We start from the raw sequence: 57,114 nt of genomic DNA, 5'->3' as shown, positions 1-57,114 counted from the left end.
GCCGGCAAGGGCGTCGTCCTCGCCCTGCCGCACCTCGCCAACTGGGACCTGGCCGGCGCCTGGGTCACCACGAAGCTCGGCATCCCCTTCACCACGGTCGCCGAGCGGCTGAAGCCCGAGACGCTCTACGACCGGTTCGTCGCCTACCGCGAGGGCCTCGGCATGGAGGTCCTGCCGCACAGCGGCGGCACCGCCTTCGGCACCCTGGCCCGGCGGCTGCGCGACGGCGGTCTGGTCTGCCTGGTCGCCGACCGCGACCTGTCCGCGTCGGGCGTCGAGGTGGACTTCTTCGGCGACACGGCCCGGATGCCGGCCGGACCGGCCCTGCTCGCCCAGCAGACCGGCGCCCTGCTGCTGCCGGTGACCCTCTGGTACGACGACTCGCCCGTGATGCGGGGCCGCGTCCACCCGCCCGTCGAGGTCCCCGAGTCGGGCACGCGCGCCGAGAAGACGTCCGTCATGACTCAGGCGCTGGCCGATGCCTTCGCCACCGGGATCGCCGACCATCCGGAGGACTGGCACATGCTGCAGCGCCTGTGGCTCGCCGACCTCGATCCAGCGAAGGGATCCACGTGAGGATCGGCATCGTCTGCCCGTACTCCTGGGACGTACCGGGTGGCGTCCAGTTCCACATCCGTGACCTCGCCGAGTACTTCATCCGCCTCGGCCACAAGGTGTCCGTCCTGGCCCCGGCCGACGACGACACCCCGCTGCCGCCGTACGTCGTCTCGGCGGGGCGCGCGGTGCCGGTGCCCTACAACGGGTCGGTTGCCCGGCTGAACTTCGGCTTCCTGAGCGCCGCCCGGGTGCGCCGCTGGCTGCACGACGGCGCGTTCGACGTGATCCACATCCACGAGCCGACCTCCCCATCACTGGGCCTGCTGACCTGCTGGGCCGCCCAGGGCCCGATCGTGGCGACGTTCCACACGTCCAACCCGCGCTCGCGCGCGATGATCGCCGCCTACTCGATCCTCCAGGCCGCCCTGGAGAAGATCAGCGCCCGGATCGCGGTGAGCGAGTACGCCCGCCGCACGCTGGTGGAGCATCTCGGCGGCGACGCGGTCGTGATCCCCAACGGCGTCGACGTCGACTTCTTCGCCGAGGCCGAACCCAAGGCCGAGTGGCAGGGCGACACGATCGGCTTCATAGGGCGTATCGACGAGCCCCGCAAGGGACTCCCGGTGCTGATGAAGGCCCTGCCGAAGATCCTCGCCGCGCGTCCGCAGGCCCGGCTGCTGGTCGCCGGGCGCGGTGACGAGGAGGAGGCCGTTCAGTCCCTGCCGGTCGAGCTGCGCTCCCGTGTCGAGTTCCTCGGCATGGTCAGCGACGAGGACAAGGCCCGCTTCCTGCGCAGCGTCGACCTGTACGTCGCGCCCAACACCGGCGGCGAGAGCTTCGGCATCATCCTCGTCGAGGCCATGTCCGCGGGAGCCCCCGTCCTCGCCTCCGACCTGGATGCCTTCGCCCAGGTCCTGGACCGGGGAGCGGCCGGCGAACTGTTCCCCAACGAGGACGCCGACGCCCTCGCCGACGTGGCCGTACGGCTCCTGGCGGACCCGGAGCGGCTGGCGGAGCTCCGCGAGCGGGGGAGCGCCCATGTGCGGCGCTTCGACTGGTCGACCGTCGGCGCGGACATCCTGTCCGTCTACGAGACGGTGACGGCCGGAGCGGCGGCGGTGGCCGAGGACGAGCGGACGACCGGGCTGTGGGGGCGGCTGGGGTTCGCCCGCGACTGAAGGGCGGGCGCCCGGTCCTTTTCAGGCCATGCCAAAGGGCAGGTCGGGCGGGCGTGTGCCCCGGTGCCGAATGATCGATTGCGCAGATCACCCGTGATCTTTCCGTGTCGCTCGAGTGTGCGAAGTGGCTGCCGGGACTTGAGTGAAAACCGATGGATCATGAATCAATATCGAATGTACGGTGCAATGGGTAGCTGACCGGCTGCCCCTTGTAACGGGAGGAGATGTTGTGGACGAGCAGATCGAGCTCACGACCGCCGAGCCGTACGCCCCGCCGACGCTGACCGAGGTCGGAGAGTTCAACGAGGACACCCTGGGCTTCATCGGCTGGGGCAACGACATCTTCGGTCACTACTCGGGCGGCTTCTGACAGTCGTCTCGCCGGCTCTCGCCGGCACGAGCACGCTCGGAGAGATGAGCAGATGAGCAGCACCGGGTTCGTGGTCCTGCCGGACACGGCAGCGGCGGCCGCCGTCCGCGCGGCCGTGCCGTGGGCGTCGCCGCAGGAGTACGCGCACGCCTCGGGGCGGCCGTGGCTGGTGGGCCGTTGGTCCACCGGCGAGATCACGGTGGTCACCGCGGGCCCGGTGCGGGTGGCGGTGGTCGGGGTCTGCCCCGTCCCCGCCGCCCGGCTCTCCGAACTGGCCGCCCGTATACGGACGGTGTCCGACGCGGACGCGCTCGCCACGTCCCTCCCCGGCTCCTGCCACCTGGTCGTCTCGGCCCACGGGGAGGTTCGCTTCCAGGGCAGCGCGACCGGACTGCGCCGGGTGTTCCGCACCCGGACGAACGAGGTCGAGGTGGCAGCCGACCGGGCCGATGTACTCGCCGCGATGACCGGTGCCGGGATCGACGAACAGGCGCTGGCCCTGCGCGTGGCCACCGGCGGGTTCCTGCCGCCTCCGCTGGGCGACCGGCCCCTCTGGGCCGGCATGTCCGCGCTTCCCCCGGACCACTGCCTGGTGTGGGAACACGAGCGGATCCGTGAGACACGCTGGTGGCGGCCGCCGGCCCCCGAACTGACCCTGACGGCAGGCGCCGAGGCGGTGCGGCAGGCTCTCACCTCGGCCTTCGACGACCGCGCGCCCGAGCGGGGCCGGCTGAGCACGGACCTGTCCGGCGGCATGGACTCCACCTCACTGTGCTTCCTCGCCGCCCGGCGCACGCCCGACCTGGTGACGTTCCGCTGGGGCGAGGCCGAGGCGGGCAACGACGACGCCGCCTTCGCCACCCACGCCATCGGCGCCCTCGACCGGGCCGAGCACCTCGTGGTCCCTCCCGGCGACCTCCCCTCCCTGTTCACCGACTGCGACGAGCCGGTGGACACCGAGGGGCCCTACCCGTTCGCCCGCACCCTCGCCCGCACCCGGCACACGGCCCGCCTGCTGGCCGGCACCGGATCGCGCAGACACCTCGCCGGACACGGCGGCGACGAACTGTTCACCCCGTTCCCCGGCTACCTCCACGGACTGCTCCGCCACCGTCCGCTGACCGCCCTGCGGCACGTGCGCGGATACGCCGCGCTGAGCCGCTGGCCCGTCCTGCCGACCCTGGCCGCGCTGACCCGCCCCGGTGACGAAGCCGCCTGGTGGCGCAGCCAGGCCGACCGGCTCACCGACCCGCCCCCGCCCAAACGCCGACCCGCACTCGGGTGGGGACTGTGGACGCTGCGCGCACCGTCCTGGGCCACCGGCACCGCGATCGAGGCCGCCCGAGAGGCCCTCCGGGACACCGCGACCCGGGTACAGCCGCTCTCCGGCGACCTGGCACAACACCAGTCGCTCCTGGCCGTGCGCACCGCCGCCCCCTGGTACCGGCAACTGGCCCGCGTGTTCGCCGACGACGGCGTACAGCTCGACTCGCCCTTCTTCGACGACCGCGTGGTGGAAGCGGTCCTGGCGGTCCGGGCCCACGACCACGCCGGCCCCTGGCGCTACAAGCCCCTGCTGGCCGACGCGATGCGCGGCATCGTCCCGCAGCCCGTGCTGGGCCGCTCCACCAAGGGCGAGTTCAGCGACGAGGCCAACAGCGGGCTGCGCCGCAACCTGCCCGCGATCCTGGAGATGCTCGACGACTCGGCCCTGGCCGCCCGGGGCCTGATCGACCCCGCGGAACTGCGCACCCGGCTGCTCGCACCCCAGCCGGACAACTCCACGAGGATCGCCCTGGAACCCCTGATCGGCTGCGAGACCTGGCTGCGCGCCGCCACCCGCCCCACCCCTGCCTGGAGGTTCGACGCCCGTGCGCCTGCACCCTGACGTGAGCACCACCGACACCGACGACGGCACGGTCCTGCTCAACGAACGCACCGGCCGCTACTGGCAGTTGAACAACACCGGCGCCCACGTGCTGCGCGAACTGCTCGACGGGCACCAGCCCGCCGCCATCGCCACCGCACTCGCGAGCCGGTACGGGATCGACTCCCAGCAGGCCGAACGCGACGTGAGCGCCGTGATCGAGCGACTGCGCGGCTCGGAACTGGTGATCTCGTGAGCATGCCCGTCGCGCTGGCCGAACGCCGCCGTCTCCCTGTGCATCGCCGGGTCCTGCCCCTGCTGGCCGTGGGCGTCGCCCGACTGCTGGCCAAGGTCAGACCCGCCCGGCTGCGCACCGTCCTGGAGTTCGCCCGCCGGGGCGCCGCACCCGCGACGGCCGCGCAGGCGCTCAGAGCCCGCGAGGAGGTCGTGTCCGTCAGTCTGCGCTGCGCCGGGCAGGGCTGCCTGCAGCGCTCCATCGCCACCGCCCTGCTCTGCCGCATGCGCGGTGCCTGGCCCACCTGGTGCACCGGGGTGCGCACCCACCCCTTCGCGGCCCACGCCTGGGTCGAGGCGGAGCGGCAACTCGTCGGCGAGGGCCACCCCAAGGGGCACTTCAAGACACTGATCTCCATCCCGCCCCTGGCGGAGGACCGCAACCGCTGATCACGGGCGGGGCGGGGCGAACGGCGGGGCCCCTCGTGCCGCTAGCCTTGCCGCCCGTGACCACCACTCTCATCTGGATCGCCGTCGCCCTGGTCGCGATCGGGCTCTACCTGAGCTGGACCGCCGGCCGGCTCGACCGCCTCCACGCCCGGATCGACGCCGCCCGCGCGGCCCTGGACGCCCAGCTGCTGCGGCGCGCCTCGGTGGCGCAGGAGCTCGCGACGTCGGGGGTCCTCGACCCGGCCGCCTCGATCGTGCTGTACGAGGCCGCGCACGCCGCCCGGCAGGCCGAGGAGGAGCAGCGGGAGGTGGCCGAGAGCGAACTGAGCCAGGCGCTGCGGGCCGTCTTCGGGGAGGCCCCGCAGGTGGAGGCGGTGCGGGAGGCGCCCGGGGGCGAGGAGGCGGCGCGGGAACTCACCGAGGCGGTCCGCAGGGTGCCGATGGCCCGGCGCTTCCACAACGACGCCGTACGCGCGGCCCGGGCCCTGCGCCGGCACCGAAAGGTGCGCTGGTTCCGCCTGGCCGGTCACGCGCCCTTCCCGATGGCCTTCGAAATGGACGACGAGCCTCCGGCGGCCCTGGTGGACCGGGCCGCCTGAGCCCCGTTCACCTGTCGTTTTCCGGCCGTCCGTCGCAAAAGGATCCACGGCGTTCTCATTGGCCCTTGCTGTGGCCTGGTTCTCTCACGTTTCCTCAGTGCTGCAGAAACCCCCTTTCCCATCAGCGAGGTCACCCGTGTCCATCTCCGAAAACCAGGCTCCCGAGACCGGCACCGCCCGAGTGAAGCGCGGCATGGCCGAGCAGCTCAAGGGCGGCGTGATCATGGACGTGGTCACGCCGGAGCAGGCCAAGATCGCCGAGGACGCGGGCGCCGTCGCCGTCATGGCCCTGGAGCGGGTCCCCGCCGACATCCGCAAGGACGGCGGCGTCGCCCGCATGTCCGACCCGGACATGATCGAGGGCATCATCGACGCCGTCTCGATCCCGGTCATGGCCAAGTCCCGCATCGGCCACTTCGTCGAGGCCCAGGTCCTGCAGTCCCTCGGCGTCGACTACATCGACGAGTCCGAGGTCCTCACCCCGGCCGACGAGGTCAACCACAGCGACAAGTTCGCCTTCACCACCCCCTTCGTCTGCGGCGCCACCAACCTGGGCGAGGCCCTGCGCCGCATCGCCGAGGGCGCGGCCATGATCCGCTCCAAGGGCGAGGCCGGCACCGGCAACGTCGTCGAGGCCGTCCGCCACCTGCGCCAGATCAAGAACGAGATCGCCCGCCTGCGCGGCTACGACAACAACGAGCTGTACGCCGCCGCCAAGGAGCTGCGCGCCCCGTACGAGCTGGTCAAGGAAGTCTCCGAGCTCGGCAAGCTTCCCGTCGTGCTGTTCTCCGCCGGCGGCGTGGCCACCCCGGCCGACGCGGCCCTGATGCGCCAGCTCGGCGCCGAGGGCGTCTTCGTCGGCTCCGGCATCTTCAAGTCCGGCGACCCGGCCAAGCGCGCCGCCGCCATCGTGAAGGCCACCACCTTCTACGACGACCCGAAGATCATCGCCGACGCGTCCCGCAACCTCGGCGAGGCCATGGTCGGCATCAACTGCGACACCCTCCCCGAGGCCGAGCGCTACGCCAACCGCGGCTGGTAAGGCACAGGAATCCATGAGCGACACCCCCGTCATAGGCGTCCTGGCCCTCCAGGGCGACGTACGGGAGCACCTCGTCGCCCTGGCCGCGGCCGATGCCGTGGCCAGGCCGGTGCGGCGCCCCGAAGAACTCGCCGAGGTCGACGGCCTCGTCATCCCCGGCGGCGAGTCCACCACCATCTCCAAGCTGGCCGTGCTGTTCGGCCTGATGGAGCCCCTCCGCGCGCGCGTGCGGGACGGCATGCCCGTCTACGGCACCTGCGCCGGCATGATCATGCTCGCCGACAAGATCCTCGACCCGCGCTCGGGCCAGGAGACCCTCGGCGGCATCGACATGATCGTGCGCCGCAACGCCTTCGGCCGGCAGAACGAGTCCTTCGAGGCGGCCGTCGGCGTCCAGGGCATCGAGGGCGACCCGGTGGAGGGCGTCTTCATCCGCGCCCCCTGGGTGGAGTCGGTCGGAGCCCGGGCCGAGGTTCTCGCCGAGCACGACGGCCACATCGTCGCGGTCCGCCAGGGCACCGCGCTGGCCACGTCGTTCCACCCGGAACTGACCGGCGACCACCGCGTCCACGCCCTGTTCGTCGACATGGTGCGGGCGAACCGGACAGCCGGATCCTTGTAGGATTCCTGCGTTCGTTGCTGAGATGGGTTACGCGAAGGAGACAGGCAGATGTCCGGCCACTCTAAATGGGCTACGACGAAGCACAAGAAGGCCGTGATCGACGCCAAGCGCGGCAAGCTCTTCGCGAAGCTGATCAAAAACATCGAGGTGGCTGCCCGGATGGGCGGCGTCGACATCGAGGGCAACCCCACTCTCTACGACGCCATCCAGAAGGCGAAGAAGCAGTCGGTCCCGAACAAGAACATCGACTCCGCGGTCAAGCGCGGCGGCGGCCTCGAGGCCGGCGGCGCCGACTACGAGACGATCATGTACGAGGGTTACGGCCCCAACGGTGTCGCGGTGCTGATCGAGTGCCTCACCGACAACCGCAACCGCGCCGCCTCCGAGGTCCGCGTCGCCATGACCCGCAACGGCGGCTCCATGGCCGACCCCGGCTCGGTGTCGTACCTGTTCAACCGCAAGGGCGTCGTGATCGTCCCCAAGGGCGAGCTGTCCGAGGACGACGTGCTGGGCGCCGTGCTCGACGCGGGCGCCGAAGAGGTCAACGACCTCGGCGAGAGCTTCGAGGTCCTCAGCGAGGCCACCGACCTGGTCGCGGTCCGCACGGCCCTCCAGGACGCCGGCATCGACTACGACTCCGCCGACGCCAACTTCGTCCCGACCATGCAGGTCGAGCTGGACGAGGAAGGCGCCAAGAAGATCTTCAAGCTGATCGACGCGCTGGAGGACAGCGACGACGTGCAGAACGTCTTCGCCAACTTCGATGTGAGCGACGAGGTCATGGAGAAGGTCGACGCGTAACGCGCCGCGAATGCCGCGATCTCGGCGGGCCGGGGACATACGTCTTCCGGCCCGCTGTCGTTGTCGGTGGCAGCGGATAGCCTGGCGTAGCCAAAGATCACCGTCCACGGACCGCGACCCTCAATCGAGGAAGCACGACGGTGCTCAGCCAGGTTCGCGAGAGCGGCGGCGGTTCAGCCGCACAAAGGGGAGGGCGCGTGCGCGTGCTGGGGGTGGACCCGGGACTGACCCGGTGTGGTGTCGGCGTAGTCGAGGGCGTCGCCGGACGGCCGCTCACGATGATCGGCGTCGGCGTCGTCCGCACGCCCGCGGACGCCGACCTCGGCCACCGTCTCGTCGCCGTCGAGCAGGGCATCGAGCAGTGGCTCGACGAGCACCGGCCCGAGTTCGTCGCGGTCGAGCGCGTCTTCAGCCAGCACAACGTCCGTACCGTGATGGGCACGGCCCAGGCCAGCGCCGTCGCCATGCTCTGCGCCGCCCGCCGCGGCATCCCCGTCGCGCTGCACACCCCGAGCGAGGTCAAGGCCGCCGTCACCGGCAGCGGCCGCGCCGACAAGGCACAGGTGGGCGCCATGGTCACCCGCCTGCTCCGGCTCAGCGCCCCGCCCAAACCCGCCGACGCGGCCGACGCCCTCGCCCTCGCCATCTGCCACATCTGGCGCGCCCCCGCGCAGAACCGACTCCAGCAGGCCGTCGCCCTGCACACCGCCAAAGCACCGAAAGGCCGGACGGCATGATCGCCTTCGTCAGCGGCACAGTGGCCGCACTCGCTCCGGACACCGCCGTCGTCGAGGTCGGCGGCGTCGGCATGGCCGTCCAGTGCACGCCGAACACGCTGTCCACGCTCCGCATGGGCCAGCCGGCCAAGCTGCACACCTCCCTGGTCGTCCGCGAGGACTCCCTCACCCTGTACGGCTTCACGGACGACGACGAACGGCAGGTCTTCGAGCTGCTCCAGACGGCCAGCGGCGTCGGCCCCCGCCTCGCCCAGGCCATGCTCGCCGTGCACAGTCCGGACGCCCTGCGCCGGGCCGTCGCGACCGCGGACGAGAAGGCCCTCACCGCCGTCCCCGGCATCGGCAAGAAGGGCGCGCAGAAACTGCTCCTGGAGCTGAAGGACCGGCTCGGCGCGCCGGTCGGTGCACCCGCCGTCGGCGCACCGGTCAGCAGCGGCTGGCGTGACCAGCTGCACGCGGCCCTGATCGGCCTCGGGTACACGACCCGGGAGGCCGACGAGGCCGTGACCGCCGTGGCCCCGCAGGCCGAGGCCGCCGAGGGCACGCCCCAGGTGGGCCAGCTGCTGAAGGCGGCCCTGCAGACGCTGAACCGCGCCCGCTAGTCCGAGCCGTCCGCACCCCCGTACCGAGATTCCGAGGCACACTCCATGAACTGGGACGACACCACCGACGCCGACGCCGCCGAGCGGCTGGTGGACTCCGTCGCCGACCGTGAGGACCAGGCCGTCGAGGCCGCCCTGCGCCCCAAGGACCTGGACGAGTTCATCGGCCAGGAGAAGGTCCGCGAGCAGCTCGACCTCGTGCTGCGCGCCGCACGCGCGCGTGGGGCCACCGCCGACCATGTGCTGCTCTCCGGGGCCCCCGGCCTCGGCAAGACCACCCTGTCGATGATCATCGCGGCCGAGATGGGCGCCCCCATCCGCATCACCTCGGGCCCCGCCATCCAGCACGCCGGCGACCTCGCCGCGATCCTCTCCTCGCTCCAGGAGGGCGAGGTCCTCTTCCTCGACGAGATCCACCGCATGTCCCGGCCCGCCGAGGAGATGCTGTACATGGCGATGGAGGACTTCCGCGTCGACGTCATCGTCGGCAAGGGCCCGGGCGCCACGGCCATCCCGCTGGAGCTGCCCCCCTTCACCCTGGTCGGCGCCACCACCCGGGCCGGCCTGCTGCCGCCCCCGCTGCGCGACCGCTTCGGTTTCACCGCGCACATGGAGTTCTACGAACCGGCCGAACTGGAGCGGGTCATCCACCGCTCGGCCAACCTCCTCGAAGTCGAGATCGAGCCGGAGGGCGCCGCCGAGATCGCCGGACGTTCCCGCGGCACGCCCCGCATCGCCAACCGCCTGCTGCGCCGCGTCCGCGACTACGCGCAGGTCAAGGCCGACGGCCTGATCACCAGGGACATCGCCGCGGCGGCCCTCGCCGTGTACGAGGTGGACGCGCGCGGCCTCGACCGCCTCGACCGGGGTGTGCTGGAAGCCCTGCTCAAGCTGTTCGGCGGCGGTCCGGTCGGCCTCTCCACGCTCGCTGTCGCGGTGGGGGAGGAACGTGAGACGGTGGAGGAGGTCGCCGAGCCCTTCCTCGTCAGGGAGGGCCTGCTGGCCCGGACCCCCCGCGGCCGGGTCGCCACCCCCGCCGCATGGGCGCATCTCGGCCTCACCCCGCCACGCTCCCAGAGCGCCGGAAACGGACAAGGGGACCTGTTCGGGGCGTGACGCCTCCGTCACGCCTTCGGGGCGGCGAGGTCAGTGGCCGCAAGGGGAACCCCGGTGCCATGCTGAGCGTTGTTCCATGCGCGCGGACTCGCTTAGACTCCGCCGATGCCGCCTTTGTCGGCGGCGTACATACCCCCAACCAGCTGGCCGCTCACAGCGCGGTCGTGTGAAGGAAGTACCGACCCGTGAGTCTCCTGACCCTCCTCCCGTTCATCGTGCTCATCGGGGCCATGTTCCTGATGACCCGGTCGGCCAAGAAGAAGCAGCAGCAGGCCGCCGACATGCGGAACCAGATGCAGCCCGGCAGCGGTATCCGCACCATCGGGGGCATGTACGCCACGGTCAAGGAAGTGAACGAGGACACCGTCCTCGTCGACGCCGGTCCCGGCGTCGATCTCCTCTTCGCCAAGAACGCCATCGGCGCCGTCCTCACCGACGACGAGTACAACCGCATCGTTCACGGCGTCGAGCACGACCTGAAGTCCGACGCCGACATCGTCCCGGACGACGCCTCCTCCCTCACCGCGACCGGCGAGTCCGCCGCCGACGCCCCCGGTGAGGACAAGGCCGTCGACCTCGGCAAGAAGGACGCGGCCGACGGGCCGGCCGACGAGGCCGCCGAGGCGAAGACGGACGCAGAGCCGAAGAAGACCGACGGCGACTCCGAGGCGAAGTAGTCGTGTCCCGGGGTGCGCGGGCAGGGCCCGCGCACCCCGGGACACGCCCAGCTCGCACGGAATCCCGACACCATGTCATGGCCGCCCGTCCGCCGATCCGGAGCGAGGTGGCCCGAGAGGGAGTACGAGAAGGTGGCCACACCTAAAAAGGGCCGGAGCGCGAGCGCCCAGAGCAAGCCGGGGCGCTCGCTGGCCCTGATCCTGATCGCCATCGTGGCGCTCACCGGGGGGATGTTCGCCTCGGGGCACACGAAGCCGCGACTCGGCATCGACCTTGCCGGCGGTACGAGCATCACGCTCCGTGCGGTCCCCGAGGCCGGCAACGAGTCGGCGATCAACAAGACCAACATGGACACGGCCGTCTCCATCATGGAGCGCCGCGTCAATGGTCTGGGCGTCTCGGAGGCCGAGGTCCAGACGCAGGGCCGCGACAACATCGTCGTGAACATCCCCAAGGGGACCAACTCCGAGCAGGCCCGCAAGCAGGTCGGCACCACCGCCAAGCTCTACTTCCGCCCGGTCATCGCCACCGAGGTCTCCGGCGGCAAGGGCGCGACCAGCCCCTCCCCGAGCCCCACCGGCAGCCCCTCGGGCAAGCCGTCCGCCGCGGCCAGCGACAAGCCCGCGGCCACCGACAAGAACTCGGCCTCGCCGTCCGCCACGCCCACCACCCAGGGCCGCGCGGTCACCGACGGGCTGAAGGCCGACGCTACGCCGTCCGCGAGCGCCCCGGACAAGGCCAGCCCCTCCCCGTCGGCGAGCGGCGGCTCCGCCGAGGCCGACGCGAACGCGCTGCAGGCGAAGTACGCCAAGCTCGACTGCACGGACACCAAGACCCGCTCCACCGTGGGCGACGGCGTCAAGGCCTCCCAGCCCACCCTGGCCTGCGGCAAGAACTCAGGGGGCCAGTGGCAGAAGTACCTCCTCGGCCCCGCCGAGGTCGACGGCACGGACGTCGACAAGGCCCAGGCCGTCCTGAACACCCAGACCGGTGCCGGCTGGACGGTCACGATGGACTTCACGGACGCCGGCGCCAAGAAGTTCGGCGACATCACCGGCAAGCTGGCCCAGAACCAGCCGCCGCAGAACCAGTTCGCCATCGTCCTGGACGGCGACGTGGTCTCCGACCCGTCCGTCAATCAGGCCCTGACCGGCGGCAACGCCGAGATCTCCGGCAACTTCAACCAGCAGTCCGCCCAGGAACTGTCCAACATGCTGAGTTACGGTGCGCTGCCGCTGACCTTCAAGGTCGACAGCATGACGACCGTGACCGCCGCGCTGGGCGGTGACCAGCTGCAGGCCGGCCTGATCGCCGGAGCGATCGGTCTGGCGCTGGTCGTCATCTACCTGCTGGCCTACTACCGCGGTCTGTCGTTCGTCGCGGTCCTCTCGCTGCTGGTCTCCGCCGCCCTCACCTACACACTCATGTCGCTGCTCGGCCCGGCCATCGGCTTCGCGCTGAACCTGCCGGCCGTCTGCGGTGCCATCGTCGCCATCGGCATCACGGCGGACTCGTTCATCGTCTACTTCGAACGCGTCCGCGACGAGATCCGCGAGGGCCGTACGCTGCGCCCCGCCGTCGAGCGGGCCTGGCCTCGAGCCCGGCGCACCATCCTGGTCTCCGACTTCGTGTCGTTCCTCGCCGCCGCGGTGCTCTTCATCGTCACCGTCGGCAAGGTGCGCGGCTTCGCCTTCACGCTCGGCCTGACCACGCTGCTCGACGTGGTGGTGGTCTTCCTCTTCACCAAGCCGCTGCTGACGCTGCTGGCCCGTCGCACCTTCTTCGCGAGCGGCCACAAGTGGTCCGGCCTGGACCCGAAGAGCCTGGGTGTCCAGCCGCCACTGCGCCGCACCCGCCGTCCCTCCGCCCCCGTCGAGACGAAGGAGGCGTGAGATGTCGAAACTCGGCAACCTCGGCGCCCGGCTGCACCGTGGCGAGATCGGCTACGACTTCGTCAAGAACCGCAAGATCTGGTACGGCCTGTCGATCCTGATCACCATCACGGCCATCGTCGGCCTGGCGGTGCGCGGCCTGAACATGGGCATCGAGTTCCAGGGCGGTGCCGTCTTCACCACCCCGAAGAACATGAGCGTCTCGGTGTCCCAGGCCGAGGAGTACGCGGAAACGGCCTCCGGTCACGACGCGATCGTCCAGGAGCTCGGCGACGGAAGCCTGCGCATCCAGGTCGCGGGCATCGAGACCGACAAGGCCAACCAGATCAAGAATCAGCTCTCGGACGACCTCAAGGTCGACGCGGAGCAGATCAACGCCGAACTGGTCGGTCCCAGCTGGGGCGAACAGATCGCCAACAAGGCCTGGCAGGGCCTCGGCATCTTCCTGATCCTCGTGGTGATCTACCTGGCGATCGCCTTCGAGTGGCGCATGGCGCTGGCCGCGTTCGTCGCGCTGATCCACGACATCACCATCACCGTCGGCATCTACGCCCTCGTCGGCTTCGAGGTCACACCGGGCACGGTGATCGGTCTGCTGACCATCCTCGGTTACTCGCTCTACGACACGGTCGTGGTGTTCGACAGCCTCAAGGAACAGACGAAGGACCTCACCAAGCAGACCCGCTGGACCTACAGCGACGTCGCCAACCGCTCGATCAACAGCACCCTGGTCCGCTCCATCAACACCACGGTGGTCGCGCTGCTGCCGGTCGCGGGCCTGCTGTTCATCGGTGGCGGTGTCCTCGGCGCCGGCATGCTGAACGACATCTCCCTGTCGCTGTTCGTCGGCCTCGCCGCCGGTGCCTACTCCTCGATCTTCATCGCCACGCCACTCGTCGCCGACCTCAAGGAGCGCGAGCCGGCGATGAAGGCCCTGAAGAAGCGCGTCCTCGCCAAGCGGGCCCAGGCCGCCGCCAAGGGCGAGACCCAGGTCCAGGGCGACGACGAGGCGTACGCGGACGAGCCCGAGGACGCCGCACCCGCGGTGGTCGGGCCGCGCAACCAGCCGGCCTCGCGCACGCGTGGCCGCGGCCGCCCCTCGGGGAAGCGCCGATGACCGACATCAAGGAGCTGCTGCTCAGCCGCATCCGCGACGTGGCCGACTACCCGGAGCCGGGCGTGATGTTCAAGGACATCACCCCGCTCCTGGCGGACCCGGCGGCGTTCACGGCCCTGACCGACACCCTCGCCGAGATCGCCGAGCGCACCGGCGCCACCAAGGTCATCGGCCTGGAGGCCCGCGGCTTCATCCTCGGCGCCCCGGTCGCCGTCCGGGCGGGGCTCGGCTTCATCCCCGTACGCAAGGCGGGCAAGCTCCCCGGAGCGACCCTCGCCCAGGCCTACGACCTGGAGTACGGCTCGGCGGAGATCGAGGTGCACGCCGAGGACCTCACCGCCGGGGACCGTGTGCTGATCGTCGACGACGTCCTCGCCACCGGCGGCACCGCCGAGGCATCGGTCCAGCTCATCCGCCGGGCCGGTGCCGAGGTCGCGGGTCTCGCCGTCCTCATGGAGCTCGGCTTCCTGAGCGGCCGCGCCCGCCTGGAGCCGGCGCTGAACGGCGCCCCGCTGGAGGCGCTGCTCACGGTCTAGCGACCACGGCGTCCCGGCGGACACCGGCACGACACCGCGGAGGCGGGCCCGGAGGAATCCGGAGCCCGCCTTCCGTGTTTTGCGGGGTAGACGGTCCTCACATTGGCCTGAAGGCGATCCTGGAGCTCAGGATCGCTACCATGGGGTCTCCGGAACCTGACCGGGGGACCCGGATCGCGCACGAGGAGCCCTCTTGCCAGACGAGGCCCAGCACCTGACCGCCGCCAAGCCCGAGTCCGCCTCGGCAGCCGCGGCGAAGCCCGCGCCGAACGCGCCCCACGCGAAGAACGACACCCGCGGGCCGGTCGAGCATGCCCAGGCGGCACCGGTCGACAAACCCGCCGATCAGTCGCGGCCCAAGCCCACCCCGCCGCCCGCGGTACGTCAGGCAGCCGGACAGCCGGCCCGCTCCGGCTCCTCCAACCGCGTCCGCGCCCGTCTGGCCCGTCTCGGTGTGCAGCGCGCGAACCCGTACAACCCGGTGCTGGAGCCGCTGCTGCGGATAGTGCGCAGCAACGACCCGAAGATCGAGACGGCCACGCTCCGCCAGATCGAGCGCGCCTACCAGGTCGCCGAGCGCTGGCACCGCGGCCAGAAGCGCAAGAGCGGCGACCCGTACATCACGCACCCCCTCGCCGTCACCACCATCCTCGCCGAGCTGGGCATGGATCCGGCCACGCTGATGGCCGGCCTGCTGCACGACACGGTCGAGGACACCGAGTACGGCCTGGACGACCTGCGCCGCGACTTCGGCGACGTCGTCACGCTGCTCGTCGACGGCGTCACCAAGCTGGACAAGGTCAAGTTCGGCGAGGCCGCGCAGGCCGAGACCGTGCGCAAGATGGTCGTCGCCATGGCCAAGGACCCGCGCGTCCTGGTCATCAAGCTCGCCGACCGCCTGCACAACATGCGCACCATGCGCTACCTCAAGCGCGAGAAGCAGGAGAAGAAGGCGCGCGAGACCCTGGAGATCTACGCGCCGCTCGCCCACCGCCTGGGCATGAACACCATCAAGTGGGAGCTGGAGGACCTCGCCTTCGCGATCCTCTACCCCAAGATGTACGACGAGATCGTCCGGCTGGTGGCCGAGCGGGCGCCGAAGCGTGACGAGTACCTGGCCATCGTCACCGACGAGGTCCAGCAGGACCTGCGCGCGGCCCGCATCAAGGCGACCGTCACCGGCCGCCCGAAGCACTACTACAGCGTCTACCAGAAGATGATCGTCCGTGGCCGGGACTTCGCGGAGATCTACGACCTGGTGGGCATCCGCGTCCTCGTGGACACCGTCCGCGACTGCTACGCGGCCCTCGGCACGGTGCACGCGCGATGGAATCCGGTCCCCGGCCGGTTCAAGGACTACATCGCGATGCCCAAGTTCAACATGTACCAGTCGCTGCACACGACGGTCATCGGCCCCGGCGGCAAACCGGTCGAGCTGCAGATCCGCACCTTCGACATGCACCGCCGCGCCGAGTACGGCATCGCCGCGCACTGGAAGTACAAGCAGGAGGCCGTCGCCGGCGCCTCGAAGGTGCGCAGCGACGCCCCCAAGTCGTCCGGCAAGAGCAAGGACGACCACCTCAACGACATGGCGTGGCTGCGGCAGCTCCTGGACTGGCAGAAGGAGACCGAGGACCCGGGCGAGTTCCTGGAGTCCCTGCGCTTCGACCTGTCCCGCAACGAGGTCTTCGTCTTCACCCCCAAGGGCGACGTCATAGCGCTCCCGGCCGGCGCGACCCCGGTCGACTTCGCGTACGCCGTGCACACCGAGGTCGGGCACCGCACGATAGGCGCCCGCGTCAACGGCCGGCTGGTCCCGCTGGAGTCCACCCTCGACAACGGCGACCTGGTGGAGGTCTTCACCTCCAAGGCAGCCGGCGCCGGCCCCTCCCGCGACTGGCTCGGCTTCGTCAAGTCACCGCGCGCCCGCAACAAGATCCGCGCCTGGTTCTCCAAGGAACGCCGCGACGAGGCGATCGAGCAGGGCAAGGACGCCATCGTCCGCGCGATGCGCAAGCAGAACCTGCCGATCCAGCGCATCCTGACCGGCGACTCCCTGGTGACCCTCGCGCACGAGATGCGCTACGCCGACATCTCCGCGTTGTACGCGGCGATCGGCGAGGGCCATGTCTCCGCGCAGAACATCGTGCAGAAGCTGGTCCAGGCCCTCGGCGGCGAGGAGGCCGCCACCGAGGAGATCGACGAGTCGGTCCCGCCGGCCCGCGGCCGCAGCCGCAAGCGCCGTTCCAGCGCCGACCCGGGCGTCGTCGTCAAGGGCGTCGAGGACGTGTGGGTCAAGCTGGCCCGCTGCTGCACCCCCGTCCCGGGCGACCCCATCATCGGCTTCGTCACCCGCGGCAGCGGCGTATCGGTTCACCGCAGCGACTGCGTGAACGTCGACTCGCTGTCCCGCGAGCCCGAGCGGATCCTCGACGTCGAGTGGGCGCCCACCCAGTCCTCGGTCTTCCTGGTCGCCATCCAGGTCGAGGCCCTGGACCGCTCCCGGCTCCTCTCGGACGTCACCCGCGTGCTGTCCGACCAGCACGTCAACATCCTCTCCGCGGCCGTCCAGACCTCCCGCGACCGCGTCGCCACCTCCCGCTTCACCTTCGAGATGGGCGACCCGAAGCACCTCGGCCATGTGCTGAAGGCGGTCCGGGGCGTGGAGGGTGTCTACGACGTGTACCGGGTGACGTCGGCGCGCAGCAGGTCGTAACCGCTCGTCAGCGGTCGGCACCTCCGACCACACGAAAGGGGCTCCCGTACACCTCGTACGGGAGCCCCTTTCGACGGACTGCTCAGCCTCCGAACTCCTGCAGGCCCTTCAGCGCCTGGTCCAGCAGCGCCTGGCGGCCGTCGAGCTCACGCTGGAGCTTGTCGGCCCTGGCGTTGTTGCCCTGCGCCCGCGCCTGCTCGATCTGGCCCCGCAGCTTGTCCACCGCTGCCTGGAGCTGGCCGGTGAGACCCTCGGCACGCGCGCGTGCCTCCGGGTTCGTCCGGCGCCACTCGGCCTCCTCGGCCTCCTGGATGGCCCGCTCGACCGCGTGCATCCGGCCCTCGACCTTCGGCCGGGAGTCGCGCGGCACATGGCCGATGGCCTCCCAGCGCTCGTTCACGTTCCGGAACGCGGCGCGGGCCGCCTTCAGGTCCGTGATCGGCAGGAGCTTCTCGGCCTCCTCGGCCAGCTCCTCCTTGAGCTTGAGGTTCTCCGACTGCTCGGCGTCCCGCTCGGCGAAGACCGAGCTGCGGGCCGCGAAGAAGACGTCCTGGGCGCCGCGGAAGCGGTTCCACAGGTCGTCCTCGTGCTCGCGCTGAGCGCGGCCCGCGGCCTTCCACTCGGACATCAGCTCGCGGTAGCGCGCCGCCGTCACGCCCCAGTCCGTCGAGTTCGACAGCGCCTCGGCCTCGGAGACCAGCCGCTCCTTGGTCTTGCGGGCCTCCTCGCGCTGCGCGTCCAGCTGCGCGAAGTGCTGCTTGCGCCGCTTGGAGAACGCCGAGCGCGCGTGCGAGAACCGGTGCCACAGCTCGTCGTCGGACTTGCGGTCCAGGCGCGGCAGACCCTTCCAGGTGTCCACCAGGGCCCGCAGCCGCTCACCGGCCGCCCGCCACTGGTCGGACTGCGACAGCTCCTCCGCCTCGGCGACCAGCGCCTCCTTGGCGTGACGGGCCTCGTCGGACTGCTTCGCCCGCTGCGCCTTGCGCTCCTCGCGGCGCGCTGCCACCAGCTCCACCAGCTTGTCCAGCCGGACCCGCAGGGCGTCCAGGTCGCCCACCACGTGGTGCGCGTCGACCTGCTCGCGGATGTGGTCGATGGCGGCCTGGGCGTCCTTGGCCGACAGGTCGGTGGTCTTCACTCGCTTCTCGAGGAGGCCGATCTCGACAACCAGGCCCTCGTACTTGCGCTCGAAATAGGCCAGCGCCTCCTCGGGGGAGCCTGCCTGCCAGGAACCGACGACCTGCTCGCCGTCGGCCGTACGCACGTACACGGTCCCCGTCTCGTCGACGCGGCCCCACGGGTCGCTGCTCACAGCGCCTCCTCCACATGATGCCTGCGAGGGGCCTCAGCTCCCCCGGGCATCGTCCACAGTTTCGTCACGGCCAACATAGGCGACCGGCGGGGGGCGTGTCCGCATCCCGCGCGACCGAAATTTCGCAGTTGGGGGTCAGGATTTCGTGATCGTGGCCTTGTTGATCACGACCGTCGCGTTGGGTGCCGTGTTGCCCGTCTGAGGGTCGGGAGCCTGCGCCCCGGCGTCCGCGATTTTCTTGAGGACCTTCATGCCCGCCTCGGACACCGTGCCGAACGGTGTGTAGTCGGGCGGCAGCTGACTGTCCTGGTAGACGAGGAAGAACTGGCTGCCGCCGCTGTCGCGGCCCTGCTTCGTCTGCGCGTTGTACTGGTTCGCCATCGCGACCGTGCCCGCCGGGTACATCCCGCCCTTGAGGCTCTTGTCCTTGAGGTTCTCGTCCGGGATGGTGTAGCCCGGTCCGCCCATGCCGGTGCCCTGCGGGTCGCCGCACTGCAGGACGTAGATGCCCTGATTCGTGAGCCGGTGGCACTTGCTGTGGTCCAGGTAGCCCTTGCCGAGAAGGAAGTTGAACGAGTTGACGGTGTGCGGCGCCGCCGACGCCTTCAGCGCGACGTCTATCTCGCCGCAGGTCGTGTCCAGCTTCATCGTGTACGTCGCCGACTCGTCGACGGTCATCGCCGGTTCCTTCTTCCAGGTCTCCGACTTGACCTTGCCCGGGGCCGGCTTCTCGCACGGGTCCGGGGCCTTGCTGGGCGTGGCGCTCGGCGTGACCTCCGCGTTCGCGTTCTCCTTCTTGCCGTCGTCCTCGAACGGCTTGGTCAGGAAGACCGTCACCGACAGGACCACGATCACGCCGAGAGCCGAGGCGATCACGGAGTTGCGGATACGGGCCTTGCGTCGCGCGTCAGTGCGTCGCTGCTGCTGCCGCAAGAACTTCTCCCGGGCGAGCTGACGCCGCCGCTGTTCCTGGCTGACCACCGGGTTCTCTCCTCAAGGGTCTGATACGTCGACCGGTACGCGTGCGTCCTGTGTGCCGAGCGCGTGCGTGTGCCCCGTACCGTATATGGGTTCGCTGAGGAATCGGCAGCGCCGGTAGGCTCTGTGAGCAGCCTTAGCCGCCCGTATGTCGACACAACGAAGGACGATCGTGCTCATTGCCGGGTTCCCCGCCGGGGCCTGGGGGACGAACTGCTACCTCGTCGCCCCCGCCGCCGGTGAGGAGTGCGTGATCATCGACCCCGGCCATCAGGCCGCCGACGGCGTCGAGGAAGCGATCAGGAAGCATCGCCTCAAGCCCGTCGCCGTCGTCCTCACCCACGGCCACATCGACCACGTGGCGTCGGTCGTCCCGGTGTGCGGCGCGCACGACGTGCCGGCCTGGATCCACCCGGACGACCGGTACATGATGAGCGACCCCGAGAAGGGGATCGGCCGTTCCATCGGGATGCCGCTGCTGGGCGAGCTGACCGTGGGGGAGCCGGACGACGTCAAGGAGCTGACCGACGGGGCGAAGCTGGAGCTGGCGGGCCTGGAGCTGTCCGTCGCGCACGCGCCGGGCCATACCAAGGGGTCGGTGACCTTCGGCATGCCCGAGGCGGCGGACATCCCGCCGATCCTCTTCTCGGGCGACCTGCTGTTCGCCGGCTCCATCGGACGTACCGACCTGCCCGGCGGTGACATGGCCGAGATGCTCGACTCGCTGGCCCGCGTGTGCCTGCCGCTCGACGACTCGACCGTGGTGCTGTCCGGCCACGGCCCCCAGACGACCATCGGCCAGGAGCGCTCCACCAACCCGTATCTGCGGCAGGTGGCCGCCGGCCAGGGACCCGCTCGGGCTCCCCGACGAGGAATGTGACGAGACCTTCCGTGAGCACCTTCAAGGCCCCCAAGGGCACGTACGACCTGATCCCCCCGGACAGCGCCACCTACCTCGCCGTCCGTGAGGCGATCGCCGCCCCGCTGCGCAACTCCGGCTACGGCTACATCGAGACGCCGGGCTTCGAGAACGTCGAACTCTTCGCGCGCGGGGTCGGTGAGTCCACCGACATCGTGACCAAGGAGATGTACGCCTTCGAGACCAAGGGCGGCGACCGGCTCGCCCTGCGCCCCGAGGGCACGGCCTCCGTTCTGCGCGCGGCGCTGGAGGCCAACCTGCACAAGGCCGGCAACCTCCCGGTCAAGCTCTGGTACTCCGGCTCGTACTACCGCTACGAGCGCCCCCAGAAGGGCCGTTACCGCCACTTCTCCCAGGTCGGTGCCGAGGCGATCGGCGCGGAGGACCCGGCGCTTGACGCCGAGCTGCTCATCCTGGCCGACCAGGCGTACCGCTCGCTGGGCCTGAGCAACTTCCGGATCCTGCTCAACAGCCTCGGCGACCAGGAGTGCCGCCCGGTGTACCGGACGGCGCTGCAGGAGTTCCTGCGCGGCCTGGACCTGGACGAGGACACCCTGCGCCGCGCGGAGATCAACCCGCTGCGCGTCCTGGACGACAAGCGCGAGTCGGTCCAGAAGCAGCTGGGGGACGCGCCGCTCCTGCGGGACTACCTGTGCGACGCGTGCAAGGCCTACCACGAGGAGGTCCGCGAGCTGATCACGGCGGCGGGCGTCTCCTTCGAGGACGACCCGAAGCTGGTCCGCGGCCTGGACTACTACACCCGCACCACCTTCGAGTTCGTCCACGACGGTCTCGGCTCGCAGTCCGCGGTGGGTGGCGGCGGCCGCTACGACGGCCTCTCCGAGATGATCGGTGGCCCCGCGCTGCCGTCGGTCGGCTGGGCCCTCGGCGTCGACCGCACGGTCCTCGCCCTGGAAGCGGAGGGCGTCGAGCTGGAACTGCCCGCGACCACCAGCGTGTTCGCCGTCCCGCTCGGCGAGGAGGCCCGCCGCGTCCTGTTCGCCAAGGTCACCGAGCTGCGCAAGAACGGCATCGCGGCCGACTTCTCCTACGGCGGCAAGGGCCTCAAGGGCGCGATGAAGAACGCCAACCGCAGCGGCGCCCGCTACACGGTCGTCGTCGGCGAACGCGATCTCGCCGAGGGCGTCGTCCAGCTCAAGGACATGGAGTCCGGCGAACAGACGGCGGTGGGCGTGAACGAGATCGTGGCGGAGCTGGAAGCGCGGCTGGGCTGATCAGCCGCCCGGACGGGAACGGCCTCGTGCCTTCACAGCCCCCGTGGCTCTGGAGGCCGAGGCCGGTTCCGTTCTCTCCGTCCGCCGTCGCTTGAGGACGAGGGTCTTCGGGCCGATGGGGGGTTCGAGGGGCGCAGCTCCTGGCGGGGGCGAAGGGGCGGAGCCCCTGGGGAGGGGACGGGTAAGGGCGGCGGGGGCGAGAACCGCGGTCCAGCAGCCTCAGTCCAGTAGCCCGAACCGCATCGCGCTGGTGACCGCCGCCGTCCGGTCGTCCACCCCCAGCTTCCCGAAGACCCGCAGCAGATACGTCTTCACCGTCGACTCCCCGATGAACAACCGCCGCCCGATCTCCGCGTTCGTGCACCCCTCGGCCACCAGCCGCAGGACCGCCGTCTCGCGCTCCGAGAGCCGGGGCCGCTCCGGCTTCGTCCGCAGCTGGTCGACCAGCCGGGCCGCCACCGACGGGGCCAGGACCGTCTCGCCGCGCGCGGCGGCCCGCACCGCGTCCGCCAGTTCCGCTCGCGGCAGGTCCTTCAGCAGATAGCCCGCCGCCCCCGCCTCCACCGCCCGCAGGATGTCCCGGTCCGTCTCGTACGTCGTCAGGACCACCACGCGGCAGGGCAGTCCGGCCCCGGCCATCCGCACGATGGAGTCCACGCCCCCACCACCCGGCATCCGCAGGTCCATCAGGACGATGTCCGGCCGCAGTTCAGCCGCCAGCGCCTCCGCCTGCGGCCCGCTGGACGCGTCGGCGACGACCTCCAGGTCGGACTCCGCACTGAGCATCGCCCGCAGCCCCTCCCGCACGACGGGATGGTCGTCGGCCAGGATGATCCGGATCACGGGCGCCTCCTCCGTACGACGGGCAGCCGGACGGTCACGACCGTGCCGTCGCCCGGGGAGCTGCGCACCTCGGCGGTGCCGCCCACTTCGGCGGCCCGGGCCCGCAGCCCCGCCAGTCCGTACCCGCCGCTGACGGCGGTCGCGTCGAAGCCACGGCCGCAGTCCCGTACCGACACCGTCAGCGAGTCGTCGGCGTACGCCAGTGACACACCGACCGTCACCGGACTCCCCGCGTGCTTACGGGCGTTGGCCAGCGCCTCCTGACAGGCGCGCAGCGCCACCACCTCCGGGCCCGCGGGCAGCGTCCGCACCGGCCCGGTCACCTCCAGCACGGCATCATGACGCGCGGCCAGCCGCCGCAGCGCGTCCGGCAGGGACGCGCCCTCCAGGTCCGCCGGGGCACCCCCGGCGACCAGGGCCCGGGCCTCGGCGAGGTTCTGCCGGGCCGTCTCGTCCATCAGCCGCAGATGACGCCGCGCCTCGGACACGTCATGGTCCAGCTCCGCCTCGACCGCCTGGATCAGCATCACCAGACTGGTGAACCCCTGCGCCAGCGTGTCGTGGATCTCCCGGGCCAGCCGCTCCCGCTCGGCGAGCGCCCCGTGCGCCTCGGACAGCCGGCCGAGCTCGTGGCGGCTCGCGTCCAGCTCGGCGATCAACTCCGCCCGCTCCTGGCTCTGTTCGATGATCCGGATGATCCAGATGCCGACGGCCACCGAGAACACCAGGGTGACCACCGAGAACAGCACGTCGAAGGCCAGCTCCCGGGCACCGGGCCACCACAACAGCGCCCAGCCCGCCACGGGAACCAGGTTCATCACGGCCACCGCCACCAGCGCCGACCGCAGGCGCAGCGTCATGAAGCACTGCGGGATCAGCGCGAACGTCAGCACCCGCGTCTCACCGGCGAGCACTGCCGACGGCAGGAACAGGGCCAGCGCCGCCGCCAGATAACCGATCGCCTGCCGCTGGTCGGGCGGATCGCCCCGGATCAGCCGCCGCCCGGCCACCACGTACAGCGGCACGAGCGGCACGAGCAGCGCCGCCGCGACCCCGCGGAGCGGCCAGCCGGGCCGCTCCGCGGCCAGCACGTAGGCCACCGTGGCCACCCAGATCAGCGCGAAGTACGTGTCCCAGAGCCGGAACGAGCGCTCCCAGTGATAGGCGCTCGCGGCATCGCTCATCCGGTGCGCCGGTCCTTCCAGCGGAACGTCAGCAGACACAGGGCCAATCCTCCGACGCACCACGCGCCCAGCACCAGGGCCACGCGTCCCGACTCCCAGCTCCCCGCCTGCTCCAGCACCTGCGCCGACTCCGGCAGGAACACCCCGCGCAGCCCCTGGCACATCCACTTGAGCGGGAACAGCGCCCCGATGTTCAGCATCCAGTCCGGAATGGTGCCGATGGCGATGTACACCCCGGAGATGAACTGCAGCACCAGGAAGGGCAGGACGACCACCGAGCTCGCGCTGTTCGCGGAGTTCGGGACCGAGCTGATCGCGATGCCGAGCAGTGCGCAGGCCGTGATGCCCAGCACGAAGACCCACGCCAGGTCGAACCAGCGGCCCGCGTCCGAGGGGAGGCCCACGCCGTAACAGGTCGTGCCGACGAGGAGGAGGACCGCCGTCTCCAGCAGACCGGTGAACAGAACCAGCCAGATCTTGCCCAGGAAGTAGGCCGCGGGTGGCATGGGCGTGCCCCGCAGCCGGCGCAGCACCTTGTCCTCCCGCTCGATCGCGATCGAGATGCCGAGCGCCTGGAAGCTCGTCGACATGATCCCGGCGGCCATCATCGCCGGCACGTACAGCTGCGAGGCGGTGATGCCCGCGCCCTCCACGTCGTCCCGGAAGATCGACGCGAACAGGAACAGGAAGACGACCGGGAAGGCGAACGTGAACACCACCTGGTCGCGCTGGCGGAAGAACTGCCTGATCTCCAGGGCGCCCCGCCGCAGCCCCAGCCCCCACGCGCCGGGCAGCCGCCCGACGCCGACCGCACCGCGCTCCCGTACGGGGGTGGTGGTCATCGCGCGTCCTCCTGGGACTGTCCGGTCAGCCGGAGGTAGACGTCCTCCAGCGTGGGGCGGGTCACCGTCAGCCCCGGGATCTCGCCGCCGAAGCGCCCCATGAGATCGGCGACGGCCCGCGTCGGCGTTCCGGTGCGCGTCGCGCGCGGGCTGCCGTCCGGCTCGGTCCACGCCACGGTGGCCTCGGTGCCGTACCGCTCCCGCAGGGCTCCGGGTTCGCCCTCGGCGACGATCCGGCCCTCGGCGACTACGGCCAGCCGGTGCACGAGGGCCTCCGCCTCCTCCAGGTAGTGCGTGGTCAGCACGATGGTCGTGCCCTCGTCGGCCAGGGCGCGGATCAACGACCAGAACTGCCGCCGGGCCGCCGGGTCGAACCCGGTCGTCGGCTCGTCCAGGAGCAGCAGGTCGGGGCCCCCGATGACGCCGAGCGCCACGTCCAGGCGCCTGCGCTGGCCGCCCGACAGCGCCTTGATCCGGCTGTCCGCCTTCGCCTCCAGACCGACCAGGCCGATGACCTCCTCCGGGTCCCGCGGCCGGGGGTAGTAGCGGGCGAAGTGCCGCACGGTCTCCCGGACCGTCAACTCGGCGGGTGCCGATTCGTCCTGCCAGACGATTCCGACACGAGAGCGCCACGCGCGCGTGCCGGTCGCCGGGTCCGACCCGAGCACGGACACCTCGCCCGCGTCCCGGTCCCGGTTGCCCTGGAGGATCTCCACCGTGGTGCTCTTGCCCGCGCCGTTGGGCCCGAGCAGGCCGAACACCTCGCCCCGCCGGATGCCGAGATCGATGCCGTCGACGGCGGTCAGGTCCCCGTAGCGCTTGCGCAGCCCCCGCACGTCCACGGCGAGTTCGTACCCCTGTGCTGTCATGCGACGAGCGTCGGCCGGAACGCACCCCTCAGGGACGACCGGGCGGACATCCTTATGTCCACTGAACGGTGGACAGGGGCACCTGTGCGGCACAATGGCCCTGCCCGAAGATGTTCAGATCTCGAGTGACGGAATCGGCGTGATGAGCAAGACGACAGTCAGGGACGTCTCCATGGAGTCCGAGCCGGAGCCTGCCGAGATCGCACCGCGCGCGGAGGGCGGCAGCCGGGCTCTCGCCCTGCTGCTGGTGATCACCGGCGCGGCCGGACTGCTCGCCGCGTGGGTCATCACGATCGACAAGTTCAAGATCCTCGAGGCCAAGGTCGAGGGCAAGACCTTCACACCCGGCTGCAGCCTCAACCCGGTCGTCTCCTGCGGCAGCGTCATGGAGAGCAAGCAGGCCGCCGTCTTCGGCTTCCCGAACCCGATGCTCGGCCTCGTCTGCTACGGCATCGTCATCGGCGTCGGCGTGGCCCTGCTCGCCCGCGCCCGCTTCCCGCGCTGGTACTGGCTCACCTTCAACGCCGGCTGCCTCTTCGGCGTGGTCTTCTGCGCCTGGCTGATGTTCCAGTCCCTGTACCGGATCAACGCGCTCTGCTTGTGGTGCAGCCTGGCCTGGGTCGCCACGATCCTGATGTTCTGGTACGTGACGTCGTTCAACATCCGCAAGGGCTTCCTGCCCGCCCCGACCTGGCTCAAGAGCTTCTTCGGCGAGTTCACCTGGGTCATGCCCGTGCTGCACATCGGCATCATCGGCATGCTGGTCCTGACCCGCTGGTGGGACTTCTGGCTGAGCTGAGCCCTCGGTTCCGGGGCGCGGCCGGATTGTCGGTGCCGTGACTTAGGGTTTCTGACGTGGAGCCCGATCTGTTCACCGCCGCAGCCGAAGAACGCCAGGAGAAGGAGCCGTCCAGCAGCCCCCTGGCGGTCCGGATGCGCCCGCGCACCCTCGACGAGGTCGTGGGCCAGCAGCATCTGCTCAAGCCGGGCTCACCCCTGCGCAGACTGGTCGGGGAGGCGTCCGGCCCGGCCGGCCCCTCCTCGGTGCTCCTCTGGGGCCCGCCCGGCACCGGCAAGACCACCCTGGCCTACGTCGTCTCCAAGGCGACCGATGCCCGCTTCGTGGAGCTGTCCGCGATCACCGCGGGTGTCAAGGAGGTCCGCGCGGTCATCGACGGCGCCCGCCGCGCCTCCGGCGGCTACGGCAAGGAGACCGTCCTCTTCCTCGACGAGATCCACCGCTTCAGCAAGGCCCAGCAGGACTCCCTGCTCCCGGCCGTCGAGAACCGCTGGGTGACGCTCATCGCGGCGACGACGGAGAACCCGTACTTCTCGGTGATCTCCCCCCTGCTGTCCCGCTCCCTGCTGCTCACCCTCGAACCGCTCACGGACGAGGACATCAGGAGCCTCGTCCGCCGTGCCCTCACCGACGAACGCGGCCTCAAGGACGCCGTCACCCTCCCCGAGGAGACCGAGAACCACCTCCTGCGGATCGCCGGAGGTGACGCCCGCCGCGCCCTGACCGCCCTGGAGGCGGCCGCCGGAGCCGCCCTCGACAAGGGCGAGGCGGAGATCGGCCTGACCACCCTGGAGGAGACGGTCGACCGGGCCGCCGTGAAGTACGACCGCGACGGCGACCAGCACTACGACGTGGCCAGCGCCCTGATCAAGTCCATCCGAGGCTCCGACGTCGACGCCGCCCTGCACTACCTGGCCCGGATGATCGAGGCCGGCGAGGACCCCCGCTTCATCGCCCGCCGCCTGATGATCTCCGCCAGCGAGGACATCGGCCTGGCCGACCCGACCGCACTGCAGACGGCGGTGGCCGCCGCCCAGGCCGTGGCCATGATCGGCTTCCCCGAAGCCGCCCTCACCCTCAGCCACGCCACGATCGCCCTCGCCCTGGCCCCCAAGTCCAACGCCGCGACCACCGCGATCGGCGCCGCCCTCGAAGATGTCCGCAAGGGCTTGGCCGGACCCGTCCCCGCCCATCTGCGCGACAGCCACTACAAGGGCGCGACCAAGCTCGGCCACGGCCAGGGCTACGTCTACCCGCACGACCTGCCCGAGGGCATCGCGGCCCAGCAGTACGCCCCCGACGAACTGAAGGGCCGCGAGTACTACGAGCCGACCCGGCACGGCGCGGAGGCCCGCTACGCGGACGCGGTGGAGTGGACCCGGAAGAACCTCGGTCGAAAGCGGTCCTGAGCACCCTGTAAACTCGATCGGAGTGCCGCGTCCCGTGCAGTCAGAACGGGACAGTCGGCCGGAGCCCGGTCCCCGGACCGGCTCCAGGAGCGTCGCGCACCGTCGAACGGTGTCGCGGGCAGCCCACCACCACCGTCGCACGACGGAACCGGTCGGTGGGCCACTCGCGTGCTGCACGTATGTGCCCAGACCAGGGGAGCGGCTGCCCACCGGGGTCCACCAGGACCGAGGAGGGTTTCCCCGGCTGCGGATGCGACCTCCCTCAACCCTGACAAGCCGGAAACCAGGAAAGAGAAAAAGACAGTGGCGAACCAGTCCCGCCCCAAGGTCAAGAAGTCGCGTGCCCTCGGCATCGCGCTGACCCCGAAGGCCGTCAAGTACTTCGAGGCCCGCCCCTACCCGCCCGGTGAGCACGGCCGCGGCCGCAAGCAGAACTCGGACTACAAGGTCCGTCTGCTCGAGAAGCAGCGTCTGCGCGCGCAGTACGACGTGTCCGAGCGCCAGCTCGTCCGCGCCTACGAGCGTGCCTCCAAGGTCCAGGGCAAGACCGGTGAGGCCCTGATCATCGAGCTGGAGCGCCGTCTCGACGCCCTGGTTCTGCGTTCGGGCATCGCCCGCACGATCTACCAGGCCCGCCAGATGGTCGTGCACGGCCACATCGCGGTCAACGGCAAGAAGGTCGACAAGCCCTCCTTCCGTGTCCGTCCGGACGACGTGGTGCAGGTCCGCGAGCGCTCCAAGGAGAAGACCCTCTTCACGATCGCTCGTGAGGGTGGCTTCGCCCCCGACGGTGAGACCCCGCGCTACCTCCAGGTGAACCTCAAGGGCCTGGCGTTCCGCCTGGACCGCGAGCCGAACCGCAAGGAGATCCCGGTGATCTGCGACGAGCAGCTCGTCGTCGAGTACTACGCCCGCTGATCCTCCTCAGCGACGCGGTACCACCGGCCTCGCGCCGAGCCCGCCGCCTCCCACCGTCATGGTGGGAGGCGGCGGGTTTCTCGTTTCCCCCCGCTTCCCCAACTCGTCCCAGAAATCCGCTTGTTGTGCCGATCTTGTGTGGTCATACTTTCGACTGGTGATCATCGAGCTCCGTCCTTCGACGGGCCACCACAGGGGAGACAACAAGTGAAGATGCGTGTGATGTCCGCCGCCGTCGTCGCGCTCGCGGCCGCCGCGGTCGGCCTTGCCACCACTCCGGCCAGCGCCGCCGGGTGCGCGCACGGCCTGCGGCTCTACTACAACTCCAACCAGGCCGGCTCCTCCGCCTGTTACGTGAACGGCTCGGACAACTTCGCCGGGGACGTCTTCACCTCGGCGGGCGCCGGCTCGGGCCAGCCCGTCAAGAACAACGCCGCGTCCGCGCGGAACTACCGGAGCTTCACCGGGGACACCTGGCCCACCGCGCGGATCTTCTTCAACTCGAACTGGGGTGGCGTCTACGACGACGTCGACGCCGGCACCGCCCGCAACCTGAAGAACACCTACAACAACAACGCGTCCCTCACGTGGGTGCTCTGACCTTCGGCGGACGGGGCGGCGTCCTGGGTGCCCTGGGCGCCGCCCTGTTGTTGCTCACCGGATGCTCCACGGACCCCGCGGCCTCGAAGGGGACACCGGCAGCCGAGGAGGCGCCGGCCATGCGCCCCAGCGTCGGTCTGCGCCTGCCGCTGCAGGACTACCTCTACTCCGACGCCGACCTCCGCACGGTCAAGCGGGCCATGCGCACCCTCACCGAGAAGTGCATGCGCCGCTACAAGGTCACCCACGACTTCGGCCCGCCGGCCCCGGCGATGGGACCGCGCAGCATCACCGACCGCCGCTACGGCCTGACCGACGCGCGCATGGCCCGCACCACCGGCTACCACCTCGGTGACCGTGACCCCCGCACCCACCCGGTCCCCGAGCGCACCCCACCCCACGGCAAGGCCCTCACCGTGATCGCGGGGGCGGACAAACCCGCGGAGGTGAACGGCGTGCGCGTACCGGCCCGCGGGTGTGCGGGGGAGGCCGAGCGCGAGATCGTCGGATCCGGCCGGCTCGGATCGAGCGACCTGGCGCAGGACCTCAACGGCGAGAGCTTCACCGCCACCAAGGCCGACCCCCGCGTCGTCAAGGCGTTCCGGGCCTGGTCCCGGTGCATGAAGGAGCGGGACTACGCGTACCCCGATCCGTTGGCCGTCATGAACGACAAGCGGTTCCAGGGCAACACGCCCGCCCCGCTGGAGATCGAGGTCGCCACGGCGGACGTGGCCTGCAAGGCGCGCACCGACGTCACCGGCATCTGGTACCGCGCCGAGGTCGCCTACCAGAAGACGCTGATCGCGCGGAACGCGAAGGCCCTGGCCGCCGTGCGCGAGCAGAAGCGGGACCAGCTCGCGGCCGCCCGCGCCGTCGACTGAGGCGACCGGCCCCCGCACCGGACGCCTCGACAGCCCGCTCCCCGGCGCCGCGCCCGCCCGCCGGAGCCAAATCCGGTACGGAGTGCCGTCGCGGTCGCGATAGGCTCGTCGCACGACTTTTTCGATGTTCAGGCACGTTTCAGGGAGCGGGTGCACACAGTGTCCGGTGGAGAGGTTGCCGGGATCCTGGTGGCCGTCTTCTGGGCGATCCTGGTCTCCTTCCTCGCCGTCGCGCTGGCGAGGGTGGCCCAGACGCTCAAGGCGACCACCAAGCTCGTGGCGGACGTGACCGACCAGGCCGTCCCGCTGCTGGCCGACGCCTCCACGGCGGTGCGCTCCGCGCAGACCCAGATCGACCGGGTCGACTCGATCGCCTCCGACGTCCAGGAGGTCACGTCGAACGCCTCGGCGCTGTCGACGACCGTCGCCTCCACCTTCGGCGGCCCCCTGGTCAAGGTCGCGGCCTTCGGCTACGGCGTGCGGCGGGCCCTGGGCGGCCGCAAGGAGGACGTGCCCGCCAAGGCGTCCAGGCGTACCGTGATCGTGGGCCGTACGGTCACTCGGCGCAGCGCCCGAGGGAAGAGGGACTGAGAGCCAGCGATGTTCCGCCGCACCTTCTGGTTCACCACGGGCGTCGCCGCCGGTGTGTGGGCCACCACCAAGGTCAATCGCAAGCTGAAGCAGCTGACCCCCGAGAGCCTCGCCAGAACCGCCGGGAACAAGGCGATCGAGGCCGGTCACCGCATCAAGGACCGAGCCGTGGGCTTCGCGCTCGACGTCCGCGACAACATGGCCGTGCGGGAGGCCGAACTGGGCGACGCCCTCGGGATCAACGAGAATCCGGAGCTGCCCGCACCCCGGCGTCACATCGCCATCGAGAACCGCAACAACCCGAAGTACGTCGAGGGTTCGACGTACCAGACGCACCCGTACAACCGGAATGAGGACCACTGATGGAGTCGGCTGAGATTCGCCGCCGCTGGTTGAGCTTCTTCGAGGAGCGCGGTCACACCGTCGTCCCTTCGGCGTCGCTCATCGCGGACGACCCGACTCTGCTCCTCGTCCCGGCCGGCATGGTGCCCTTCAAGCCCTACTTCCTGGGTGAGGTCAAGCCGCCCTTCGCGCGCGCCACCAGCGTGCAGAAGTGCGTGCGCACGCCCGACATCGAAGAGGTCGGCAAGACCACCCGGCACGGCACCTTCTTCCAGATGTGCGGCAACTTCTCCTTCGGCGACTACTTCAAGGAAGGCGCCATCAAGCACGCCTGGGAGCTGCTCACCAGCGCCCAGGACAAGGGCGGTTACGGCCTCGACCCCGAGCGCCTGTGGATCACCGTCTACAAGGACGACGACGAGGCCGAGCGCATCTGGCACGAGGTCGTCGGCGTGCCGAAGGAGCGCATCCAGCGCCTCGGCATGAAGGACAACTACTGGTCCATGGGCGTCCCCGGCCCCTGCGGCCCGTGTTCCGAGATCAACTACGACCGCGGCCCCGACTTCGGCGTCGAGGGCGGTCCCGCCGTCAACGACGAGCGGTACGTGGAGATCTGGAACCTCGTCTTCATGCAGTACGAGCGGGGCGAGGGCATCGGCAAGGACAACTTCGAGATCCTCGGCGAACTGCCCAGCAAGAACATCGACACCGGCCTCGGCCTCGAGCGCCTCGCCATGATTCTGCAGGGCGTGCAGAACATGTACGAGATCGACACCTCGATGGCCGTCATCAACAAGGCCACCGAGCTGACCGGCGTCCGCTACGGCGACGCCCACGACTCGGACGTCTCGCTGCGCGTGGTCACCGACCACATGCGCACCTCGGTGATGCTGATCGGCGACGGTGTCACCCCCGGCAACGAGGGCCGCGGCTACGTGCTGCGCCGCATCATGCGCCGCGCCATCCGCAACATGCGCCTGCTCGGCGCCACCGGTCCGGTCGTGAAGGACCTGATCGACACCGTGATCGAGATGATGGGCCAGCAGTACCCCGAGCTCATCACCGACCGCGAGCGCATCGAGAAGGTCGCCCTCGCCGAGGAGAACGCCTTCCTCAAGACGCTGAAGGCCGGCACCAACATCCTCGACACGGCCGTCACCGACACCAAGGCCGCCGGCGGCACCGTCCTGGCCGGCGACAAGGCCTTCCTGCTCCATGACACCTGGGGCTTCCCGATCGACCTCACCCTGGAGATGGCCGCCGAGCAGGGCCTCTCCGTGGACGAGGACGGCTTCCGCCGGCTGATGAAGGAGCAGCGGGAGCGCGCCAAGGCCGACGCCCAGGCCAAGAAGACCGGGCACGCCGGTGCCGGTGCCTACCGTGAGATCGCCGACCAGGCCGGTGCCACCGACTTCATCGGCTACACCGACACCGAGAGCGAGTCCACGATCGTCGGCATCCTCGTCGACGGCGCCTCCTCCCCGGCCGCCGCCGAGGGCGACGAGGTCGAGATCGTCCTCGACCGCACCCCCTTCTACGCCGAGGGCGGTGGCCAGATCGGCGACACCGGCCGCATCAAGGTCGACACCGGTGCCGTCATCGAGATCCGCGACTGCCAGAAGCCGGTCCCGGGGGTCTACGTCCACAAGGGCGTAGTCCAGGTCGGCGAGGTCACCGTCGGTGCCAAGGCCCACGCCTCGATCGACTCCCGTCGCCGCACGGCCATCGCCCGTGCCCACTCGGCCACGCACCTGACCCACCAGGCCCTGCGCGACGCCCTCGGCCCGACGGCCGCCCAGGCCGGTTCCGAGAACCAGCCCGGCCGCTTCCGCTTCGACTTCGGCTCCCCGTCCGCCGTCCCGACGGCCGTGATGACCGACGTCGAGCAGAGGATCAACGAGGTGCTCGCCCGCGACCTCGACGTCCGCGCCGACGTCATGGGCATCGACGAGGCCAAGAAGCAGGGCGCCATCGCCGAGTTCGGCGAGAAGTACGGCGAGCGCGTCCGTGTGGTCACCATCGGCGACTTCTCCAAGGAGCTGTGCGGCGGCACCCACGTGCACAACACCGCCCAGCTCGGTCTGGTCAAGCTGCTCGGCGAATCCTCCATCGGCTCCGGTGTGCGCCGGATCGAGGCCCTCGTCGGCGTGGACGCCTACAACTTCCTCGCCCGGGAGCACACGGTCGTCGCCCAGCTCCAGGAGCTGATCAAGGGTCGCCCGGAGGAGCTCCCGGAGAAGGTCTCCGCCATGCTCGGCAAGCTGAAGGACGCCGAGAAGGAGATCGAGAAGTTTCGCGCCGAGAAGGTCCTCCAGGCCGCCGCCGGTCTCGCCGAGTCGGCCAAGGACATCCGTGGCGTTGCTGTCGTGACCGTTCAGGTCCCGGACGGCACGACCGCCGACGACCTGCGCAAGCTGGTCCTCGACGTGCGCGGACGCATCCAGGGCGGGCGGGCCGCCGTCGTCGCCCTGTTCACGGTGGCGAACGGCAAGCCGCTCACGGTCATCGCCACCAACGAGGCCGCCCGCGAGCGCGGCCTGAAGGCCGGCGAACTGGTCCGTACGGCCGCCAAGACCCTCGGCGGCGGCGGTGGCGGCAAGCCGGACGTCGCCCAGGGCGGCGGCCAGAACCCGACCGCCATCGGTGACGCCGTGGACGCCGTGGAGCGCCTGGTCACCGAGACGGCCAAGTAAGAGACGGGTCGGACAGCATGCGCAGAGGACGTCGACTCGCGATCGACGTCGGGGACGCCCGCATCGGGGTCGCCTCGTGCGACCCCGACGGGATCCTCGCCACCCCGGTGGAGACGGTCCCGGGGCGTGACATCCCCGCAGCTCAAAGACGGTTGAAGCAACTCGTCGAGGAGTACGAGCCGCTGGAGGTCGTGGTCGGTCTCCCGCGTTCGCTCAAGGGCGGGGAGGGCCCGGCCGCGGTCAAGGTCCGGGGCTTCACCCAGGAACTGGCCCGCATGATCTCACCGGTTCCGGTGAGACTCGTCGACGAACGCATGACGACGGTGACGGCCAGCCAGGGACTGCGCGCCTCGGGCGTGAAATCCAAGAAGGGCCGGGCCGTCATCGACCAGGCGGCAGCCGTGGTCATCCTGCAACAAGCCCTCGAATCCGAACGGGTGTCAGGTAAAGCACCCGGCGAAGGCGTCGAAGTGGTCATCTGATCGCGATACGGTAACGTTCCGCGCGATGCGGCGGCGTTCGAACAGCCACCGCACAGCAAGAGGCGGGACGGGAGCCGGGCCGGAAGCCGCGCGACCGCCGCCTCGCGGCTCTAGGGGATCGATGACTGAGTATGGCCGGGGCCAAGGCTCCGAACCGTGGCATCCGGAGGACCCGTTGTACGGGGACGGCGGATGGGACGGGCAGCAGGCCCATCAGGGTCAGCAGCCCCCCTACGGCGGCCAGCCGCAGCACTATCCGCAGCAGCCGCAGCAGCCGCAGTACGGCGACTGGGGCACCGGTGACCAGGCCGGATACGGTCAGGCGCAGCAGCAGTACCCGTACGACCAGCACTACGCGGCACAGGCCCACGGCCACCAGCAGTACCCCGGCCAGCAGGACCCCGGACACCAGCAGGGCCAGGGCTACCACCAGCAGCAGTACGACACCGGCGGCTGGGTCAACGACCCGCACCAGCAGGTCTCCTACCCCGGTGACCCGGCGGACCCCTATGGGCAGCAGGCCGGTGCGTACGGCGGGGGACAGCAGGACTACTACGGCACCCCCGATGCGTATCCGCCCCCGGAGCCGCCCGGCCGGCGAGGGGTCGCGCCCGCTCAGGAGCCCGCCCAGGAACCGGTGACCGACTGGGATCCCGGCCCCGATCAGGGCGAGCACGCCTTCTTCGCGAGCGACGACGATGACGACGGCGACGAGCCGGGGGAGCGCCGCGGGCGCGAGGACAAGCGGGGGCGCGGCGGCGGCAAACCGAAGAAGCGCCGCAACGGCATGGCCTGCCTGCTGGTCGTCGTGATCCTCGGCGGCGGTCTGGCCGGTGCCGGCTACTTCGGCTACCAGTTCTACCAGGATCGTTTCGGCGACGCCCCGGACTTCGCGGGCGACGGCAACGGACAGCAGGTGTCCGTCGAGATCCCCGAGGGAGCGCTCGGCTACAAGATCGGCCAGGTGCTGAAGAGCGCGGGGGTCGTCAAGAGCGTCGACGCGTTCGTCGCCGCCCAGGAGGACAACCCCAACGGCAAGGGCATCCAGGACGGCGTCTACACGCTGCAGAAGCAAATGTCGGCCGCGAGTGCGGTCGAACTGATGCTCAGTCCGAAGAGCCGCGACAACCTGATCATCGCCGAGGGCCGTCGCAACGCCGACATCTACCGGCTCATCGACAAGCGCCTCAAGGTCAAGGCAGGCACCACCGCCGCCGTGGCCAAGAAGGACTACAAGCAACTCGGTCTGCCCGCCTGGGCGCAGAACCACGCCGACGTCAAGGACCCGTTGGAGGGCTTCCTCTACCCCTCCAGCTACGGCGTCAGCGAGGGCCAGAAGCCCGAGGCCGTCCTGAAGCAGATGGTCAAGCGGGCCACCGCGACGTACGAGAAGCTCGGCGTCGAGAAGAAGGCCGCGAGCCTCGGACTCGAGGACCCGTGGCAACTGGTCACCATCGCCAGCCTGGTCCAGGCCGAGGGCACGAGCCACAGCGACTTCCGCAAGATGGCCGAGGTCGTCTACAACCGGATGAAGCCCGGCAACCCGCAGACCAACGGCATGCTGGAGTTCGACTCCACCTACAACTACATCAAGAACCAGAGCAAGATCGACCTGAGCCTGAGCGAACTGCGGAACTACGACAACCCGTACAACACGTACTTCCACAAGGGGCTGCCGCCCGGTCCGATCGACAACCCGGGCGAGGACGCGATCAAGGGCGCTCTCAAGCCGACGGACGACGGCTGGTACTACTTCATTTCGCTCGACGGCAAGACCAGCAAGTTCACGAAGACGAACGCCGAACACCAGAAGCTGGTCGACCAGTTCAACGCCTCGCGGAACAACTGAGGAAACCCTGATGGCCGCACCACGCCGGGCCGCCGTACTCGGCTCCCCGATCGCCCACTCGCTCTCCCCGGTCCTGCACCGCACCGCCTACCAGGAGTTGGGCCTGGCCGGCTGGACGTACGACAGGTTCGAGGTCGACGAGGGCGGCCTGCCCGCGTTCTTCGAGACGCTCGGCCCCGAGTGGGCCGGGCTCTCGCTGACCATGCCGCTGAAGCGGGCCGTGATCCCGCTGCTCGACGAGATCAGCGAGACCGCCGCCTCGGTCGACGCCGTCAACACCGTCGTCCGCACCGAGGACGGCCGCAGGATCGGCGACAACACCGACATCCCCGGCATGGTGGCCGCGCTGCGTGAGCACGGCATCGACAAGGTCGACGCCGCCGCCGTCCTCGGCGCCGGTGCCACCGCCTCCTCCGCGCTGGCCGCGCTGTCCCGGATCTGCCCGGGCGAGATCGCCGTGTACGTGCGCAGCGAGGCCCGGGCCACCGAGATGCGCCAGTGGGCCGAGCGGCTCGACATCGCCGTCAGGATCGCCGACTGGGCCGACGCCGAGCAGGCCCTGCGCGCCCCCCTGGTGATCAGCACGACGCCGGCCGGTGTCACCGACGCCCTCGCCCGGTCCGTGCCGGAGCGCCCGGCGGCCCTCTTCGACGTCCTGTACGACCCCTGGCCGACCGACCTCGCCGCCCGCTGGTCGGCGTACGGCGGTGCCGTCGTCAGCGGCCTCGACCTGCTGGTGCACCAGGCCGTGCTCCAGGTCGAGCAGATGACGGGGCTGGCACCGGCCCCCCTGGACGCCATGCGAAAAGCGGGCGAGCGGGCTCTCGCGGCCCGATAAGATCCGCTCTCGGTTCCGCAGGGGGCGGAACAGGGGAGGGGAACGTCCGTCATGTCCGCAGGCCTGCCTCAAGCGTCTGTCAAATCCCAGATATTCGAGTCCCTGCTGGGATTCCTGCCCGACTGGGTGCAGATCACGGTGCTCGCCCTGATCGTGCTCGCCGTCGTGGCGTCCTGGGTCGTCAAGATCAAGCGCAAGATCGCCCACCGGCGTGCGGTGCGCAACGGGCAGCCGGTCCACGCCGCAGCCCAGTACGGGCAGGGGCGCGGCGCGGACTACCTCGGCCAGTACGCGCCGCAGCAGACGCAGCCGCACGGACAGCAGGGCAGCGGCGCCGACCACCTGGGGGCGTACGCCCCGCAGCGGCAGGCCGAGCCCGCGCAGCAGCCGAGCGGTGCCGACTTCCTCGGCGCGTACGCGCCACAGCAGCCTCAGGGCGACGGCCCGTCCGCGAACGCGTCCGCTTGATGGACCGGCCGCCGGGCAAACCGCCCCGGCGTGGGAGGATCGGAGATGGCGGGCCGGGCCGCGCACCCGGTCGCGCCGTCGCCGTACGCGACGAGGCGCGTACGCAGGGCAGTACCAGAGCGCGAGCACTGAGGAGCACCGTTGAGCAGGTTGCGCTGGCTGACCGCGGGGGAGTCCCACGGTCCCGCACTCGTCGCGACGCTGGAGGGTCTTCCCGCCGGCGTGCCGATCACCACGGACATGGTGGCGGACCATCTCGCGAGGCGGCGCCTGGGCTATGGGCGCGGTGCCCGGATGAAGTTCGAGCGCGACGAGGTCACCTTCCTCGGCGGCGTCCGGCACGGCCTGACCCTCGGCTCCCCGGTCGCGATCATGGTGGGCAACACCGAGTGGCCGAAGTGGGAACAGGTCATGGCCGCCGACCCGGTCGACCCGGAGATCCTCGACGGTCTCGCCCGCAACGCCCCGCTGACCCGGCCCCGGCCCGGCCACGCCGACCTGGCGGGCATGCAGAAGTACGGGTTCGACGAGGCCCGGCCGATCCTGGAGCGTGCTTCGGCGCGTGAGACGGCCGCTCGGGTCGCCCTGGGCGCGGTGGCCCGGTCGTACCTGAAGGAGACGACCGGCGTCGAAATCGTCAGCCACGTCGTGGAACTGGCCGCCGCGAAGGCCCCGCGAGGTGTCTACCCGACCCCGGCCGACGTCGAGAAGCTGGACGCGGACCCGGTGCGCTGCCTGGACGCGGACGCGTCGAATGCGATGGTCGCCGAGATCGACCAGGCCCACAAGGACGGCGACACCCTCGGCGGCGTGGTCGAGATCCTGGCGTACGGTGTGCCGGTGGGCCTGGGTTCGCACGTGCACTGGGACCGCAAGCTGGACGCCCGCCTCGCCGGTGCCCTCATGGGTATCCAGGCGATCAAGGGCGTCGAGATCGGCGACGGCTTCGAACTGGCGCGAGTGCCCGGCTCCAAGGCGCACGACGAGATCGTGAAGACCGACGACGGCATCCGGCGCACCACGGGCCGCTCCGGTGGCACCGAGGGCGGTCTGACCACCGGTGAGCTGCTGCGCGTCCGCGCCGCGATGAAGCCGATCGCCACTGTCCCGCGCGCCCTGCAGACCGTGGACGTCACCACCGGCGAGGCCGCGCAGGCCCACCACCAGCGCTCCGACGTGTCCGCGGTCCCGGCCGCCGGCATCGTCGCCGAGGCCATGGTGGCCCTGGTGCTCGCGGATGCGGTGGCGGAGAAGTTCGGCGGCGACTCGGTGGCCGAGACGCGCCGCAACGTGACGTCGTACCTCGACAACCTCGCCATCCGATGAGCGGCCCGCTGGTCGTCCTGGTGGGTCCGATGGGTGTGGGCAAGTCCACCGTCGGACAGCTCCTGGCCGAGCGGCTCGGGGTCTCCTACCGGGACACCGACGACGACATCGTCGCCGAGCAGGGCCGGACCATCGCCGAGATCTTCGTCGACGAGGGCGAGTCGGCCTTCCGGGCGATCGAGAAGGCGGCTGTGCGGCGGGCGCTCGGTGAGCACGACGGCATCCTTGCCCTGGGCGGCGGAGCGATCCTCGACAGCGACACGCGCGCACTGCTCGCCGGGCAGCGCGTGGCGTACCTGTCGATGGACGTCGAGGAAGCGGTCAAGCGCACCGGCCTCAACACGGCCCGCCCGCTGCTCGCGGTCAACCCGCGCAAGCAGTGGCGCGAGCTCATGGAGGCCCGCCGCCACCTGTACGAGGAGGTCGCCACGGCCGTGGTCGCCACCGACGGCCGGACCCCCGAAGAGGTCACCGAAGCCGCCCTGGACGCACTGGAGTTGAAGGAAGCATGAGCGAGGCAGTCACGCGGATCCAGGTCGGCGGCACCGCGGGGACCGACCCGTACGAGGTCCTGGTGGGCCGGCAGCTGCTGGGTGAACTCGGCGGGCTGATCGGCGAGAAGGCCCAGCGGGTCGCGATCGTCCACCCCGAGGCGCTGGCCGAGACCGGCGACGCGCTGCGCGCCGACCTGGCCGAGCAGGGCTACGAAGTGGTCGCCGTCCAGGTGCCCAACGCGGAGGAGGCCAAGACCGCCGAGGTCGCCGCCTACTGCTGGAAGGCGCTCGGCCAGTCCGGATTCACGCGCAGCGACGTCATCGTCGGTGTCGGTGGCGGTGCGACCACCGACCTGGCCGGGTTCGTCGCGGCCACCTGGCTGCGCGGGGTGCGCTGGATCGCCATCCCCACCACCGTGCTCGCCATGGTGGACGCGGCCGTCGGCGGCAAGACCGGCATCAACACCGCCGAGGGCAAGAACCTCGTCGGCGCCTTCCACCCGCCCGCCGGTGTGCTCTGCGACCTGGCCGCACTGGACTCCCTGCCGGTCAACGACTACGTCTCCGGGCTCGCGGAGGTCATCAAGGCCGGCTTCATCGCCGACCCGGTGATCCTGGACCTCATCGAGTCCGACGTACAGGGCGCCCGCACCCCGGCCGGCCCGCACACGGCCGAGCTCATCGAGCGCTCCATCCGGGTCAAGGCCGACGTCGTGTCGTCCGACCTCAAGGAGTCGGGACTGCGCGAGATCCTCAACTACGGCCACACGCTGGGTCACGCCATCGAGAAGAACGAGCGCTACAAGTGGCGCCACGGCGCGGCGGTCTCGGTCGGTATGCACTTCGCCGCCGAACTGGGGCGCCTGGCGGGCCGGCTGGACGACGCGACGGCCGACCGCCACCGCACGATCCTCGAAGCGGTCGGGCTGCCCCTGCACTACCGGTACGACCAGTGGCCCAAGCTGCTGGAGACCATGAAGGTCGACAAGAAGTCGCGCGGCAACCTCCTGCGCTTCATCGTCCTCGACGGTCTGGCCAAGCCCACCGTCCTGGAGGGACCCGACCCGGCCGTGCTGCTCGCCGCGTACGGCGAAGTGGGCCAGTAAGTCCTCCGGCGCGCCTTCCGCCCGAAAACGCCTTACGGGGCTGGGCACTTCGGGCCGCCCCCGGCCGTTCACACATCGACGACCGGGGGCGGTACCGTTCGGATGGGGGTCCCCCCTACGCCCTTTAGGCTGTGGGGGAAGCGGGTTCCGCCCCCGCTGTCAGCGCCCATCGCCTGTACGAGACGGAGTGGCACCGGATGCAGCACGCAGTGGGTTCTCCGCTGCCGCCGCCCCATCAGCCGGGGCACGGACCGGCCACGGGCTGGTCGCCGGCCGCACATCACCCGGGCCCGCAGCACGCGGGTGCGCACCAGGGCTCCGTGCCCGTGCCCCCGCCGCCCCCGGCGCCGGGATATCCGGCGCCCCCGCCCGGACCGGGACCGGCCGCGGCTTGCGCCCCGCCGACGCCGGAGACCACCGGGCACGTGCCGCTGCCGCCCGGCGGCCCGGTCGCCATGCCGATGGCCCCGCCCGCCGCGACCGTTCCCGACCCCGCCGGCACGACGCTCGCGGTCCTGCTCATCGGACCCGCGGGTGCGGGCAAGACCAGCGTCGCCAAGTACTGGGCGGACCACCGCCGGGTCCCGACGGCCCACATCAGCCTCGACGACGTGCGCGAGTGGGTCCGCTCCGGCTTCGCCGACCCCCAGTCCGGGTGGAACGACAACTCCGAGGCGCAGTACCGCCTGGCCCGTCGCACCTGTGGCTTCGCCGCCCGGAACTTCCTGGCGAACGGCATCTCGTGCATCCTCGACGACGCGGTCTTCCCCGACCGCCCGGTCGTCGGCCTCGGCGGCTGGAAGCGCCACGTGGGGCCGGGCCTGCTGCCGGTCGTGCTCCTGCCGGGCCTGGAGATCGTCCTGGAACGCAACGCGGAGCGCTCGGGCAACCGACGGCTGTCCGACGAGGAGGTCGCCCGCATCCACGGCCGCATGGCCGGATGGTACGGCTCGGGGCTGCCGATCATCGACAACTCCCAGCTGGACGTCCCGGAGACGGCGAGGGTCCTGGACGAGGTCCTGGCCAGGTCGATCGCCAGCCCACCCCAGTGGTGAGCGCCCCTCAGGCAAGCGCCCCAAGGTGAGCGCCCCGTTAGGGGCGCGGGAAATGCGCGACAAGCCCCCCTGCAGCTGCGGACGGCATACGACCCCGCGCGGCACCCCGTCTCCCGAACGGCACGCTGCACCGGGCACCGCCCACTCAGACGCCCTCAACCGGCGCCGAACCGGCGAAGCTCATACGCTCGGGTCATGTCAGAGGTGTACGCGGCCCGCCGGACGCGTCTGAGGGAATACTGCAACGCGGGCGGCAGCGCGGCGGCGCTGGTCTCCCGCCCCGCCAACGTGCGCTATCTCGCGGGCGCCGCCCCGCAGGGCGCCGTTCTGCTGCTGGGCAGGACCGAGGAGCACGATCTCCTGGTCAGTGCCGGAGCGGCTGCCGACCGCCCCACGCAGGAGCGCCCCGACGAGGCCCTGCGCGTCCATACCCTGCCCGGAGCCGGCGGTGGTGACCCGGCCGTCGCGGCCGCCGGCCTCGCCGCGGGCCAGGGTGCCGACTCCCTCGCCGTGGAGGAGCACCACCTCACCGTGGCCCGGCACCGCGCGCTCGGCTCGGTCGCCCCCCGGCTGCGCCTGGCCGGCCTCGGCAGCGCCGTCGAGCAGCTGAGGGTCGTCAAGGACGAGGAGGAGATCTCCTGCCTGCGCATCGGCGCAGAGATCGCCGACCAGGCCCTCGGCGAACTGCTGGAGTCGATTCTCGTGGGCCGCACCGAGCGCCATCTCGCCCTGGAACTCGAAAGACGACTCGTGGACCACGGTGCGGACGGGCCGGCCTTCCCGACGTCCGTCGGCACCGGGCCGAACGCCGGCCGTCCCGGCCACCGGCCCACCGACCGCCGGGTCGAGGAGGGCGACTTCCTCTCCGTCTGCCTCGGCGCGACATACGGTGGCTACCGCTGCGAGATCGGCCGCACGTTCGTCATCGGCACGGCTCCGGCGGACTGGCAGATCGAGCTGTACGACCTGGTCTTCGCGGCGCAGCGAGCCGGGCGTGAGAGCCTGGTTCCCGGCGCCGCCTGCCGGGACGTCGACCGCGCGGCCCGTCAGGTGCTGGACTCCGCGGGGTACACGGAGGGCCTCACGGTCCTGACCGGACACGGCGTAGGGCTCGAAATCGACGAGGACCCTCAATTGAGTCCTGCGGCCATGGGTAAACTGGACGCTTGCGTGCCAGTCACCGTCGAACCGGGGGTCCACCTCCCGGGCCGGGGCGGTGTCCGGATCGATGACACGCTCGTCGTCCGCCCCGAGGCGGACGGCGGACCCGAGCTACTCACCATCACGACCAAGGAGCTGCTCGCCCTGTAGCCAGGCAGGTGCGTGCCCCGGGGTCGTACGTCAGTCCAGGAGATTCCGCAACCGTGGCTTCCACGAACGACCTCAAGAACGGCATGGTGCTCAAGCTCGAAGGCGGCCAGCTCTGGTCCGTCGTCGAGTTCCAGCACGTCAAGCCCGGCAAGGGCCCGGCCTTCGTGCGCACCAAGCTCAAGAACGTGCTCTCCGGCAAGGTCGTCGACAAGACCTTCAACGCCGGCGTCAAGGTCGAAACGGCCACCGTCGACAAGCGCGACATGCAGTTCTCCTACATGGACGGCGAGTACTTCGTCTTCATGGACATGGAGACCTACGACCAGCTGCACGTCGACAAGAAGGCCGTCGGCGACGCCGCGAACTTCCTGATCGAGGGCTTCACCGCCACCGTCGCGCAGCACGAGGGCGAGGTGCTCTTCGTCGAGCTGCCGGCCGCCGTCGAGCTCGTCATCCAGGAGACCGAGCCGGGCGTCCAGGGCGACCGCTCCACCGGGGGCACCAAGCCCGCCATCCTGGAGACCGGCCACCAGATCAACGTGCCGCTCTTCATCACCACCGGTGAGAAGATCAAGGTCGACACCCGCACCAGCGACTACCTCGGCCGGGTGAACAGCTAACCGTGGCTGCCCGCAACACGGCCCGTAAGCGCGCCTTCCAGATCCTCTTCGAGGGGGACCAGCGCGGCGCTGATGTGCTGACCGTCCTCGCGGACTGGGTCCGGCTGTCCCGGGCGGACACCCGGCAGCCGCCGGTCAGCGAGTACACGATGGAGCTGGTCGAGGGCTACGCGGAGCACGCGAAGCGCATCGACGAGCTGATCGCGCAGTACGCCGTCGGCTGGACCCTCGACCGGATGCCCGTCGTCGACCGCAACATCCTGCGGCTCGGCGCCTACGAGCTGATCTGGGTCGACGCGACGCCGGACGCCGTCGTCCTCGACGAGATGGTGCAGCTGGCGAAGGAGTTCTCCACGGACGAGTCGCCCTCGTTCGTGAACGGCCTGCTCGGCCGGTTCAAGGAGCTCAAGCCCTCGCTCCGCCGCGACGAGGTCTGAGACGGACCACATGCCGGAGGGCCCGCAGCGTCACCGCTGCGGGCCCTCCGGCGTCCCGTACGTCCTCGTGCGGCGCGAGGACGTCAGAGCCGCACAACGCCGCCGGGGTGGCCGAGAACCATACGGTTCCGGCCACCCCGGCGGCACGTTTCTGCTGGACCCGCCGAGCGGGTCAGGCGTCCTCGTGGGAGGCCACCGCGCGGCGCGCGTCCGCGTCCAGGACACCCCAGCTGATCAGCTGCTCCGTGAGGACCGAAGGCGACTGGTCGTAAATGACGGCGAGTGTGCGCAGGTCGTCCTGGCGGATCGACAGCACCTTGCCGTTGTAGTCACCGCGCTGCGACTGGATCGTGGCCGCGTAGCGCTGAAGAGGGCCCGCCTTCTCGGCCGGCACCGTGGCCAGCCGCTCCAGGTCCAGGACCAGCTTCGGCGGCGGCTCGGCGGCGCCGCCCGGGGTCGTGCCCGGAAGCAGCTCCTGCACCGGAACGCCGTAGAAGTCCGCCAGCTCGGCAAGGCGCTGTACGGTCACGGCACGGTCGCCGCGCTCGTACGAACCGACCACGACCGCCTTCCAGCGGCCCTGGGACTTCTCCTCGACACCGTGGAGGGAAAGGCCCTGCTGGGTGCGGATCGCCCGGAGCTTGGCCCCGAGCTGTTTGGCGTATTCGCTGGACATATAGCTCCCCGGCACTGTGTCGACGCGTCTGGCGTGGGTGCCAGGCCGCGCGGCTGGTAACTCACTGTGAGGTTACGCAGCGTTACTCTGCCGCGTCAAGCCGAATGGTCCGCACCGACTCTTCCGTGGTATCGGCGTTCCGTTAGGCCGAGTGGGTGATCCAACGGGGCCATACGGGCGATCGCGGGGACCTGCTACCGTGTATGGCGCAATCCCGACGTCCTTTAAGGTCCGTCCCGTGAGGCGGAGAAGGAGGTCCGTTTCGTATGGACTCGCACGACACGCACTCCGATGCCCGGCCCGTTCTCGAAGGGCCCGACATCGCGCGGGTACTGACCCGCATCGCCCACGAGATCGTCGAGCGCGCCAAGGGCGCCGACGACGTGGTGCTCCTCGGCATTCCGACCCGGGGGGTCTTCCTCGCCCGGCGGATCGCGGACAAGCTCGAGCAGATCACCGAGCGCAAGGTTCCGTGCGGCTCGCTCGACATCACCATGTACCGCGACGACCTGCGCATGCACCCGCCGCGTGCGCTGGCCCGCACCGAGATCCCCGGTGACGGCCTCGACGGCAAGCTCGTCGTCCTCGTCGACGACGTGCTCTTCTCCGGCCGCACCATCCGCGCCGCCCTCGACGCCCTGAACGACATCGGGCGCCCGCGCGCGGTGCAGCTCGCCGTCCTCGTCGACCGCGGACACCGCGAACTGCCCATCCGCGCCGACTACGTCGGCAAGAACCTCCCCACGTCGTTGCGGGAGACGGTCAAGGTCCAGCTCGCCGAGGAGGACGGTCGCGACACCGTGCTGCTCGGTGCCAAGCCGACCTCTCAGTAGCGCTCCAGGCGTACGCCGCCGTCGTACGCCCGCTAGTTGCGCCCTCGCGCGCCCGTCTGCCCCAATTCTCCCGAATGAACTGCCTTACGGAGCCTGACAGATGCAGCGTCATCTCATCTCGGCCGCCGACCTCACCCGCGACGACGCCGTCCTGATCCTCGACACCGCCGAGGAGATGGCCCGGGTCGCCGACCGGCCGATCAAGAAGCTGCCGACCCTGCGCGGCCGCACGATCGTCAACCTCTTCTTCGAGGACTCCACCCGGACCCGGATCTCCTTCGAGGCAGCCGAGAAGCGGCTGTCCGCGGACGTCATCAACTTCACCGCCAAGGGCTCCAGCGTCTCCAAGGGCGAGTCCCTGAAGGACACCGCCCAGACCCTGGAGGCCATGGGCGTCGACGCCGTGGTCATCCGGCACGGCGCCTCCGGAGCCCCGTACCGACTCGCCAACTCCGGCTGGATCGACGCGGTCGTCGTCAACGCCGGCGACGGCACCCACCAGCACCCCACCCAGGCCCTGCTGGACGCCTTCACCATGCGCCGCCGCCTGATCGGGCCGGACGCCGGACTCGGCCAGGACCTCGAGGGCAAGCGCATCACGCTCGTCGGCGACGTCCTGCACAGCCGGGTCGCCCGCTCCAACGTCGACCTGCTGCACACCCTGGGCGCCGAGGTCACCCTCGTCGCCCCGCCCACCCTGCTGCCGGTCGGCATCGAGACCTGGCCCTGCGAGGTCTCCTACGACCTCGACAGCACGCTGACCAAGTCCGACGCGGTGATGATGCTGCGCGTCCAGCGCGAGCGCATGAACGCCGCCTTCTTCCCGACCGAGCGCGAGTACTCCCGGCGCTACGGCCTCGACGGCGACCGCATGGCGCGGATGCCCGAGCACGCCATCGTGATGCACCCCGGCCCGATGGTCCGCGGCATGGAGATCACCGCCGAGGTCGCCGACTCAGACCGCTGCACCGTCGTCGAGCAGGTCGCGAACGGAGTGTCCATCCGGATGGCCGTCCTGTACCTGCTGCTCGGTGGGAACGAACCCGCCGTCACCCACCCCCGCACCGAGGAGAAGTAAGACAGATGAGCAAGATCCTGATCCGTGGTGCCAAGGTGCTCGGCGGCGAGCCGCAGGACGTGCTGATCGACGGCGGGACGATCGCGGAGGTGGGCAGCGGCCTGTCGGCCGAAGGCGCGGAGGTCGTCGAGGCCGAGGGCAAGGTGCTGCTGCCGGGCCTGGTCGACCTGCACACCCATCTGCGCGAGCCCGGCCGCGAGGACTCCGAGACCGTCCTCACCGGCACCCGGGCCGCGGCCTCCGGCGGCTACACCACCGTGTTCGCCATGGCCAACACCTTCCCGGTCGCCGACACCGCCGGTGTCGTCGAGCAGGTCTGGCGGCTCGGCAAGGAGCACGGCTACTGCGACGTCCAGCCCATCGGTGCCGTCACCGTCGGCCTGGAGGGCAGGAAGCTCGCCGAGCTCGGCGCCATGCACGAGTCCGCCGCCGGCGTCACCGTCTTCTCCGACGACGGCAAGTGCGTCCACGACGCCGTGATCATGCGCCGGGCCCTGGAGTACGTGAAGGCCTTCGGCGGTGTCGTCGCGCAGCACGCGCAGGAGCCGCGGCTCACCGAGGGCGCCGAGATGAACGAGGGCATCGTCTCCGCCGAGCTGGGCCTCGGGGGCTGGCCCGCGGTGGCCGAAGAATCGATCATCGCCCGGGATGTCCTGCTCGCCGACCACGTCGGCTCCCGCGTCCACATCTGCCACCTGTCGACCGCCGGCTCCGTCGAGATCGTCCGCTGGGCCAAGTCCCGCGGCATCGCCGTCACCGCCGAGGTCACCCCGCACCACCTCCTCCTCACGGACGAGCTGGTGCGCACCTACAACCCCGTCTACAAGGTCAACCCGCCGCTGCGCACCGAGCGCGACGTCATGGCCCTGCGCGAGGCCCTCGCCGACGGCACGATCGACATCGTCGCCACCGACCACGCCCCGCACCCGCACGAGGACAAGGACTGCGAGTGGGCCGCGGCCGCCATGGGCATGGTCGGCCTGGAGACGGCCCTGTCGGTCGTGCAGGAGACCATGGTCGACACGGGCCTGCTGGACTGGGCCGGCGTCGCCGACCGGATGTCCGTCAAGCCCGCCCAGATCGGTCAGGCCACGGGCCACGGACGTCCCGTCTCGGCAGGTGAGCCCGCCAACCTCACCCTGGTCGACACGGCATACCGTGGGCTCGTGGAACCCGCGGGCTTCGCCTCGCGCAGCCGCAACACCCCCTACGAGGGGCGTGAGCTGCCGGGCCGTGTGACGCACACGTGGCTGCGGGGCAAGGCCACGCTCGTCGACGGGAAGCTCACGTGACACCTGTACTCCTGCTGGCCGCCGAGAAGGAATCGGCGCAAGTGACCGACTGGGCCGCCCGCATCGGCTGGGTCGTCGGCCTCGGCCTGTTCGTCGCGCTCGTCTACTGGCTGATGCGCGAGGGCTGGAAGTGGCGCGGCACCCTCCAGGGCGACCTGCCCGAGCTGCCCACCACCCCGGCCGACCCGGGCCCCGAGAAGCTGAGCCTGAGCGGCCGCTACCACGGCTCCACCACCGCCGGTCAGTGGCTCGACCGCATCGTCGCCCGGGGCCTGGGCACCCGCAGCCGGGCCGAGCTCACCCTCACGGACGCCGGCCTCGACGTCGTACGGCCCGGGGCGAGCGACTTCTTCGTCCCGGTCGCACAGCTGCGTGAGGCCCGGCTCGACAAGGGCATCGCCGGCAAGGTCCTCACCGAGGGCGGCCTGCTGATCGTCACCTGGGAGCACGGCGACCGGCTGATCGACTCCGGGTTCCGCTCCGACCACGCGGCCGAGCACAGCGAGTGGGTCGAGGCCATCAACTCCATGATCGAAACGAACACCAGGGAAGGCGTCGAACGATGACCACCTCCACCAGGGGAGCTGCCAGGACTCCCGCCGTACTCGTCCTGGAGGACGGCCGGATCTTCCGCGGCCGTGCCTACGGGGCCGTGGGGGAGACCTTCGGCGAAGCGGTGTTCTCCACCGGCATGACCGGCTACCAGGAGACCCTCACCGACCCCTCCTACCACCGCCAGGTCGTGGTGATGACCGCCCCGCACGTCGGGAACACGGGCGTGAACGACGAGGACATGGAGTCCAGGAAGATCTGGGTCTCCGGCTACGTCGTGCGCGACCCCGCGCGCGTGCCGTCCAACTGGCGCTCCCGGCGCACGCTGGACCAGGAGCTCGACGCCCAGGGCGTCGTCGGCATCAGCGGCATCGACACCCGCGCCCTCACCCGCCACCTGCGCGAGCGCGGCGCCATGCGCGTCGGGATCTTCAGCGGCGACGCCGTCCGGGACGACGCCGCACTGCTGGCCCGCGTCCAGGAAGCCCCGCAGATGAAGGGCGCGAACCTCTCCGCCGAGGTCGCCACCACCGAGCCGTACGTCGTCCCCGCCATCGGCGAGAAGAAGTTCACCGTCGCCGCCGTCGACCTCGGCATCAAGGGCATGACCCCGCACCGCATGGCCGAGCGCGGCATCGAGGTGCACGTGCTCCCGGCCACCGCGACCGTCGAGGACGTCTACGCCGTGAACCCGGACGGCGTGTTCTTCTCCAACGGCCCGGGCGACCCGGCCACCGCCGACCACCCCGTCTCCGTGATGCAGGGCGTCCTGGAGCGCGGCACGCCGCTGTTCGGCATCTGCTTCGGCAACCAGATCCTCGGCCGCGCGCTCGGCTTCGGCACCTTCAAGCTGAAGTACGGCCACCGCGGCATCAACCAGCCGGTGCAGGACCGCACGACCGGCAAGGTCGAGGTCACCGCGCACAACCACGGCTTCGCCGTCGACGCCCCGCTCGACCAGGTCTCCGAGACCCCGTTCGGCCGCGCCGAGGTGTCGCACGTCTGCCTGAACGACAACGTGGTGGAGGGGCTCCAGCTCCTCGACCGCCCCGCCTTCAGCGTCCAGTACCACCCCGAAGCGGCAGCCGGCCCCCACGACGCCGCCTACCTGTTCGACCGCTTCGTATCCCTGATGGAGGGCCAGCGTGCCTAAGCGCACCGATATCCAGTCCGTCCTGGTCATCGGCTCCGGCCCGATCGTCATCGGCCAGGCCGCCGAGTTCGACTACTCCGGCACCCAGGCGTGCCGCATCCTGCGCGCCGAGGGCCTCAGGGTCGTCCTGGTGAACTCCAACCCGGCGACGATCATGACCGACCCGGAGATCGCCGACGCCACCTACGTCGAGCCGATCACCCCCGAGTTCGTCGAGAAGATCATCGCCAAGGAGCGCCCCGACGCGCTGCTGCCCACCCTGGGCGGCCAGACGGCCCTCAACACGGCCATCTCGCTGCACGAGGCGGGCACCCTCGACAAGTACGGCGTCGAGCTGATCGGCGCCAACGTCGAGGCCATCAACAAGGGCGAGGACCGCGACCTCTTCAAGGAGGTCGTCGAGGCCGTACGCCGGAAGATCGGCCACGGCGAGTCCGCCCGCTCGGTCATCTGCCACTCCATGGACGACGTCCTCGCCGGCGTCGACACGCTCGGCGGCTACCCCGTCGTCGTCCGCCCCTCCTTCACCATGGGCGGCGCCGGCTCCGGCTTCGCCCACGACGAGGAGGAGCTGCGCCGCATCGCCGGCCAGGGCCTCACGCTCTCCCCGACCACCGAGGTGCTCCTGGAGGAGTCCATCCTCGGCTGGAAGGAGTACGAGCTGGAGCTGATGCGCGACAAGCACGACAACGTCGTGGTCGTCTGCTCCATCGAGAACTTCGACCCCATGGGCGTGCACACCGGCGACTCGATCACCGTCGCGCCCGCCATGACGCTGACCGACCGCGAGTACCAGACCCTGCGCGACATCGGCATCGCCGTCATCCGCGAGGTCGGCGTCGACACCGGCGGCTGCAACATCCAGTTCGCGGTCAACCCCGAGGACGGCCGGGTCATCGTCATCGAGATGAACCCGCGCGTGTCCCGCTCCTCGGCGCTGGCCTCCAAGGCGACCGGCTTCCCGATCGCCAAGATCGCCGCCAAGCTCGCCGTCGGCTACACGCTGGACGAGATCCCGAACGACATCACGCAGGAGACCCCGGCCTCCTTCGAGCCGACGCTCGACTACGTGGTCGTGAAGGCCCCGCGCTTCGCCTTCGAGAAGTTCCCGAGCGCGGACGCCACCCTCACCACCACCATGAAGTCGGTCGGCGAGGCCATGGCCATCGGCCGCAACTTCACCGAGGCCTTCCAGAAGGCGCTGCGCTCGCTGGAGAAGAAGGGCAGCCAGTTCACCTTCGTCGGCGAGCCCGGCGACAAGGACGAGCTGCTGCGCGACTCGGTCCGCCCCACCGACGGCCGCATCAACACCGTCATGCAGGCCATCCGCGCCGGCGCCACGCCCGAGGAGATCTTCGACTACACGAAGATCGATCCCTGGTTCGTCGACCAGCTCTTCCTGATCAAGGAGATCGCCGACGAGCTGGCCGAGACCCCCGAGCTGACCGCCGACCTGCTCGGCGAGGCCAAGCGGCACGGCTTCTCCGACACGCAGATCGGTGAGATCCGCGGCCTGCGCGAGGACGTCGTCCGCGAGGTCCGGCACGCGCTCGGCATCCGCCCGGTCTACAAGACGGTCGACACCTGCGCCGCCGAGTTCGCCGCGAAGACGCCGTACTTCTACTCCTCCTACGACGAGGAGACCGAGGTCGCGCCGCGCGAGAAGCCGGCCGTCATCATCCTGGGCTCCGGCCCGAACCGCATCGGTCAGGGCATCGAGTTCGACTACTCCTGCGTCCACGCCTCCTTCGCGCTCAGCGACGCGGGCTACGAGACGGTGATGGTCAACTGCAACCCGGAGACCGTCTCCACGGACTACGACACCTCCGACCGCCTGTACTTCGAGCCGCTGACGCTGGAAGACGTGCTGGAGATCGTGCACGCCGAGCAGCAGGCCGGACCGGTCGCGGGCGTCGTCGTGCAGCTCGGCGGGCAGACCCCGCTGGGTCTGTCGCAGGCACTGAAGGACAACGGCGTGCCGATCGTCGGCACCTCCCCGGAGGCCATCCACGCCGCCGAGGACCGGGGCGCCTTCGGCCGGGTCCTGGCGGAGGCCGGCCTCCCGGCCCCCAAGCACGGCACCGCCACCACCTTCACCGAGGCCAAGTCCATCGCCGACGAGATCGGCTACCCGGTCCTCGTCCGCCCGTCCTACGTCCTCGGCGGGCGCGGCATGGAGATCGTCTACGACGAGACGCGCCTGGAGGCGTACATCGCCGAGTCGACCGAGATCAGCCCCTCGCGGCCGGTCCTGGTCGACCGGTTCCTCGACGACGCGATCGAGATCGACGTCGACGCCCTCTACGACGGCGAGGAGCTCTACCTCGGCGGCGTCATGGAGCACATCGAGGAGGCCGGCATCCACTCCGGCGACTCGGCGTGCGCCCTGCCCCCGATCACGCTCGGCGGCTTCGACATCAAGCGCCTGCGCGCCTCCACGGAGGGCATCGCCAAGGGCGTCGGGGTCCGCGGCCTGATCAACATCCAGTTCGCGCTCGCCGGCGACATCCTCTACGTCCTGGAGGCCAACCCGCGCGCGTCCCGGACCGTCCCCTTCACCTCGAAGGCGACCGCGGTGCCGCTGGCCAAGGCCGCCGCCCGCATCTCGCTCGGCGCGACCATCGCCGAGCTGCGCGCCGAGGGCCTGCTCCCGGCCAACGGCGACGGCGGTGAGCTGCCGCTCGACGCGCCGATCTCCGTCAAGGAGGCCGTCATGCCGTGGTCGCGCTTCCGCGACATCCACGGCCGCGGCGTCGACACGGTCCTCGGCCCGGAGATGCGCTCCACCGGCGAGGTCATGGGCATCGACTCCGTCTTCGGCACGGCGTACGCCAAGTCGCAGGCCGGCGCCTACGGTCCGCTGCCCACCAAGGGACGCGCGTTCATCTCGGTCGCCAACCGCGACAAGCGCTCGATGATCTTCCCGGCCCGCGAGCTGGTCGCGCACGGCTTCGAGCTGCTCGCCACGTCCGGCACCGCCGAGGTCCTCAAGCGCAACGGCATCAACGCCACCGTCGTGCGCAAGCAGTCCGAGGGCACCGGCCCGAACGGCGAGAAGACCATCGTCCAGCTCATCCACGACGGAGAGGTCGACCTCATCGTCAACACCCCGTACGGCACCGGTGGCCGCCTCGACGGCTACGACATCCGTACGGCGGCCGTGGCACGCTCCGTGCCCTGCCTGACGACGGTCCAGGCCCTCGCGGCGGCGGTCCAGGGCATCGACGCCCTCAACCGCGGCGACGTGAGCGTCCGCTCGCTCCAGGAACACGCGGAACACCTGACCGCGGCCCGCGACTAGCAGCCCCGAGGGGGACACCGGAAACGGTGTCCCCCTCTTCGTGAGGACGCCATGTCTTCGTGAGGACACCATGTACAAGATCTTCTTCCGTCTCGTCTTCAAGCGGCTGGACCCGGAGCAGGCCCACCACCTGGCCTTCCGCTGGATCCGCCTGGCCGCCCGCGTGCCCGTGCTGCGCACCTTCCTCGCCGCCGCCCTCGCGCCCCGGCACAAGGAGCTGCGCACCGAGGCCCTCGGGCTGCGCATGCACGGCCCCTTCGGTCTCGCCGCGGGCTTCGACAAGAACGCCGTCGGCATCGACGGCATGGCCATGCTCGGCTTCGACCATGTCGAGATCGGCACCGTGACCGGCGAACCGCAGCCGGGCAACCCCAAGCAGCGGCTGTTCCGCCTGGTCAAGGACCGCGCGCTGATCAACCGCATGGGCTTCAACAACGACGGCTCGCTCCGGGTCGCCGCCCGCCTGGCCTCCCGCACGCCCGTCTTCAAGCCGGTCGTCGGCGTCAACATCGGCAAGACCAAGGTCGTCCCCGAGGAGGAGGCCGTCGCGGACTACGTGAAGTCCGCCGAGCGGCTCGCGCCGTACGCCGACTACCTGGTCGTCAACGTCTCCTCGCCGAACACGCCGGGTCTGCGCAACCTCCAGGCGACGGAGGCGCTCCGCCCCCTGCTGAGCGCCGTCCGCGAGGCCGCCGACCGCACGGTTTCCGCGCGGCGCGTCCCGCTCCTGGTCAAGATCGCGCCGGATCTCGCCGACGAGGACGTCGACGCCGTCGCCGACCTCGCCGTCGAGCTCGGCCTGGACGGGATCATCGCCACGAACACCACCATCGCGCGCGAGGGACTCGGCCTGAAGTCCGACCCCACCCTGGTCAAGGAGACCGGCGGTCTGTCCGGGGCACCCCTGAAGGAACGCTCCCTGGAGGTCCTGCGCCGCCTCTACGCGCGCGTGGGCGACCGGATCACCCTCGTGGGCGTCGGCGGCATCGAGAACGCCGAGGACGCCTGGCAGCGCATCCTGGCCGGTGCCACGCTGGTCCAGGGCTACAGCGCCTTCATCTACGAGGGGCCCTTCTGGGGCCGCTCCATCCACAAGGGGCTCGCCGCACGCCTGGCCACCAGCCCCTACGCCACGCTCGCCGACGCGGTGGGCGCCGACGTGAGGAAGACGGCATGAGTGGTCTCGAACCCTTCGGCGCGCGCCTGCGCCGCGCCATGGACGAGCGCGGCCCGCTGTGCGTCGGCATCGACCCGCACGCCTCCCTGCTCGCCGAGTGGGGCCTGAACGACGACGTGGCGGGCCTGGAGCGGTTCAGCCGCACGGTCGTCGAGGCGGTGGCCGACCGGGTCGCCGTGCTCAAGCCGCAGAGCGCGTTCTTCGAGCGGTTCGGCTCGCGCGGCGTCGCCGTGCTGGAGAAGTCGGTCGCCGAGGCCCGGGCGGCGGGCGCGCTGGTCGTGATGGACGCCAAGCGCGGCGACATCGGCTCGACCATGGCCGCGTACGCCGAGTCCTTCCTGCACAAGGACGCACCGCTGTTCTCCGACGCCCTGACGGTCTCGCCGTACCTCGGCTACGGATCGCTCAGCCCGGCCGTCGCGCTGGCCCGGGAGAGCGGCGCGGGACTGTTCGTGCTGGCGCTGACCTCCAACCCGGAGGGCGGCGAGGTCCAGCACGCCGTGCGGCCCGACGGCCGGAACGTCGGAGCGACGATGCTCGCGCACCTGGCCGCCGAGAACACGGGGGAGAAGCCCCTGGGGTCCTTCGGCGCGGTCGTCGGCGCCACCCTCGGTGATCTGTCGACGTACGACCTGGACATCAACGGTCCGCTCCTCGCACCCGGCATCGGCGCCCAGGGCGCCACGCCGGCCGAGCTTCCCGGGGTCTTCGGGGCGGCGGTGGGCAACGTCGTGCCGAACGTCAGCAGGGGAGTGCTACGCCACGGTCCCGACACGGTCGCTCTGCGTGACGCCGCCGAGCGCTTCGCGGAGGAGATCCGTCACGCCGTGACGTCCTCGTGAGGCGGTCCGGACCTTCCTGCGAGACCTCCGATGAGTGGTCCGGGGACCGCTTGAGTCTGAATACATCCTCAAATCCGGGGCAGTATGTCCTAAATGTCCGTTCAGATGAAGGCTGACCAGGACTTTTCCGCTGTTCTCGCTGACTCTGGCGGACTTGCCCGCTAGTCTCCGACGAGAGAACGGGCAAGCGTGTGTTGCTCGTGGCTCCCCAGGTGTGGGGCGACTAGGTTCCTCACCGGTCCGTATCCGACAGTTCGACATCCGAGGTGACGTAGGCGTGGCTCTTCCGCCCCTTACCCCTGAACAGCGCGCAGCCGCGCTCGAAAAGGCCGCCGCGGCTCGCCGGGAGCGGGCCGAGGTCAAGAATCGACTCAAGCACTCCGGCGCCTCCCTTCACGAGGTCATCAAGCAGGGCCAGGAGAACGACGTCATCGGCAAGATGAAGGTCTCCGCCCTCCTTGAGTCGCTGCCGGGCGTGGGCAAGGTCCGCGCCAAGCAGATCATGGAGCGACTCGGCATCTCCGAGAGCCGCCGCGTGCGGGGTCTCGGTTCCAACCAGATCGCCTCCCTGGAGCGCGAGTTCGGCAGCACCGGCTCCTGAACCGGGCGCTCCGGGGAAGCGAGTCCCGGGCACTCCGCGATTGCTGGATAATCGCTGCATGGCTGCAACACCCCGGGGGACGTCCCCCGTACCCCCGGACGTACGTCCGCGGCTGACCGTGCTCTCCGGCCCCTCCGGGGTCGGCAAGAGCACGGTCGTCGCCCATATGCGCAAGGAACACCCCGAGGTCTGGCTCTCGGTGTCGGCGACGACCCGCAAGCCCCGGCCCGGCGAGCAGCACGGAGTCCACTACTTCTTCGTCTCCGACGACGAGATGGACAAGCTGATCGCCAACGGGGAACTGCTGGAGTGGGCCGAGTTCGCCGGCAATCGCTACGGCACGCCGCGAGCGGCCGTGCAGGAGCGCCTGGAGAACGGTGAGCCCGTGCTCCTCGAGATCGACCTCCAGGGTGCTCGCCTGGTCCGCGAGTCGATGCCCGAGGCCCAGCTGGTGTTCCTGGCCCCTCCCTCCTGGGAGGAGCTCGTGCGCCGACTCACCGGGCGGGGCACCGAACCGCCCGAGGTGATCGAGCGCCGGCTGGAAGCGGCGAAGATCGAACTCGCGGCCGAGCCGGAGTTCGACACCACCCTGGTCAACACCTCCGTCGAGGACGTGGCTCGCGAGCTGCTAGCCTTGATGGACGTCGTGTGACCATCGCCGATCGTTACGGTCGGCCGATCAGCCCGACAAATTCTTTCCCATCCATCGGAAGGTAGAGCGTGTCCTCTTCCATCTCCGCGCCCGAGGGCATCATCAACCCGCCGATCGACGAGCTCCTCGAGGCCACCGACTCGAAGTACAGCCTCGTGATCTACGCGGCCAAGCGTGCCCGCCAGATCAACGCGTACTACTCGCAGCTCGGCGAGGGTCTCCTCGAGTACGTCGGTCCCCTCGTCGACACGCACGTCCACGAGAAGCCGCTCTCGATCGCCCTCCGCGAGATCAACGCGGGGCTCCTGACGTCCGAGGCCGTCGAGGGCCCGGCGCAGTAAGTAGGATTTACAGCTTGACGCTGACTTGTCCACAGGCCCGGCAGGCCGACTGCCGGGCCTGTGGTGTGTCATGGAGTCGTACGGTGTGCCGGTTGCCGAGGTCCGGGGAGAGACGTGGACAAGCCGAAGGTCGTTCTGGGGGTCAGCGGGGGCATCGCCGCGTACAAGGCCTGTGAGCTGCTGCGGCGGCTGACGGAGTCGGGCCACGACGTGCGTGTGGTGCCCACCGCCTCCGCGCTGCACTTCGTCGGCGCCGCGACCTGGTCCGCGCTCTCCGGCCACCCGGTCTCCACCGAGGTGTGGGACGACGTGCACGAGGTCCCGCACGTCCGCATCGGGCAGCACGCGGACCTGGTGGTCGTCGCCCCGGCCACCGCCGACATGCTCGCCAAGGCGGCCCACGGCCTCGCCGACGACCTCCTGACCAACACGCTGCTCACCGCCCGCTGCCCGGTCGTCTTCGCCCCCGCCATGCACACGGAGATGTGGGAGCACCCGGCCACCCAGGAGAACGTGGCGACGCTGCGCCGCCGCGGCGCCCTCGTCATCGAGCCGGCCGTGGGCCGCCTCACCGGCGTCGACACCGGCAAGGGCCGGCTGCCCGACCCGGGCGAGATCTTCGAGGTCTGCCGCCGCGTGCTGGCCCGGGGCGTCGCCGAGCCCGACCTCGCGGGCCGGCACGTCGTGGTCAGCGCCGGTGGCACCCGTGAGCCCCTGGACCCCGTCCGCTTCCTCGGCAACCGCTCCTCCGGGAAGCAGGGCTACGCCCTAGCCCGCACCGCGGCCGCCCGCGGCGCCCGCGTCACGCTGATCGCGGCCAACAGCACCCTGCCGGCCCCGGCGGGCGTCGACGTCGTGCCGGTCGGCACCGCCGTGGAGCTGCGCGAGGCGGTGCTGCGGGCCGCCCCCGACGCCGACGCCGTGGTGATGGCGGCCGCCGTGGCGGACTTCCGCCCGGCGGCGTACGCGGCGGGGAAGATCAAGAAGAAGGACGGCCAGGAGCCGGAGCCGATCACCCTGGTGCGTAATCCGGACATCCTCGCGGAGATATCCGGGGACCGGGCCCGCACCGCACAGGTGATCGTCGGCTTCGCCGCGGA

General features: G+C 70.6%; 58 protein-coding genes (2 of these 58 cut by a window edge). 51 read left to right on the top strand and 7 right to left on the bottom strand.

Annotation, left to right across the window (positions count from 1 at the left end; translation table 11 throughout):
• The 18 genes from IE153_RS10045 to relA all read left to right on the top strand — a co-directional run.
• On the top strand, positions 1 to 576 hold the 3' portion of the coding sequence (locus tag IE153_RS10045) for a phosphatidylinositol mannoside acyltransferase (RefSeq protein ID WP_189589400.1). It extends 333 nt beyond the left edge of the window; the window shows 576 of its 909 coding nt (coding positions 334-909); its start codon lies off the left edge, out of view; its stop codon occupies positions 574 to 576.
• Complete coding sequence (locus tag IE153_RS10040) at positions 573 to 1,736, top strand: glycosyltransferase family 4 protein (RefSeq protein WP_189589399.1); 1,164 nt, start codon at positions 573 to 575, stop codon at positions 1,734 to 1,736. The genes IE153_RS10045 and IE153_RS10040 overlap by 4 nt, the downstream gene beginning before the upstream one ends.
• Before the next feature lie 229 nt (positions 1,737 to 1,965).
• Positions 1,966 to 2,106: a keywimysin-related RiPP gene (locus IE153_RS10035; RefSeq protein ID WP_158761618.1), complete on the top strand. Its 141-nt coding sequence runs from the start codon at positions 1,966 to 1,968 to the stop codon at positions 2,104 to 2,106.
• 52 nt (positions 2,107 to 2,158) lie between these two features.
• A complete protein-coding gene (locus IE153_RS10030; RefSeq protein WP_189589398.1) occupies positions 2,159 to 3,994 on the top strand; it encodes a lasso peptide isopeptide bond-forming cyclase in 1,836 nt (611 codons plus the stop codon).
• Position 3,995: 1 nt separating this feature from the next.
• Positions 3,996 to 4,229, top strand: a complete 234-nt coding sequence (locus tag IE153_RS10025; RefSeq protein WP_229828957.1) for a lasso peptide biosynthesis PqqD family chaperone — start codon at positions 3,996 to 3,998, stop codon at positions 4,227 to 4,229.
• Positions 4,226 to 4,657 (top strand): lasso peptide biosynthesis B2 protein, encoded by a 432-nt coding sequence (locus IE153_RS10020; protein WP_229828956.1) that lies wholly within the window; start codon positions 4,226 to 4,228, stop codon positions 4,655 to 4,657. The genes IE153_RS10025 and IE153_RS10020 overlap by 4 nt, the downstream gene beginning before the upstream one ends.
• 56 nt (positions 4,658 to 4,713) lie before the next feature.
• Positions 4,714 to 5,256 carry a LemA family protein gene (locus IE153_RS10015; RefSeq protein ID WP_185009149.1) on the top strand — a complete coding sequence of 181 codons (543 nt, stop codon included), beginning with the start codon at positions 4,714 to 4,716 and terminating at the stop codon, positions 5,254 to 5,256.
• A gap of 136 nt (positions 5,257 to 5,392) precedes the next feature.
• Positions 5,393 to 6,298 carry a pyridoxal 5'-phosphate synthase lyase subunit PdxS gene (gene pdxS / locus IE153_RS10010; RefSeq protein ID WP_030843057.1) on the top strand — a complete coding sequence of 302 codons (906 nt, stop codon included), beginning with the start codon at positions 5,393 to 5,395 and terminating at the stop codon, positions 6,296 to 6,298.
• 13 nt (positions 6,299 to 6,311) lie between these two features.
• On the top strand, positions 6,312 to 6,920 hold the full coding sequence (pdxT, locus tag IE153_RS10005; RefSeq protein WP_189589397.1) for a pyridoxal 5'-phosphate synthase glutaminase subunit PdxT: 609 nt from the start codon (positions 6,312 to 6,314) through the stop codon (positions 6,918 to 6,920).
• Between the two features lie 48 nt (positions 6,921 to 6,968).
• Entirely contained in the window at positions 6,969 to 7,721 is a 753-nt protein-coding gene (locus IE153_RS10000) for a YebC/PmpR family DNA-binding transcriptional regulator (protein ID WP_031104466.1), read from the top strand.
• 197 nt (positions 7,722 to 7,918) lie between these two features.
• Entirely contained in the window at positions 7,919 to 8,458 is a 540-nt protein-coding gene (ruvC, locus tag IE153_RS09995) for a crossover junction endodeoxyribonuclease RuvC (RefSeq protein ID WP_175431467.1), read from the top strand.
• On the top strand, positions 8,455 to 9,060 hold the full coding sequence (gene ruvA, locus IE153_RS09990; protein WP_189589396.1) for a Holliday junction branch migration protein RuvA: 606 nt from the start codon (positions 8,455 to 8,457) through the stop codon (positions 9,058 to 9,060). Before ruvC ends, ruvA begins: the two co-directional genes overlap by 4 nt.
• Before the next feature lie 45 nt (positions 9,061 to 9,105).
• Positions 9,106 to 10,176 (top strand): Holliday junction branch migration DNA helicase RuvB, encoded by a 1,071-nt coding sequence (ruvB, locus tag IE153_RS09985; protein ID WP_189589395.1) that lies wholly within the window; start codon positions 9,106 to 9,108, stop codon positions 10,174 to 10,176.
• Between the two features lie 185 nt (positions 10,177 to 10,361).
• On the top strand, positions 10,362 to 10,853 hold the full coding sequence (gene yajC / locus IE153_RS09980; RefSeq protein WP_189589394.1) for a preprotein translocase subunit YajC: 492 nt from the start codon (positions 10,362 to 10,364) through the stop codon (positions 10,851 to 10,853).
• A gap of 132 nt (positions 10,854 to 10,985) precedes the next feature.
• Positions 10,986 to 12,746: a protein translocase subunit SecD gene (gene secD / locus IE153_RS09975; RefSeq protein ID WP_189589393.1), complete on the top strand. Its 1,761-nt coding sequence runs from the start codon at positions 10,986 to 10,988 to the stop codon at positions 12,744 to 12,746.
• Position 12,747: 1 nt separating this feature from the next.
• Positions 12,748 to 13,863, top strand: coding sequence for a protein translocase subunit SecF (gene secF / locus IE153_RS09970; RefSeq protein ID WP_189589392.1), 1,116 nt, complete (start codon positions 12,748 to 12,750; stop codon positions 13,861 to 13,863).
• Entirely contained in the window at positions 13,860 to 14,399 is a 540-nt protein-coding gene (locus tag IE153_RS09965; RefSeq protein ID WP_189589391.1) for an adenine phosphoribosyltransferase, read from the top strand. Before secF ends, IE153_RS09965 begins: the two co-directional genes overlap by 4 nt.
• A 193-nt stretch (positions 14,400 to 14,592) precedes the next feature.
• Positions 14,593 to 17,115: a GTP pyrophosphokinase gene (relA, locus tag IE153_RS09960; RefSeq protein WP_189589390.1), complete on the top strand. Its 2,523-nt coding sequence runs from the start codon at positions 14,593 to 14,595 to the stop codon at positions 17,113 to 17,115.
• A gap of 82 nt (positions 17,116 to 17,197) precedes the next feature.
• Here relA and IE153_RS09955 read toward each other — a convergent pair whose 3' ends face one another.
• A complete protein-coding gene (locus tag IE153_RS09955) occupies positions 17,198 to 18,427 on the bottom strand; it encodes a DUF349 domain-containing protein (protein ID WP_189589389.1) in 1,230 nt (409 codons plus the stop codon).
• Between the two features lie 135 nt (positions 18,428 to 18,562).
• Positions 18,563 to 19,408, bottom strand: a complete 846-nt coding sequence (locus IE153_RS09950) for a peptidylprolyl isomerase (RefSeq protein ID WP_189589388.1) — start codon at positions 19,406 to 19,408, stop codon at positions 18,563 to 18,565.
• A gap of 169 nt (positions 19,409 to 19,577) precedes the next feature.
• Between IE153_RS09950 and IE153_RS09945 the strand changes: the two genes are divergently transcribed.
• Positions 19,578 to 20,285 carry an MBL fold metallo-hydrolase gene (locus IE153_RS09945; RefSeq protein WP_189589387.1) on the top strand — a complete coding sequence of 236 codons (708 nt, stop codon included), beginning with the start codon at positions 19,578 to 19,580 and terminating at the stop codon, positions 20,283 to 20,285.
• Between the two features lie 11 nt (positions 20,286 to 20,296).
• On the top strand, positions 20,297 to 21,559 hold the full coding sequence (gene hisS, locus IE153_RS09940; protein ID WP_189589386.1) for a histidine--tRNA ligase: 1,263 nt from the start codon (positions 20,297 to 20,299) through the stop codon (positions 21,557 to 21,559).
• A 219-nt stretch (positions 21,560 to 21,778) separates the two neighbouring features.
• On the opposite strand, the gene IE153_RS09935 is transcribed toward hisS, so the two are convergent.
• From IE153_RS09935 to IE153_RS09920, 4 genes are read right to left on the bottom strand one after another with little or no spacing between them, the layout of a single operon-like run.
• Entirely contained in the window at positions 21,779 to 22,402 is a 624-nt protein-coding gene (locus IE153_RS09935; protein WP_097215544.1) for a response regulator, read from the bottom strand.
• Positions 22,399 to 23,586, bottom strand: a complete 1,188-nt coding sequence (locus IE153_RS09930) for a sensor histidine kinase (protein ID WP_189589385.1) — start codon at positions 23,584 to 23,586, stop codon at positions 22,399 to 22,401. The genes IE153_RS09935 and IE153_RS09930 overlap by 4 nt, the downstream gene beginning before the upstream one ends.
• A complete protein-coding gene (locus IE153_RS09925) occupies positions 23,583 to 24,428 on the bottom strand; it encodes an ABC transporter permease (RefSeq protein ID WP_189589384.1) in 846 nt (281 codons plus the stop codon). The genes IE153_RS09930 and IE153_RS09925 overlap by 4 nt, the downstream gene beginning before the upstream one ends.
• On the bottom strand, positions 24,425 to 25,297 hold the full coding sequence (locus IE153_RS09920; RefSeq protein ID WP_189589383.1) for an ABC transporter ATP-binding protein: 873 nt from the start codon (positions 25,295 to 25,297) through the stop codon (positions 24,425 to 24,427). Before IE153_RS09920 ends, IE153_RS09925 begins: the two co-directional genes overlap by 4 nt.
• 142 nt (positions 25,298 to 25,439) lie before the next feature.
• On the opposite strand from IE153_RS09920, the gene IE153_RS09915 reads away from it, so the two are divergent.
• The 19 genes from IE153_RS09915 to nusB all read left to right on the top strand — a co-directional run bounded on the left by IE153_RS09915 (position 25,440) and on the right by nusB (position 43,516).
• Entirely contained in the window at positions 25,440 to 26,096 is a 657-nt protein-coding gene (locus tag IE153_RS09915; RefSeq protein ID WP_189589382.1) for a vitamin K epoxide reductase family protein, read from the top strand.
• A gap of 56 nt (positions 26,097 to 26,152) precedes the next feature.
• Positions 26,153 to 27,505 (top strand): replication-associated recombination protein A, encoded by a 1,353-nt coding sequence (locus IE153_RS09910; protein WP_189589381.1) that lies wholly within the window; start codon positions 26,153 to 26,155, stop codon positions 27,503 to 27,505.
• A 303-nt stretch (positions 27,506 to 27,808) separates the two neighbouring features.
• Complete coding sequence (gene rpsD, locus IE153_RS09905; protein WP_031104240.1) at positions 27,809 to 28,423, top strand: 30S ribosomal protein S4; 615 nt, start codon at positions 27,809 to 27,811, stop codon at positions 28,421 to 28,423.
• Between the two features lie 213 nt (positions 28,424 to 28,636).
• Positions 28,637 to 29,023, top strand: a complete 387-nt coding sequence (locus tag IE153_RS09900; RefSeq protein WP_189589617.1) for a peptidase M23 — start codon at positions 28,637 to 28,639, stop codon at positions 29,021 to 29,023.
• Positions 29,011 to 29,904, top strand: coding sequence for a hypothetical protein (locus IE153_RS09895; protein WP_189589380.1), 894 nt, complete (start codon positions 29,011 to 29,013; stop codon positions 29,902 to 29,904). Before IE153_RS09900 ends, IE153_RS09895 begins: the two co-directional genes overlap by 13 nt.
• A 150-nt stretch (positions 29,905 to 30,054) precedes the next feature.
• On the top strand, positions 30,055 to 30,495 hold the full coding sequence (locus tag IE153_RS09890) for a DUF948 domain-containing protein (protein WP_051715496.1): 441 nt from the start codon (positions 30,055 to 30,057) through the stop codon (positions 30,493 to 30,495).
• Positions 30,496 to 30,504: 9 nt separating this feature from the next.
• Positions 30,505 to 30,858 carry a hypothetical protein gene (locus tag IE153_RS09885; RefSeq protein WP_189589379.1) on the top strand — a complete coding sequence of 118 codons (354 nt, stop codon included), beginning with the start codon at positions 30,505 to 30,507 and terminating at the stop codon, positions 30,856 to 30,858.
• Positions 30,858 to 33,530, top strand: coding sequence for an alanine--tRNA ligase (alaS, locus tag IE153_RS09880; RefSeq protein WP_189589378.1), 2,673 nt, complete (start codon positions 30,858 to 30,860; stop codon positions 33,528 to 33,530). Before IE153_RS09885 ends, alaS begins: the two co-directional genes overlap by 1 nt.
• 17 nt (positions 33,531 to 33,547) lie before the next feature.
• Complete coding sequence (gene ruvX, locus IE153_RS09875; protein WP_189589377.1) at positions 33,548 to 34,012, top strand: Holliday junction resolvase RuvX; 465 nt, start codon at positions 33,548 to 33,550, stop codon at positions 34,010 to 34,012.
• Between the two features lie 121 nt (positions 34,013 to 34,133).
• Positions 34,134 to 35,861, top strand: a complete 1,728-nt coding sequence (mltG, locus tag IE153_RS09870; protein ID WP_189589376.1) for an endolytic transglycosylase MltG — start codon at positions 34,134 to 34,136, stop codon at positions 35,859 to 35,861.
• A gap of 10 nt (positions 35,862 to 35,871) precedes the next feature.
• Positions 35,872 to 36,699 carry a shikimate dehydrogenase gene (locus IE153_RS09865; RefSeq protein WP_189589375.1) on the top strand — a complete coding sequence of 276 codons (828 nt, stop codon included), beginning with the start codon at positions 35,872 to 35,874 and terminating at the stop codon, positions 36,697 to 36,699.
• 51 nt (positions 36,700 to 36,750) lie between these two features.
• Complete coding sequence (locus IE153_RS09860; RefSeq protein ID WP_189589374.1) at positions 36,751 to 37,167, top strand: hypothetical protein; 417 nt, start codon at positions 36,751 to 36,753, stop codon at positions 37,165 to 37,167.
• A gap of 141 nt (positions 37,168 to 37,308) precedes the next feature.
• Entirely contained in the window at positions 37,309 to 38,493 is a 1,185-nt protein-coding gene (aroC, locus tag IE153_RS09855; protein WP_189589373.1) for a chorismate synthase, read from the top strand.
• Positions 38,490 to 39,005: a shikimate kinase gene (locus tag IE153_RS09850; protein ID WP_189589372.1), complete on the top strand. Its 516-nt coding sequence runs from the start codon at positions 38,490 to 38,492 to the stop codon at positions 39,003 to 39,005. Before aroC ends, IE153_RS09850 begins: the two co-directional genes overlap by 4 nt.
• Positions 39,002 to 40,093, top strand: coding sequence for a 3-dehydroquinate synthase (aroB, locus tag IE153_RS09845; protein WP_189589371.1), 1,092 nt, complete (start codon positions 39,002 to 39,004; stop codon positions 40,091 to 40,093). The genes IE153_RS09850 and aroB overlap by 4 nt, the downstream gene beginning before the upstream one ends.
• Before the next feature lie 197 nt (positions 40,094 to 40,290).
• On the top strand, positions 40,291 to 41,148 hold the full coding sequence (locus tag IE153_RS09840; protein ID WP_189589370.1) for a Pro-rich N-terminal domain-containing protein: 858 nt from the start codon (positions 40,291 to 40,293) through the stop codon (positions 41,146 to 41,148).
• Positions 41,149 to 41,343: 195 nt separating this feature from the next.
• Complete coding sequence (locus IE153_RS09835) at positions 41,344 to 42,459, top strand: aminopeptidase P family protein (RefSeq protein WP_189589369.1); 1,116 nt, start codon at positions 41,344 to 41,346, stop codon at positions 42,457 to 42,459.
• Between the two features lie 53 nt (positions 42,460 to 42,512).
• The gene (gene efp / locus IE153_RS09830; RefSeq protein ID WP_030843148.1) at positions 42,513 to 43,079 is read left to right on the top strand and encodes an elongation factor P; all 567 of its coding nucleotides are present in this window, start codon (positions 42,513 to 42,515) and stop codon (positions 43,077 to 43,079) included.
• 2 nt (positions 43,080 to 43,081) lie between these two features.
• Positions 43,082 to 43,516 carry a transcription antitermination factor NusB gene (nusB, locus tag IE153_RS09825; protein WP_189589368.1) on the top strand — a complete coding sequence of 145 codons (435 nt, stop codon included), beginning with the start codon at positions 43,082 to 43,084 and terminating at the stop codon, positions 43,514 to 43,516.
• Positions 43,517 to 43,688: 172 nt separating this feature from the next.
• On the opposite strand, the gene bldD is transcribed toward nusB, so the two are convergent.
• A complete protein-coding gene (bldD, locus tag IE153_RS09820) occupies positions 43,689 to 44,192 on the bottom strand; it encodes a transcriptional regulator BldD (protein ID WP_006131213.1) in 504 nt (167 codons plus the stop codon).
• A gap of 266 nt (positions 44,193 to 44,458) precedes the next feature.
• On the opposite strand from bldD, the gene pyrR reads away from it, so the two are divergent.
• The 12 genes from pyrR to coaBC form a co-directional block, all read left to right on the top strand.
• Positions 44,459 to 45,025, top strand: a complete 567-nt coding sequence (pyrR, locus tag IE153_RS09815) for a bifunctional pyr operon transcriptional regulator/uracil phosphoribosyltransferase PyrR (protein ID WP_031105559.1) — start codon at positions 44,459 to 44,461, stop codon at positions 45,023 to 45,025.
• A 100-nt stretch (positions 45,026 to 45,125) separates the two neighbouring features.
• Entirely contained in the window at positions 45,126 to 46,103 is a 978-nt protein-coding gene (locus IE153_RS09810; RefSeq protein ID WP_097215525.1) for an aspartate carbamoyltransferase catalytic subunit, read from the top strand.
• 5 nt (positions 46,104 to 46,108) lie between these two features.
• Complete coding sequence (locus IE153_RS09805; RefSeq protein WP_031138958.1) at positions 46,109 to 47,395, top strand: dihydroorotase; 1,287 nt, start codon at positions 46,109 to 46,111, stop codon at positions 47,393 to 47,395.
• Positions 47,392 to 47,961 (top strand): PH-like domain-containing protein, encoded by a 570-nt coding sequence (locus IE153_RS09800; protein ID WP_189589367.1) that lies wholly within the window; start codon positions 47,392 to 47,394, stop codon positions 47,959 to 47,961. Before IE153_RS09805 ends, IE153_RS09800 begins: the two co-directional genes overlap by 4 nt.
• Positions 47,958 to 49,100 carry a glutamine-hydrolyzing carbamoyl-phosphate synthase small subunit gene (gene carA, locus IE153_RS09795; protein WP_189589366.1) on the top strand — a complete coding sequence of 381 codons (1,143 nt, stop codon included), beginning with the start codon at positions 47,958 to 47,960 and terminating at the stop codon, positions 49,098 to 49,100. The genes IE153_RS09800 and carA overlap by 4 nt, the downstream gene beginning before the upstream one ends.
• Complete coding sequence (gene carB, locus IE153_RS09790) at positions 49,093 to 52,401, top strand: carbamoyl-phosphate synthase large subunit (protein WP_189589365.1); 3,309 nt, start codon at positions 49,093 to 49,095, stop codon at positions 52,399 to 52,401. Before carA ends, carB begins: the two co-directional genes overlap by 8 nt.
• A gap of 70 nt (positions 52,402 to 52,471) precedes the next feature.
• Positions 52,472 to 53,578: a quinone-dependent dihydroorotate dehydrogenase gene (locus IE153_RS09785; RefSeq protein WP_189589364.1), complete on the top strand. Its 1,107-nt coding sequence runs from the start codon at positions 52,472 to 52,474 to the stop codon at positions 53,576 to 53,578.
• A complete protein-coding gene (gene pyrF, locus IE153_RS09780; protein WP_189589363.1) occupies positions 53,575 to 54,420 on the top strand; it encodes an orotidine-5'-phosphate decarboxylase in 846 nt (281 codons plus the stop codon). Before IE153_RS09785 ends, pyrF begins: the two co-directional genes overlap by 4 nt.
• A 277-nt stretch (positions 54,421 to 54,697) precedes the next feature.
• Positions 54,698 to 55,021, top strand: a complete 324-nt coding sequence (locus tag IE153_RS09775) for an integration host factor (protein WP_003977346.1) — start codon at positions 54,698 to 54,700, stop codon at positions 55,019 to 55,021.
• Positions 55,022 to 55,079: 58 nt separating this feature from the next.
• Positions 55,080 to 55,673: a guanylate kinase gene (gmk, locus tag IE153_RS09770; protein WP_031105569.1), complete on the top strand. Its 594-nt coding sequence runs from the start codon at positions 55,080 to 55,082 to the stop codon at positions 55,671 to 55,673.
• A gap of 68 nt (positions 55,674 to 55,741) precedes the next feature.
• Complete coding sequence (gene rpoZ / locus IE153_RS09765) at positions 55,742 to 56,014, top strand: DNA-directed RNA polymerase subunit omega (RefSeq protein ID WP_003988945.1); 273 nt, start codon at positions 55,742 to 55,744, stop codon at positions 56,012 to 56,014.
• A gap of 114 nt (positions 56,015 to 56,128) precedes the next feature.
• Positions 56,129 to 57,114, top strand: the 5' portion of a protein-coding gene (gene coaBC / locus IE153_RS09760) for a bifunctional phosphopantothenoylcysteine decarboxylase/phosphopantothenate--cysteine ligase CoaBC (protein ID WP_189589362.1). It continues 217 nt past the right edge of the window; only the first 986 of its 1,203 coding nucleotides appear in the window; its start codon is at positions 56,129 to 56,131; its stop codon lies off the right edge, out of view.

The organism is Streptomyces massasporeus (assembly GCF_014648995.1).
Classification (GTDB): Bacteria; Actinomycetota; Actinomycetes; order Streptomycetales; family Streptomycetaceae; genus Streptomyces; species Streptomyces massasporeus.
This window is presented reverse-complemented; position numbering and strand designations above follow the sequence as displayed.

What these genes read in the sequence shown, in the direction of transcription:
- IE153_RS10030 (WP_189589398.1), top strand. Translation starts at nt 2,159, where the DNA reads ATGAGCAGCACCGGGTTCGTGGTCCTGCCGGACACGGCAGCGGCGGCC.
- pdxT (WP_189589397.1), top strand. Translation starts at nt 6,312, where the DNA reads ATGAGCGACACCCCCGTCATAGGCGTCCTGGCCCTCCAGGGCGACGTA.
- IE153_RS10000 (WP_031104466.1), top strand. Translation starts at nt 6,969, where the DNA reads ATGTCCGGCCACTCTAAATGGGCTACGACGAAGCACAAGAAGGCCGTG.
- ruvA (WP_189589396.1), top strand. Translation starts at nt 8,455, where the DNA reads ATGATCGCCTTCGTCAGCGGCACAGTGGCCGCACTCGCTCCGGACACC.
- ruvB (WP_189589395.1), top strand. Translation starts at nt 9,106, where the DNA reads ATGAACTGGGACGACACCACCGACGCCGACGCCGCCGAGCGGCTGGTG.
- secF (WP_189589392.1), top strand. Translation starts at nt 12,748, where the DNA reads ATGTCGAAACTCGGCAACCTCGGCGCCCGGCTGCACCGTGGCGAGATC.
- IE153_RS09965 (WP_189589391.1), top strand. Translation starts at nt 13,860, where the DNA reads ATGACCGACATCAAGGAGCTGCTGCTCAGCCGCATCCGCGACGTGGCC.
- IE153_RS09930 (WP_189589385.1), bottom strand. Translation starts at nt 23,586, where the DNA reads ATGAGCGATGCCGCGAGCGCCTATCACTGGGAGCGCTCGTTCCGGCTC.
- IE153_RS09925 (WP_189589384.1), bottom strand. Translation starts at nt 24,428, where the DNA reads ATGACCACCACCCCCGTACGGGAGCGCGGTGCGGTCGGCGTCGGGCGG.
- IE153_RS09920 (WP_189589383.1), bottom strand. Translation starts at nt 25,297, where the DNA reads ATGACAGCACAGGGGTACGAACTCGCCGTGGACGTGCGGGGGCTGCGC.
- IE153_RS09915 (WP_189589382.1), top strand. Translation starts at nt 25,440, where the DNA reads ATGAGCAAGACGACAGTCAGGGACGTCTCCATGGAGTCCGAGCCGGAG.
- IE153_RS09900 (WP_189589617.1), top strand. Translation starts at nt 28,637, where the DNA reads ATGCGTGTGATGTCCGCCGCCGTCGTCGCGCTCGCGGCCGCCGCGGTC.
- IE153_RS09885 (WP_189589379.1), top strand. Translation starts at nt 30,505, where the DNA reads ATGTTCCGCCGCACCTTCTGGTTCACCACGGGCGTCGCCGCCGGTGTG.
- alaS (WP_189589378.1), top strand. Translation starts at nt 30,858, where the DNA reads ATGGAGTCGGCTGAGATTCGCCGCCGCTGGTTGAGCTTCTTCGAGGAG.
- ruvX (WP_189589377.1), top strand. Translation starts at nt 33,548, where the DNA reads ATGCGCAGAGGACGTCGACTCGCGATCGACGTCGGGGACGCCCGCATC.
- mltG (WP_189589376.1), top strand. Translation starts at nt 34,134, where the DNA reads ATGACTGAGTATGGCCGGGGCCAAGGCTCCGAACCGTGGCATCCGGAG.
- IE153_RS09865 (WP_189589375.1), top strand. Translation starts at nt 35,872, where the DNA reads ATGGCCGCACCACGCCGGGCCGCCGTACTCGGCTCCCCGATCGCCCAC.
- IE153_RS09860 (WP_189589374.1), top strand. Translation starts at nt 36,751, where the DNA reads ATGTCCGCAGGCCTGCCTCAAGCGTCTGTCAAATCCCAGATATTCGAG.
- IE153_RS09850 (WP_189589372.1), top strand. Translation starts at nt 38,490, where the DNA reads ATGAGCGGCCCGCTGGTCGTCCTGGTGGGTCCGATGGGTGTGGGCAAG.
- aroB (WP_189589371.1), top strand. Translation starts at nt 39,002, where the DNA reads ATGAGCGAGGCAGTCACGCGGATCCAGGTCGGCGGCACCGCGGGGACC.
- IE153_RS09840 (WP_189589370.1), top strand. Translation starts at nt 40,291, where the DNA reads ATGCAGCACGCAGTGGGTTCTCCGCTGCCGCCGCCCCATCAGCCGGGG.
- IE153_RS09835 (WP_189589369.1), top strand. Translation starts at nt 41,344, where the DNA reads ATGTCAGAGGTGTACGCGGCCCGCCGGACGCGTCTGAGGGAATACTGC.
- bldD (WP_006131213.1), bottom strand. Translation starts at nt 44,192, where the DNA reads ATGTCCAGCGAATACGCCAAACAGCTCGGGGCCAAGCTCCGGGCGATC.
- pyrR (WP_031105559.1), top strand. Translation starts at nt 44,459, where the DNA reads ATGGACTCGCACGACACGCACTCCGATGCCCGGCCCGTTCTCGAAGGG.
- IE153_RS09810 (WP_097215525.1), top strand. Translation starts at nt 45,126, where the DNA reads ATGCAGCGTCATCTCATCTCGGCCGCCGACCTCACCCGCGACGACGCC.
- IE153_RS09805 (WP_031138958.1), top strand. Translation starts at nt 46,109, where the DNA reads ATGAGCAAGATCCTGATCCGTGGTGCCAAGGTGCTCGGCGGCGAGCCG.
- carA (WP_189589366.1), top strand. Translation starts at nt 47,958, where the DNA reads ATGACCACCTCCACCAGGGGAGCTGCCAGGACTCCCGCCGTACTCGTC.
- IE153_RS09785 (WP_189589364.1), top strand. Translation starts at nt 52,472, where the DNA reads ATGTACAAGATCTTCTTCCGTCTCGTCTTCAAGCGGCTGGACCCGGAG.
- pyrF (WP_189589363.1), top strand. Translation starts at nt 53,575, where the DNA reads ATGAGTGGTCTCGAACCCTTCGGCGCGCGCCTGCGCCGCGCCATGGAC.
- gmk (WP_031105569.1), top strand. Translation starts at nt 55,080, where the DNA reads ATGGCTGCAACACCCCGGGGGACGTCCCCCGTACCCCCGGACGTACGT.